Annotated in this window: 55 protein-coding genes (2 of these 55 cut by a window edge); 33 read left to right on the forward strand and 22 right to left on the reverse strand. The window is 64.3% G+C overall.

The annotated features are described in order from the left end of the window. A protein-coding gene (ruvX, locus tag A8G00_RS18960; RefSeq protein ID WP_171010046.1) for a Holliday junction resolvase RuvX crosses the window boundary here: on the forward strand, window positions 1–442 show its 3' portion. Its footprint begins 23 nt before the window's first position; only the last 442 of its 465 coding nucleotides appear in the window; the start codon falls outside the window, past its left edge; it ends in the stop codon at window positions 440–442. Window positions 443–449: 7 nt separating this feature from the next. Here the strand turns inward: ruvX and A8G00_RS18965 are convergent, their stop codons facing one another. After that, window positions 450–851: a MerR family DNA-binding protein gene (locus tag A8G00_RS18965; RefSeq protein ID WP_103001403.1), complete on the reverse strand. Its 402-nt coding sequence runs from the start codon at window positions 849–851 to the stop codon at window positions 450–452. Window positions 852–921: 70 nt separating this feature from the next. On the opposite strand from A8G00_RS18965, the gene A8G00_RS18970 reads away from it, so the two are divergent. Next, window positions 922–1,683 (forward strand): MauE/DoxX family redox-associated membrane protein, encoded by a 762-nt coding sequence (locus tag A8G00_RS18970; RefSeq protein WP_103001404.1) that lies wholly within the window; start codon window positions 922–924, stop codon window positions 1,681–1,683. A 134-nt stretch (window positions 1,684–1,817) separates the two neighbouring features. Here A8G00_RS18970 and A8G00_RS18975 read toward each other — a convergent pair whose 3' ends face one another. The 3 genes from A8G00_RS18975 to serB form a co-directional block, all read right to left on the reverse strand. Beyond that, complete coding sequence (locus A8G00_RS18975; protein ID WP_103001405.1) at window positions 1,818–3,314, reverse strand: murein L,D-transpeptidase; 1,497 nt, start codon at window positions 3,312–3,314, stop codon at window positions 1,818–1,820. Between the two features lie 56 nt (window positions 3,315–3,370). Next, window positions 3,371–3,631, reverse strand: a complete 261-nt coding sequence (locus tag A8G00_RS18980; RefSeq protein ID WP_025552117.1) for a hypothetical protein — start codon at window positions 3,629–3,631, stop codon at window positions 3,371–3,373. A 281-nt stretch (window positions 3,632–3,912) separates the two neighbouring features. Then, a complete protein-coding gene (gene serB, locus A8G00_RS18985; RefSeq protein ID WP_103001406.1) occupies window positions 3,913–4,791 on the reverse strand; it encodes a phosphoserine phosphatase SerB in 879 nt (292 codons plus the stop codon). Between serB and miaA the strand changes: the two genes are divergently transcribed. The 7 genes from miaA to leuA all read left to right on the forward strand — a co-directional run bounded on the left by miaA (window position 4,790) and on the right by leuA (window position 12,466). Further along, entirely contained in the window at window positions 4,790–5,734 is a 945-nt protein-coding gene (miaA, locus tag A8G00_RS18990; RefSeq protein ID WP_103001407.1) for a tRNA (adenosine(37)-N6)-dimethylallyltransferase MiaA, read from the forward strand. The two genes, serB and miaA, sit on opposite strands and share 2 nt — an antisense overlap. A gap of 100 nt (window positions 5,735–5,834) precedes the next feature. After that, window positions 5,835–7,583 (forward strand): acetolactate synthase 3 large subunit, encoded by a 1,749-nt coding sequence (locus A8G00_RS18995; protein ID WP_103001434.1) that lies wholly within the window; start codon window positions 5,835–5,837, stop codon window positions 7,581–7,583. A gap of 10 nt (window positions 7,584–7,593) precedes the next feature. Next, complete coding sequence (locus A8G00_RS19000) at window positions 7,594–7,938, forward strand: hypothetical protein (protein WP_103001408.1); 345 nt, start codon at window positions 7,594–7,596, stop codon at window positions 7,936–7,938. Continuing rightward, window positions 7,938–8,453: an acetolactate synthase small subunit gene (ilvN, locus tag A8G00_RS19005; RefSeq protein WP_044662034.1), complete on the forward strand. Its 516-nt coding sequence runs from the start codon at window positions 7,938–7,940 to the stop codon at window positions 8,451–8,453. The genes A8G00_RS19000 and ilvN overlap by 1 nt, the downstream gene beginning before the upstream one ends. 107 nt (window positions 8,454–8,560) lie before the next feature. Continuing rightward, entirely contained in the window at window positions 8,561–9,646 is a 1,086-nt protein-coding gene (ilvC, locus tag A8G00_RS19010) for a ketol-acid reductoisomerase (RefSeq protein WP_268236517.1), read from the forward strand. 140 nt (window positions 9,647–9,786) lie between these two features. Beyond that, a complete protein-coding gene (locus tag A8G00_RS19015) occupies window positions 9,787–10,410 on the forward strand; it encodes a YceI family protein (protein ID WP_103001409.1) in 624 nt (207 codons plus the stop codon). 382 nt (window positions 10,411–10,792) lie between these two features. Further along, window positions 10,793–12,466: a 2-isopropylmalate synthase gene (gene leuA, locus A8G00_RS19020; RefSeq protein WP_103001410.1), complete on the forward strand. Its 1,674-nt coding sequence runs from the start codon at window positions 10,793–10,795 to the stop codon at window positions 12,464–12,466. A 55-nt stretch (window positions 12,467–12,521) separates the two neighbouring features. Here the strand turns inward: leuA and A8G00_RS19025 are convergent, their stop codons facing one another. After that, a complete protein-coding gene (locus A8G00_RS19025; RefSeq protein ID WP_103001435.1) occupies window positions 12,522–13,847 on the reverse strand; it encodes a M20/M25/M40 family metallo-hydrolase in 1,326 nt (441 codons plus the stop codon). 237 nt (window positions 13,848–14,084) lie between these two features. Between A8G00_RS19025 and A8G00_RS19030 the strand changes: the two genes are divergently transcribed. Then, entirely contained in the window at window positions 14,085–15,404 is a 1,320-nt protein-coding gene (locus tag A8G00_RS19030) for a dicarboxylate/amino acid:cation symporter (RefSeq protein ID WP_103001411.1), read from the forward strand. On the opposite strand, the gene A8G00_RS19035 is transcribed toward A8G00_RS19030, so the two are convergent. Further along, the gene (locus tag A8G00_RS19035; RefSeq protein ID WP_044662029.1) at window positions 15,356–15,778 is read right to left on the reverse strand and encodes a VOC family protein; all 423 of its coding nucleotides are present in this window, start codon (window positions 15,776–15,778) and stop codon (window positions 15,356–15,358) included. The genes A8G00_RS19030 and A8G00_RS19035 overlap by 49 nt on opposite strands. Before the next feature lie 62 nt (window positions 15,779–15,840). Here A8G00_RS19035 and trmFO point away from each other — a divergent pair, with 62 nt between their 5' ends. After that, window positions 15,841–17,193: a methylenetetrahydrofolate--tRNA-(uracil(54)-C(5))-methyltransferase (FADH(2)-oxidizing) TrmFO gene (trmFO, locus tag A8G00_RS19040; RefSeq protein WP_170825589.1), complete on the forward strand. Its 1,353-nt coding sequence runs from the start codon at window positions 15,841–15,843 to the stop codon at window positions 17,191–17,193. A gap of 4 nt (window positions 17,194–17,197) precedes the next feature. On the opposite strand, the gene A8G00_RS19045 is transcribed toward trmFO, so the two are convergent. Further along, window positions 17,198–17,662 carry an EF-hand domain-containing protein gene (locus A8G00_RS19045; RefSeq protein ID WP_025549075.1) on the reverse strand — a complete coding sequence of 155 codons (465 nt, stop codon included), beginning with the start codon at window positions 17,660–17,662 and terminating at the stop codon, window positions 17,198–17,200. A gap of 10 nt (window positions 17,663–17,672) precedes the next feature. Further along, window positions 17,673–18,314, reverse strand: coding sequence for a hypothetical protein (locus A8G00_RS19050; RefSeq protein WP_103001412.1), 642 nt, complete (start codon window positions 18,312–18,314; stop codon window positions 17,673–17,675). A 147-nt stretch (window positions 18,315–18,461) separates the two neighbouring features. Between A8G00_RS19050 and A8G00_RS19055 the strand changes: the two genes are divergently transcribed. From A8G00_RS19055 to A8G00_RS19065, 3 genes are read left to right on the forward strand one after another with little or no spacing between them, the layout of a single operon-like run. After that, complete coding sequence (locus A8G00_RS19055) at window positions 18,462–20,513, forward strand: Tad domain-containing protein (RefSeq protein ID WP_103001413.1); 2,052 nt, start codon at window positions 18,462–18,464, stop codon at window positions 20,511–20,513. Beyond that, window positions 20,513–21,124 carry a TadE/TadG family type IV pilus assembly protein gene (locus tag A8G00_RS19060; protein WP_103001414.1) on the forward strand — a complete coding sequence of 204 codons (612 nt, stop codon included), beginning with the start codon at window positions 20,513–20,515 and terminating at the stop codon, window positions 21,122–21,124. The genes A8G00_RS19055 and A8G00_RS19060 overlap by 1 nt, the downstream gene beginning before the upstream one ends. Beyond that, window positions 21,121–21,804 (forward strand): TadE/TadG family type IV pilus assembly protein, encoded by a 684-nt coding sequence (locus tag A8G00_RS19065; RefSeq protein WP_025549070.1) that lies wholly within the window; start codon window positions 21,121–21,123, stop codon window positions 21,802–21,804. The genes A8G00_RS19060 and A8G00_RS19065 overlap by 4 nt, the downstream gene beginning before the upstream one ends. Window positions 21,805–21,838: 34 nt before the next feature. On the opposite strand, the gene A8G00_RS19070 is transcribed toward A8G00_RS19065, so the two are convergent. The 4 genes from A8G00_RS19070 to eno form a co-directional block, all read right to left on the reverse strand. Next, window positions 21,839–23,230 carry a pyruvate dehydrogenase complex E1 component subunit beta gene (locus tag A8G00_RS19070; protein WP_044662025.1) on the reverse strand — a complete coding sequence of 464 codons (1,392 nt, stop codon included), beginning with the start codon at window positions 23,228–23,230 and terminating at the stop codon, window positions 21,839–21,841. Further along, window positions 23,230–24,306: a pyruvate dehydrogenase (acetyl-transferring) E1 component subunit alpha gene (gene pdhA, locus A8G00_RS19075; protein ID WP_025549067.1), complete on the reverse strand. Its 1,077-nt coding sequence runs from the start codon at window positions 24,304–24,306 to the stop codon at window positions 23,230–23,232. Before pdhA ends, A8G00_RS19070 begins: the two co-directional genes overlap by 1 nt. A 126-nt stretch (window positions 24,307–24,432) precedes the next feature. Then, on the reverse strand, window positions 24,433–24,744 hold the full coding sequence (locus A8G00_RS19080; protein ID WP_025549066.1) for a septum formation initiator family protein: 312 nt from the start codon (window positions 24,742–24,744) through the stop codon (window positions 24,433–24,435). 77 nt (window positions 24,745–24,821) lie between these two features. Continuing rightward, a complete protein-coding gene (gene eno / locus A8G00_RS19085) occupies window positions 24,822–26,096 on the reverse strand; it encodes a phosphopyruvate hydratase (RefSeq protein WP_025549065.1) in 1,275 nt (424 codons plus the stop codon). Between the two features lie 223 nt (window positions 26,097–26,319). On the opposite strand from eno, the gene A8G00_RS19090 reads away from it, so the two are divergent. From A8G00_RS19090 to A8G00_RS19110, 5 genes are all read left to right on the forward strand, one after another. Then, window positions 26,320–26,940, forward strand: coding sequence for a hypothetical protein (locus tag A8G00_RS19090; RefSeq protein WP_044662022.1), 621 nt, complete (start codon window positions 26,320–26,322; stop codon window positions 26,938–26,940). Window positions 26,941–27,038: 98 nt separating this feature from the next. Then, window positions 27,039–27,353, forward strand: coding sequence for a phage holin family protein (locus A8G00_RS19095; RefSeq protein ID WP_099185812.1), 315 nt, complete (start codon window positions 27,039–27,041; stop codon window positions 27,351–27,353). Further along, complete coding sequence (locus tag A8G00_RS19100) at window positions 27,350–27,673, forward strand: hypothetical protein (protein ID WP_025549060.1); 324 nt, start codon at window positions 27,350–27,352, stop codon at window positions 27,671–27,673. The genes A8G00_RS19095 and A8G00_RS19100 overlap by 4 nt, the downstream gene beginning before the upstream one ends. Further along, window positions 27,666–28,253 carry a DUF883 family protein gene (locus A8G00_RS19105; protein ID WP_103001415.1) on the forward strand — a complete coding sequence of 196 codons (588 nt, stop codon included), beginning with the start codon at window positions 27,666–27,668 and terminating at the stop codon, window positions 28,251–28,253. Before A8G00_RS19100 ends, A8G00_RS19105 begins: the two co-directional genes overlap by 8 nt. Before the next feature lie 105 nt (window positions 28,254–28,358). After that, window positions 28,359–28,580 (forward strand): DUF4170 domain-containing protein, encoded by a 222-nt coding sequence (locus A8G00_RS19110; RefSeq protein WP_025549059.1) that lies wholly within the window; start codon window positions 28,359–28,361, stop codon window positions 28,578–28,580. A gap of 19 nt (window positions 28,581–28,599) precedes the next feature. Here the strand turns inward: A8G00_RS19110 and A8G00_RS19115 are convergent, their stop codons facing one another. From A8G00_RS19115 to carA, 6 genes are all read right to left on the reverse strand, one after another. Continuing rightward, the gene (locus tag A8G00_RS19115; protein WP_037482410.1) at window positions 28,600–29,238 is read right to left on the reverse strand and encodes a rhomboid family intramembrane serine protease; all 639 of its coding nucleotides are present in this window, start codon (window positions 29,236–29,238) and stop codon (window positions 28,600–28,602) included. Window positions 29,239–29,266: 28 nt separating this feature from the next. Next, the gene (greA, locus tag A8G00_RS19120; protein ID WP_025549056.1) at window positions 29,267–29,743 is read right to left on the reverse strand and encodes a transcription elongation factor GreA; all 477 of its coding nucleotides are present in this window, start codon (window positions 29,741–29,743) and stop codon (window positions 29,267–29,269) included. Between the two features lie 81 nt (window positions 29,744–29,824). Beyond that, the gene (gene carB, locus A8G00_RS19125) at window positions 29,825–33,160 is read right to left on the reverse strand and encodes a carbamoyl-phosphate synthase large subunit (protein WP_044662019.1); all 3,336 of its coding nucleotides are present in this window, start codon (window positions 33,158–33,160) and stop codon (window positions 29,825–29,827) included. Next, complete coding sequence (locus A8G00_RS24875; RefSeq protein WP_146032620.1) at window positions 33,160–33,939, reverse strand: hypothetical protein; 780 nt, start codon at window positions 33,937–33,939, stop codon at window positions 33,160–33,162. Before A8G00_RS24875 ends, carB begins: the two co-directional genes overlap by 1 nt. Continuing rightward, entirely contained in the window at window positions 33,936–34,304 is a 369-nt protein-coding gene (locus A8G00_RS19130) for a ribonuclease E inhibitor RraB (RefSeq protein ID WP_044662018.1), read from the reverse strand. The genes A8G00_RS24875 and A8G00_RS19130 overlap by 4 nt, the downstream gene beginning before the upstream one ends. Next, on the reverse strand, window positions 34,301–35,464 hold the full coding sequence (carA, locus tag A8G00_RS19135) for a glutamine-hydrolyzing carbamoyl-phosphate synthase small subunit (RefSeq protein ID WP_103001436.1): 1,164 nt from the start codon (window positions 35,462–35,464) through the stop codon (window positions 34,301–34,303). The genes A8G00_RS19130 and carA overlap by 4 nt, the downstream gene beginning before the upstream one ends. Window positions 35,465–35,617: 153 nt before the next feature. Between carA and A8G00_RS19140 the strand changes: the two genes are divergently transcribed. The 8 genes from A8G00_RS19140 to A8G00_RS19175 all read left to right on the forward strand — a co-directional run bounded on the left by A8G00_RS19140 (window position 35,618) and on the right by A8G00_RS19175 (window position 43,824). Then, a complete protein-coding gene (locus A8G00_RS19140) occupies window positions 35,618–36,070 on the forward strand; it encodes a GatB/YqeY domain-containing protein (RefSeq protein ID WP_025549052.1) in 453 nt (150 codons plus the stop codon). A 90-nt stretch (window positions 36,071–36,160) separates the two neighbouring features. After that, a complete protein-coding gene (locus A8G00_RS19145) occupies window positions 36,161–36,499 on the forward strand; it encodes a GIY-YIG nuclease family protein (RefSeq protein WP_226870255.1) in 339 nt (112 codons plus the stop codon). Continuing rightward, window positions 36,496–38,397, forward strand: a complete 1,902-nt coding sequence (gene dnaG, locus A8G00_RS19150) for a DNA primase (protein WP_103001416.1) — start codon at window positions 36,496–36,498, stop codon at window positions 38,395–38,397. Before A8G00_RS19145 ends, dnaG begins: the two co-directional genes overlap by 4 nt. Before the next feature lie 45 nt (window positions 38,398–38,442). Next, window positions 38,443–40,488, forward strand: coding sequence for an RNA polymerase sigma factor RpoD (gene rpoD / locus A8G00_RS19155; protein WP_025549049.1), 2,046 nt, complete (start codon window positions 38,443–38,445; stop codon window positions 40,486–40,488). A 156-nt stretch (window positions 40,489–40,644) separates the two neighbouring features. Next, window positions 40,645–41,343, forward strand: a complete 699-nt coding sequence (locus A8G00_RS19160) for a hypothetical protein (protein WP_103001417.1) — start codon at window positions 40,645–40,647, stop codon at window positions 41,341–41,343. 66 nt (window positions 41,344–41,409) lie between these two features. Next, window positions 41,410–42,255, forward strand: a complete 846-nt coding sequence (locus A8G00_RS19165; RefSeq protein ID WP_044662013.1) for a MoxR family ATPase — start codon at window positions 41,410–41,412, stop codon at window positions 42,253–42,255. A 38-nt stretch (window positions 42,256–42,293) separates the two neighbouring features. Beyond that, window positions 42,294–42,707 (forward strand): GFA family protein, encoded by a 414-nt coding sequence (locus A8G00_RS19170; RefSeq protein WP_025549045.1) that lies wholly within the window; start codon window positions 42,294–42,296, stop codon window positions 42,705–42,707. A gap of 94 nt (window positions 42,708–42,801) precedes the next feature. Continuing rightward, the gene (locus A8G00_RS19175; protein WP_103001418.1) at window positions 42,802–43,824 is read left to right on the forward strand and encodes a hypothetical protein; all 1,023 of its coding nucleotides are present in this window, start codon (window positions 42,802–42,804) and stop codon (window positions 43,822–43,824) included. Between the two features lie 9 nt (window positions 43,825–43,833). Here A8G00_RS19175 and A8G00_RS19180 read toward each other — a convergent pair whose 3' ends face one another. Next, window positions 43,834–45,198 carry a methyl-accepting chemotaxis protein gene (locus A8G00_RS19180; protein ID WP_172451913.1) on the reverse strand — a complete coding sequence of 455 codons (1,365 nt, stop codon included), beginning with the start codon at window positions 45,196–45,198 and terminating at the stop codon, window positions 43,834–43,836. Window positions 45,199–45,336: 138 nt separating this feature from the next. Here A8G00_RS19180 and A8G00_RS19185 point away from each other — a divergent pair, with 138 nt between their 5' ends. Then, window positions 45,337–46,512, forward strand: coding sequence for a VWA domain-containing protein (locus A8G00_RS19185; RefSeq protein WP_103001420.1), 1,176 nt, complete (start codon window positions 45,337–45,339; stop codon window positions 46,510–46,512). A 58-nt stretch (window positions 46,513–46,570) separates the two neighbouring features. Here A8G00_RS19185 and A8G00_RS19190 read toward each other — a convergent pair whose 3' ends face one another. Continuing rightward, the gene (locus A8G00_RS19190) at window positions 46,571–47,659 is read right to left on the reverse strand and encodes an anhydro-N-acetylmuramic acid kinase (protein WP_044662009.1); all 1,089 of its coding nucleotides are present in this window, start codon (window positions 47,657–47,659) and stop codon (window positions 46,571–46,573) included. Window positions 47,660–47,712: 53 nt separating this feature from the next. On the opposite strand from A8G00_RS19190, the gene tyrS reads away from it, so the two are divergent. Together tyrS and A8G00_RS19200 are read left to right on the forward strand one after the other, a co-directional pair. Next, window positions 47,713–48,930 carry a tyrosine--tRNA ligase gene (gene tyrS / locus A8G00_RS19195; protein WP_103001421.1) on the forward strand — a complete coding sequence of 406 codons (1,218 nt, stop codon included), beginning with the start codon at window positions 47,713–47,715 and terminating at the stop codon, window positions 48,928–48,930. A gap of 76 nt (window positions 48,931–49,006) precedes the next feature. Further along, on the forward strand, window positions 49,007–49,360 hold the full coding sequence (locus A8G00_RS19200) for a PilZ domain-containing protein (protein ID WP_025549037.1): 354 nt from the start codon (window positions 49,007–49,009) through the stop codon (window positions 49,358–49,360). On the opposite strand, the gene A8G00_RS19205 is transcribed toward A8G00_RS19200, so the two are convergent. Both A8G00_RS19205 and recG read right to left on the reverse strand, forming a co-directional pair. After that, the gene (locus A8G00_RS19205; RefSeq protein WP_103001422.1) at window positions 49,332–50,423 is read right to left on the reverse strand and encodes a mechanosensitive ion channel family protein; all 1,092 of its coding nucleotides are present in this window, start codon (window positions 50,421–50,423) and stop codon (window positions 49,332–49,334) included. The genes A8G00_RS19200 and A8G00_RS19205 overlap by 29 nt on opposite strands. A gap of 148 nt (window positions 50,424–50,571) precedes the next feature. After that, a complete protein-coding gene (gene recG, locus A8G00_RS19210) occupies window positions 50,572–52,635 on the reverse strand; it encodes an ATP-dependent DNA helicase RecG (RefSeq protein ID WP_103001423.1) in 2,064 nt (687 codons plus the stop codon). An 85-nt stretch (window positions 52,636–52,720) separates the two neighbouring features. Here recG and A8G00_RS19215 point away from each other — a divergent pair, with 85 nt between their 5' ends. From A8G00_RS19215 to A8G00_RS19225, 3 genes are all read left to right on the forward strand, one after another. Beyond that, on the forward strand, window positions 52,721–52,990 hold the full coding sequence (locus A8G00_RS19215) for a succinate dehydrogenase assembly factor 2 (RefSeq protein ID WP_044662006.1): 270 nt from the start codon (window positions 52,721–52,723) through the stop codon (window positions 52,988–52,990). A gap of 109 nt (window positions 52,991–53,099) precedes the next feature. Then, complete coding sequence (gene mfd / locus A8G00_RS19220) at window positions 53,100–56,564, forward strand: transcription-repair coupling factor (RefSeq protein ID WP_025549033.1); 3,465 nt, start codon at window positions 53,100–53,102, stop codon at window positions 56,562–56,564. A gap of 108 nt (window positions 56,565–56,672) precedes the next feature. After that, window positions 56,673–57,059, forward strand: the 5' portion of a protein-coding gene (locus A8G00_RS19225; RefSeq protein ID WP_025549031.1) for a hypothetical protein. The gene runs 24 nt beyond the window's last position; 387 of the gene's 411 nt are visible here — the first part of the coding sequence; it begins with the start codon at window positions 56,673–56,675; the stop codon falls past the right edge of the window.

The following is a 57,059-nucleotide window of genomic DNA, read 5'->3' on the forward strand; positions in this document are numbered from 1 at the left end:
TTTCCGCGAAGCCCTGCCCCATGGCGGCCGCCTGATCGGGCTGGACGTGGGCACCAAGACGATCGGCCTTGCGCTATGCGATGCGGGATGGTCGATCGCCAGCCCGGCCCATACCGTCAGCCGCGGCAAGTTCACCAAGGACAAGATCGCGCTGGCGGCGTTCATGGAACAGCAATTGGTGAAGGGCGTGGTGATCGGCCTGCCGCTCAACCTGGACGGCAGCGAATCCCCGCGCAGCCAGGCAAGCCGCGCCTTCGCCCGGAACATCGCCGACCTCGGCCTGCCGATCCTGCTGTGGGACGAGCGCTGGTCGACGCAGGCGGTGACGCGGACGCTGCTGGAGGCGGATGCCAGCCGCGCGCGGCGGGGTGAACTGGTGGACAAGCTTGCCGCGAGTTACATCCTGCAGGGCGCGATCGACGGGCTGATGGCCGGCTTCTGAGGTCCCTCTACTCCTCAAAGGCGGAGATGATCGGGCAAGGGCCTTCCTGCGAGGCATGGCATGCGCTGGCAAGTCGCCGCAGGCTGTCCCGTGCCGTCTCCAGTTCCGCGATCTTCAGGTCCAGCGCCGCTAGCCGCTCCGCCGCCAGTTCACGCGCCCGCGCACGGTCCTGCCCTGCATCCAGCCGCAGCAACTCCCCGATTTGGTCCAGCGTGAATCCGGCCGCCTGCGCCGAACGGATGAACCTCAGACGCCGTACATCCTCCTCGCCATAGCGCCGCACGCCGCCCGCAAGACCGGCACCTTCCGGCCGGTCGGGCGTATCCAGCAGGCCGCGCCGCTGATAGAAGCGTATGGTCTCGACGCCGACGCCGCCCGCGCGCGCCAGACCGGAAATCGTCATCGTCATGCTTGACTCCGGACCATGGTACGGACCCCATATGGGGTGCGAAGCGAACCTCTCAAGAGAAAGCGATGCGATGACAACAGTGGCCGCCTCCACCCAAATTCCGGGCAAAGCCGTCCTTTACCGCATGGTGATGCATGGCCACATCTGCCCCTTCGGACTCAAGGCCAGATGGCTGCTGAAGCGCAAGGGTTATGAGGTCGAGGATCATTGGCTTACCAGCCGCGCCGAAACCGACGCCTTCAAGGCCGCGCACAATGTCGGAACGACGCCGCAGATCTTCATCGACGGGCAAAGGATCGGCGGCCATGACGATCTTCGCCGCCTTTTCGGCCTGACGGTCGCCGATCCGCAGGCGAAAAGCTACAGGCCGGTCCTTGCCGTCTTCGCGGTCGCGGCCCTGCTTGCCCTGGCGACCAACTGGCTGACGGAGATGCCGCTCATCGGCATCATGACGGCGGAACGCTTCATCGCGATCTCCATGATGCTGCTCGCCATGCTGAAATTGCAGGATGTGGACCGCTTTGCGACCATGTTCCTGAATTACGACCTGCTCGCCCGCCGTCTTGTCCCTTATGGATATGTCTATCCCTTCCTTGAACTCGGTGCAGGCGTGCTGATGCTGGCGGGTGCGCTCGAATGGCTGTCGATCCCCGTGGCGCTCTTCATCGGCGGGATCGGTGCGGTTTCGGTTTTCAAGGCCGTCTATCTCGAAAAGCGCGAACTCAAATGCGCCTGCGTCGGCGGCAGCGGCAACGTGCCGCTCGGTTTCGTCTCCCTGACGGAGAATGTCATGATGGTCGCCATGGCGCTGTGGATGCTGGCCGCGCATTGACCGAAATCGGCTGGAGCGCGCTGCGTCAGGTCGGACGCCGGTCGCGCGCTCCAGATTTCTGATGCCGCAGCCTTTCAGGCAAAAACCGGTTCCCACCCTTCGATAGATGCAGGACAGGCTTTCCGCACGATGCTCTAGATGCCGTCGCGCCCATAGACATCGGGCATGAACTGCACCCCGCCCGCGGTGGGCACGGCGGTCAGATAGGTCAGATAGACCGGCACGGGCTGGGGCAGAGGCACATGCTGTTCCGGCTTGTCGCTGTCGGGCTTCAGCGGCTTGCCGAAGAACCAGCGGCCCATCCTTTGCGCATCCTCCAGCCGCACGCAGCCATTGCTGAACTGCCGCGCCGGTTTCGCCAGAAGGTCGCGCGATGGCGTGTCGTGCAGGTAGATGCCAAGATCGTTGGGGAACATGAACTTGACCTTCCCCATGGCATTGTCGCCGCCGGGAAGCTGACGCACGCGCAATTCGGTGCGCCCGTCGGCCACCGCGCGCCAGTCGATCGCGGCCGGCTCCAGCTTTTGCGCATTGGCGCTCCAGTCGGAAAGCGCTTCATAGCGCAGCTTCGTCAGCGAGGCGCCGTTCAGCATTCGCGGCGCGAGTTTCCGCTCGACCAGATCGGACGGCACGTTCCAATAGGGATTGAGCGTCGCATAGCGCACCATGCCCGCCATCATCGGCGTCTGGCTTTCCTTCGCGCCGACGACCACCTTCATCGTGCCGTCCTGCACGCCCTTGCTGAAATACCAGAGGCGGGCGGAGGCCGCATCGACCACCACATGCCGCACCTGCGGACCGGGCAGCAGCCGCGTGCGTTCCAGATTGAGCGCGATCAGCCGGTCATAATAATCATCGCCCCGGTTCAGCGCGGCGATGGTCGCAGCGCCCGCGACACCGTCCGGCTTCAGGCCATGATCGCCCTGAAACGTCTTCACCCTTGCGACAAGCGCCTTGTCATAGGCGGTTCCGCCCTCCAACCCCAGGCGGCGGCGCAGCGCCACGGCGCCAGCCTTCATGCCGGGGCGCAGCTTCCCATCGGTCGGCACCGGCACTTGCGGCAGTCCGCCCCAACGCCTTACGAAAGTCGCCCGGGCGTCGCGCAGCTTCACGTAAAAGGGGCTCATCCAGCCGGACGAACGCACATAGTCGACAAAGGACGGCGCGACTGCGGCGGCGCGCAGAATTTCCTTCGGTTCCTCATCCTTCGGCTCCACCTCCGGATCGAGATAGCGCACCTTCACCTTGCGCGAGGGTTTGCGCATGTCGCTCACCAGCGCGGCGAAGGCCTTGGACAAGGCGATGTCCGCCCGCGCCAGCAGCCGGGGATCGCCGTTCGCATCGGCCTCCTTCATCAGGGCCTTGAGTTCGCGCGGTTCATAATCCCTGGGTTTCAACCCATCCGCATCGGCCCCCTCGATCAATGCGATCAGGGCATCGGCTTGCGGCCCGACCCTGCCCTTTTCGATCCAGAGCGGCCAATAGCCGCGCGGGGCGTAGAAATCCCTCAGCTTGCCGCCCACGGACGAGCGGATTTCCGCCGCCACGCTGGTGCGCTGGGAGTCCACAACCGCGCCGGGCTGCGCAATGGCCTGTCCGGGCCAGGCCGTCAGCAGAAGCGCGGGAAGCAGGGCGGCACGGAGGAAAGGGGCGCGGCAAAGGCGCCGCGCCCGGACAACTGCGTTTATCAGCCGCGTTCTCCGCGACGGGAGGGCGGCGGAGGCGGCGGGGGCGGCGGACAGGGCGGTCCCTGAATCTCATGATACATGCCGTCGGGCGAATAATAGCCATCGACGATGCCGTCGCCATTGCGGTCTGCCGCGACAGTGCCGCTGATCGCGCCCGGGCCGACCGGCGGCGCGGGGGCGATGGGTTCGTCCCTCGTCGACGCGCATGCGCTCAATGCGAGCGCCGTGCCGCCGAGAAGTGCCAATAGCCTGATTTTCATACCCTCTCCCTTGGCGCTGCGAGGACCGTGCGCCGGTTAGAATGTGGACGCTGCGGGTTGCAGCGCGAGTGTAACGACCGGCGGTCGGATTCGATTCCATTACCGCTGCGCAATGACGACGAGTCGTGCCCGAGCAACGGTTAACCGAGCCGGGCTGCGATGCTTCCGCCGTCCCGAGCCCGCCATGCTCCTGCGCAGGCGGGAACCCGGTTCAGGCGGCAGGACGGGTTCGAACCACTCGCCTTACCGGGCCCCTTCAACAAGAGCAGGTCGCGCCGGGATCAAATCCCGACCCACTCCGCCGAAGCAATACCCTGTGCATAGAGCAGCACGGACAGATCGCCATGCACGATCTCCGCCGCCGCCGCTTCGCGCGTCTTGGGCTTGGCGTGATAGGCGACCCCCAGCCCGGCCCCCTGGATCATCGGAATGTCGTTCGCCCCATCGCCCACGGCCAGGGTCAGCGCGCGGTCGATCCCGCCCTCTATCGCCGCTTCCAGTTCCGCCCGCTTGCGCGCCGCATCGACGATCGGCACCGTCACCGTGCCCAGCAAGGCCCCGTCCGCGATCTCCAGCACATTGGCGACGGCGGCATCGAAGCCGATCTCCTCCGCCACCGGTCCGGTGAAGCGCGTGAAGCCGCCCGATACCAGCAGCGTCCTCGCTCCCCTCGCCTTCATCGTGCGCACCAGGGCACGGGCGCCGGGCATGATCTTCACCCGCTCGGCCCTGCACTGGTCGATGGCCGCGTCCGCCAGCCCCTTGAGCAAGGCCACCCGCTCATGGAGCGCGCCGGCGAAGTCGAGTTCGCCCCGCATCGCCCGCTCGGTGATTTCCGCGATCTGCGCCTTGATCCCGGCATAGTCGGCCAGTTCATCGATGCATTCGACCGTGATCATGGTGGAGTCCATGTCGGCGATCAGCAGCTTCTTCTCCCGCCCCCCGACCGGTTGGACGATCACATCCACGCGGTCGCCAATGCCGGTCAGCGCGGCGCGCGCGGCAATCGGATCAAGCCTAAAGAAAATATCCGCCGCCTTGCCCTCGTCCAGCCACTTGCTATCCACCGGCGTGCAACCCGCCGTGGCGAGCCGGCCGGCAGCCTCGGCAATATTGTCCTGACTCAAGGCGCCACTTGCCACTAAGGTCGCAACGAACATGGAAACTCCTGACACTTCACAGGGCGAATCCCGCCCGCGCGTGGCGCTTATTGCCGGGCCCACCGCCAGCGGCAAGAGCGCGCTTGCGGTTCGCCTGGCCCGCGCGGCGAACGGCATCGTCATCAACGCCGATGCGAGCCAGGTCTATGCCGACCTCCAGATCCTCTCGGCCCGCCCCAGCTTGGAGGAAATGGCCGGTATCCCGCACCGCCTGTTCGGCCATATCGACGGCGCGGAAGCCTGCACCGCCGCCCGCTGGGCCGCCGAAGCCCGCGATGAAATCGGCAAGGCGCATGAGGCCGGACGGCTCCCCATATTGGTCGGCGGCACCGGGCTCTACCTGCGCACCCTGCTGGACGGCATCGCCCCGGTCCCCGACATCGACCCCGCCGTCCGCGCAGCCGTCCGCGCCATGCCGGTGGCGGAGGCGCATGCCGCGCTGGCGAAGGAAGACGCCGCCGCCGCCGCCCGCCTCGCCCCCGCCGACACCAGCCGCGTCGCCCGCGCTCTGGAGGTGGTCCGCTCGACCGGCCAGCCCCTCTCCGAATGGCAGCGGCGCAAGAGCGGGGGCATAGGCCCGCACATCGCCCTTTCGCCCATGATCCTGCTGCCTCCGCGCGACTGGCTGATCGCGCGCTGCGACCTGCGCTTCGGGCAGATGGTGGACGGCGGCGCCGTAGCGGAAGTCGAGGCGCTGCTCGCCCGCGACCTCTCCCCCGACCTGCCGGTGATGCGCGCCATCGGCGTACCGGAAATCACCGCCTGGATGGCAGGGGAGATCGACCGGGAGACCATGATGGAACGCGGCCGGATCGCCACCCGCCAATATGCGAAACGGCAATATACCTGGTTTTCGCGCCAGCCTCCGCCGGAATGGCCCCGAGAGGCGCGACAGATTGATGTGGAAATTGTCGATGAATTGGCAATAAAATTACAACAATAACTATTGACTTGCCATTTTATGTCCAATAGACGCAGCCGCCTTGCCATCCTTCCGCTTCTGGAGCAGAGGGCGCAGCAATTATCGAATGGAAGGAGCCATCGTGGCCGAAAAGAGCGGCGCGGACATATTGGTTGAGTGCCTGATCGACCTGGGGGTCGAGGTCGTGTTCGGCTATCCGGGCGGTGCGGTGCTGCCCATTTATGACGCACTCTTCAATCATCCGAAGATCCGCCATGTGCTCGTTCGCCACGAACAGGGCGCGACCCATATGGCGGAAGGCTATGCCCGTTCCACCGGCAAGCCCGGCGTCGTGCTCGTCACGTCCGGCCCCGGCGCGACCAATGCCGTCACCGGCATCACCGACGCGCTGATGGATTCGATCCCGATGGTCGTCATCACCGGGCAGGTTCCGACGCAGCTCATCGGCACGGACGCTTTCCAGGAAGCGGACACGGTCGGCATCACGCGCCACTGCACCAAGCACAACTATCTGGTGAAGTCGCCCGGCAAGCTGGCGAGCGTCGTCCATGAGGCGTTCCACATCGCCACCACCGGTCGGCCCGGACCGGTCGTCATCGACATTCCCAAGAATGTCCAGATCGCGACCGCGCCCTACAAGAAGCCGGAAAGCTTCGAACATGCCAGCTACCGCCCGCAGACCAAGGCGGACCCGGCCGCCATCGCCAGCGCGGTCGAGATGCTAGCGGCTGCGGAGCGTCCGATCTTCTACACCGGCGGCGGGGTCATCAACTCCGGTCCTGAAGCCTCGACCCTGCTGCGCGAGATCGCGGCGCTGACCGGCGCGCCCGTCACCTCGACGCTGATGGGCCTGGGCGCCTTCCCCGCTTCGTCCGGCCAGTGGGTCGGCATGCTGGGCATGCACGGCACCTATGAAGCCAATTGGGCGATGAACAAGGCGGACCTGATCGTCTGCGTCGGCGCCCGCTTCGACGACCGCGTGACGGGCCGTCTGGACGCCTTCGCCCCGCATGCGAAGAAAATCCACATCGACATCGACCGCAGCTCGATCAACAAGACGGTCGAGGTCGACCTGCCGATCATCGCGGACGTCGGCAATGCCCTGGCGGACATGATCGCGCTCTGGAAGGATCGCGGACACAAGGCGGCGGACCTTGGCGAATGGTGGGCGCGGATAGACGGCTGGCGCGCGCGCAACAGCCTCGCCTATCCGGAAAGCCGCGAAGAGATCATGCCGCAGGAGGCGATCGCCCAGCTCTACAAGGCCTCGCGATCGGCCAGTGACGTCATCATCACCACCGAAGTCGGCCAGCACCAGATGTGGGCCGCCCAGCATTTCGGCTTCGACGCGCCCAATAAATGGCTGACCTCCGGCGGCCTCGGCACCATGGGCTACGGTTTCCCGGCCGCCATCGGCGCGCAGATCGGCAATCCGGACAGTCTGGTGGTCTGCGTCGCGGGCGACGCATCGATCCAGATGAACATCCAGGAAATGGGGACGGCCAGCCAGTATCGCCTGCCGGTCAAGATCTTCATCCTCAACAATGAATATATGGGCATGGTCCGCCAATGGCAGGAACTGACCTATGAAAGCCGCTATTCCAACAGCTATTCCGACAGCCTGCCCGATTTCGTGAAGCTGGCGGAGGCCTATGGCTGGACCGGCATCCGCATCGAGGGGCCGCAGGAACTGGAGGCGGGCATCCGCCAGATGATCGACACGCCCGGTCCGGTCATCGTGGACTGCCGCGTGGCGAAGCTTTCCAACTGCTTCCCGATGATCCCGTCGGGCGCGGCGCATACCGACATGCTGCTCGACCCCAGCCAGGTCGAAGGCGTCATGTCGGACGAGGCGAAAGCGCTGGTGTGAGGATGGCGGCGTGACGCAACATCTGAAGCTCCGCATCCATGTGAGCGAACCTTTCGATTTCGAACGGTTGGCCGGCAGGTCCGAACTGACCGGCTGGACGGTGGACCATGCCGATCCGGAGAATGAGGATTGGGAAGTCCATCTGGATGCGGGCTTCGACTTTCACGAACGCCACATCGGCCGCCTGCTGGTCAGCCCGCGCTATGTGGGCGAGCATCTGGCGCGGATGTTCGATGCGATCGCGGGCTTCCCGGTGCGGATCGCCCATCGCGACGACGGCGCATGGCACTACGCCTTCACAGGCATGATTTCAGAGCGCCATGAGCGCGAAGAACCGGACAACGGAAACATCTGATGCATATTCAGGAAGAGATTAGCGAGCGGCATGTCCTGTCGCTGACGGTTTCGAACGAGGCGGGCATATTGGCGCGCATCGCGGGCCTGTTCACCGCGCGCGGCTATAATATCGACAGCCTGACCGTGGCCGACATCACCCCCGACCATGCGATCAGCCGCATCACCATCGTCACCAGCGGCCCGCCCAAGGTGATCGACCAGATCATCGCCCAGCTCGAACGGCTGGTGCCGGTGCACAAGGTGACCGACCTTACCGACAACGGCCCCTTCGTCGAACGCGAACTGGCGCTGGTCAAGGTCGCGGGCGTGGGAGAGGACCGGATCGAGGCGCTTCGCCTGGCCGACGTCTTCCGCGCGAAGGTGGTCGACACGACGATCGAGAGCTTCATCTTCGAGATCACGGGCACCACCGACAAGATCGACAATTTCGTCGGCCTCATGCGGCAGATCGGCCTGGTGGAGGTCGGCCGCACCGGCGTCGTCGGCCTGATCCGCGGCAAGGAGCCGAACTGAAGAAATCACCCCTCTCCCGCCGGGAGAGGGAGGTCGAAAAGAGTCATCTGCCTCTTTTCGACGCCGCAAAGCGATGGGAGGGTGAGGGCGGTCCCCTCGCCGCGCAGGTGGTCCCCCTCACCGCAAATCTCGGCTCCGCAAGGCGCCACCCGAACGGAAAGAAGGAACGTCAAATGAAGGTTTATTACGATCGCGACGCCGACATCGGCCTGATCAAGGGCAAGAAGGTCGCCATTCTGGGCTATGGCAGCCAGGGCCACGCCCATGCGCAGAATCTGCGCGATTCCGGCGTTGCCGAAATCGCCATCGCGCTGCGCCCCGGTTCGCCCAGCGCCAAGAAGGCCGAAGGCGCGGGTTTCAAGGTGCTGCCCAACGCCGAAGCGGCCGCCTGGGCCGACGTGCTCATGATCCTGGCGCCCGACGAGCATCAGGCCGCCGTCTATGCCGCCGACATCCACGCCAATCTGCGCCCCGGCGCCGCACTGGCCTTCGCGCACGGCCTCAACGTGCATTTCGGGCTGATCGAGCCGCGCAAGGACGTCGACGTCATCATGATCGCGCCCAAGGGCCCGGGCCACACCGTCCGCGGCGAATATCTGCGCGGCGGCGGCGTGCCCTGCCTGATCGCCGTTCATCAGGACGCGACCGGCAATGCCCATGACATCGCCCTCTCCTATGCTTCGGGCGTCGGCGGCGGCCGCTCCGGCATCATCGAAACCAACTTCCGCGAGGAATGCGAAACCGATCTGTTCGGTGAGCAGGCCGTGCTTTGCGGCGGCACCACCGCGCTGGTCCAGGCCGGTTTCGAAACGCTGGTCGAGGCGGGCTATTCCCCGGAAATGGCCTATTTCGAATGCCTCCACGAACTGAAGCTGATCGTCGACCTGATGTATGAAGGCGGCATCGCCACCATGCGCTATTCGATCTCGAACACCGCCGAATATGGCGACATCAAGACCGGCCCGCGCATCATCACCGAAGAGACGAAGAAGGAAATGAAGCGCGTCCTGGCCGACATCCAGTCGGGCCGCTTCGTCAAGGATTTCGTGCTCGACAACCGCGCCGGCCAGCCGGAACTCAAGGCAAGCCGCATCGCTTCGCAGCGTCACCCGATCGAGGAAACCGGCGCGAAGCTGCGCGCCATGATGCCCTGGATCGGCGCCAACAAGCTGGTCGACAAGGACAAGAACTGAGAGCCTGCCCGCCATCCCCGGCAACGGGGTGGTAGGTAGCCGATCCGGTAACCCTTTGTTTCCGGTTACGGCTCTGGAACAATCAAGGGACGTCGCTTATCGTAGCGGCGTCCCTTGATCGCTTTCGGAGATTATCCTTCATGCGCAAATATCTGATCCCCGCCGCCGCCCTTGTCGCCCTTGCCGGCGGCAGCGCCGTCATCGCCCAGCAGATGCCGCCCGCCCCCGGCGCGAAGGACGCCGCGCGCGTGACCGGCGGCACCTATACGATCGATCCCGGCCACACCCAGATCCTCTTCGCCTATGACCATATGGGCTTCACCAACAATCTGGGCGTCATTTCCGAAGCGACCGGCACGCTGACGCTCGATCCGAAAAACCCCTCGGCCGCCAAGGTTTCGGTCGAGGTTCCGGTGACGAACCTCAAGACCGGCATCGCCAAGCTCGACGAACATCTGATGAAGCCGGAATTCTTCGACTCCGCCAAATTCCCCAAGGCGACCTTCGTGTCGACGGGCGTAAAAGCGCAGGGCAACGAGGCGGAAATCACCGGCAACCTGACCATCAAGGGCATTACCAAGCCGGTGACGCTGGACACCGAATTCTACGGCGCGGGCAAGGCGCCGGCGATGATGGGCGGCAAGGAAAATGCCGGCTTCGTCGCCACGACCACGATCAAGCGCAGCGATTTCGGCATGGGCTATGGCGTGCCGATGGTCGGTGACGCCGTGGAACTGAAGATCGTCGTCGCTTTCCAGAAATAAGCCACGGGCACGAATGACAATCCCCCTCCCGCCCGCGGGAGGGGGTTGGGCAGGGCGCGAGCGAAGCGAGCTTCTTCGCTAACCGGTCGACGCGCCGGTGACGCCGCGCCCCTCCCCACTCCTTCCGCAATCGGGAGGAGCGAGGGCCTGTGTCCTCCCCCTTGCGCTTGCCGGTCGATTCGGGCTATGGCGCTCCCATCATGCAGCGCGCGCTTCTTCCCCTGCTACGACTTACACGCCCTTAGGCGTGGTTTTTGTGCTGCTCTTCGCTTGAATGACGCGGCAATCCGCCTAAGGGCATAATCAAGCAGATAGTCGTACCACCGGGCAGGCCGCAATCCTTTGGACAGGCTCGCCCGTATGCAGAGAAGCCATTTTCGTCATGATGCTGACCGATCCCTCGCTGAAATACCGCCCCTTCCCTCAGGTCGACCTGCCGAACCGCCAATGGCCGTCGAACGTCATCACCGCCCCGCCGCGCTGGCTGTCGACCGACATGCGCGACGGCAACCAGTCGCTGATCGACCCGATGAATGCGGAAAAGAAGCGCCGCTTCTTCGACCTGCTGGTGAAGGTCGGCGTCAAGGAGATCGAGGTCGGGTTCCCAAGTGCTGGCGCGACCGAGTTCGACTTCATCTCCGGCCTGGTGCGCGACGGCGCGATCCCCGACGATGTGTTCCCTCAGGTGCTCACGCAAGCGCGCGAAGACCTGATCGCCACCACCTTCGAATCCTTGCGCGGCGCGAAGAAGGCCATCGTCCACGTCTATAACGCCGTATCCCCCGCCTGGCGCAACATCGTGTTCCAGATGGACCGGCCGCAGATCAGGGACATCGCGATCACCGCCGCGAAGCTGCTGCGCGACAATGCGGCGAAGCAGCCCGACACCGACTGGCATTTCGAATATTCGCCCGAAACCTTTTCCACCGCAGAGCTGGATTTCAGCCTGGAATGCTGCGAAGCGGTGATGGAAATCCTCCAGCCCACGCCGGAGCGTCCGCTGATCCTGAACCTGCCCGCCACGGTAGAGGCGGCGACGCCCAATATCTATGCCGACCAGATCGAATGGATCTGCCGCAACATCAGCAAGCGCGACAGCGTCGTCATCTCGCTGCACACCCATAATGATCGCGGCACCGGCGTGGCGGCGGCGGAACTGGGCCTGATGGCGGGCGCGGATCGGGTCGAAGGCTGCCTGTTCGGCAATGGCGAGCGCACCGGCAATTGCGACCTGGTGACCGTGGCGCTCAACATGTACACGCAGGGCATCAACCCCGGCCTGGATTTCAGCGACATCGATGAAGTCATCCAGACCGTCGAATATTGCAACCAGTTGCCCGTCCACCCGCGCCATCCCTATGCCGGCGAACTGGTGTTCACCGCCTTTTCCGGCAGCCATCAGGACGCCATCAAGAAGGGCTTCGCCGCGCAGGAAGCGCGCAACGACCAGATCTGGGACGTGCCCTATCTGCCCATCGACCCCAAGGATCTGGGCCGCGATTACGAAGCGGTGATCCGGGTGAACAGCCAGTCCGGCAAGGGCGGCGTCGCCTGGGTGCTGCAACAGGACAAGGGGCTGAAGCTGCCCAAGCGCATGCAGGCCGATTTTTCGAAGGTCGTGCAGGCGCTGGCCGACGAAAGCAGCCGCGAACTGAACGCCGCCGACATCTGGACCGCCTTCGAAACCCATTATCGCCTGACGGGCGAACAGCCCTACAGCCTGATCGACTATCATGAGAGCGGCGCGGCGGGCGACCGCATCTTCACCGGCAAGATCACGCACAAGGGCGGCGAACGGAGCATTTCCGGACGCGGCAACGGCCTGATCTCCTCGGTTCTCGCGGCGCTGCGCGATGAACTGGGGGTCGATCTGGAGGTCGCCGACTATAGCGAGCATGCGATCGGCGCGGGTACGGATGTCGCGGCGGCCGCCTATGTCGAATGCCGCACCCCCAATGGCCGGACCATCTTCGGGATCGGCACGGATACGGATGTCGCCACGGCCTCGGTTCAGGCGGTGCTGTCCGCGGCCAACAGCGTCGCCACGCAGCGCTGAAACGACCGACCTGCAATGGGCTCCTGCAAAGGCGGGAGCCCATGGGGAAGACGATCTACCCCGCCAGGGCCTTCACCATCCGCTCCCACTGGTCGAGCGCTTGCCGTATCCCCGCCACCGGCACGCGTTCGTTCAGCCCATGGGCAAAGCCGTCCTCGCCGCGCTGGAACAGGCTGGAAACGCCATAGCTCGGCACACCCAGCGCCCGGAAATAGAGGCTGTCCGTCGCCCCCGCCGACATGGAAGGTATGACGGGAATATCCGGATAGCGAGCCGAAACCGCTGCCTTGACCGCTTTCACCACATCCTCGCGGAGCGGTGAGGCATCGCTCGCCTGCGGGTCGTCCAGGGTGGTGATCCTGGCGTCCGGATCGTCAATGGCCTGCGCCAGTTCCGCCTTCACGGCATCCACCGCGATGCCGGGAAAGATGCGGCAGTTGACGTCGACCTTCGCGCTTTGCGGCAGCGCGTTGAGCGCGTGGCCTGCCTGCGCCATGGTGGCGACGCAGGTCGTCCGCACCTGCCCCACAAATTCGGGATAGTCCGACAGCAGGTCGGCCGCCTTCCGGTCCCCCGTCTCGGCATAGCGCCGCATCGCCTCACCCACGGCCCCGCCGATCCGCTCCGCCGAAAGGGCCAGCGACGCCCTGGTCAGTTCATTGCGCATCGGCGCGAAGCGATAGGCGGCGATGCGGTCGATCGCCCGCGCCAGCCGATAGATCGGGTTGCCAGGCGTCGGCGCGCTGCTGTGGCCGCCCGCATCGGTGAAGGCGATCTCGAAATCCGCATAGCTTTTCTCGCCAGCCTGCAATTGATAGAGCACCGCCCGTCCGCCCTCGTCCAGCAGCCCGCCGCCGCCATCTCCGTTCAGCAGCAGTTCGGCGTCCTTATATTTCTCCGCCAGCGCCCTGCTCGTCCGCATATGGGTTTCCTCGTCGCCCGACAGCAGCAGGGTGACGGTCCGCCGCGGTCGCCAGCCTTCCTTCTTCAGGCCCATCAACGTCGCCACCATCATGGCGACATCATATTTATTGTCCTCCGCGCCCCGCCCGAAAATATAGCCATCCTCCTCGACCGGCAGGAATGGATCGCGCGCCCAGTCCGCCGGATTGGCGGCCACCACATCCATATGGCCGATCAGGAGCAGCGGCCTGAGCCGCGGATCGCTGCCGCGAATGGTCGCGGCCAGGCTCGCCGTCTCACCCATCGGCGTGATCTCCACATCCCCTGCCGCAAATCCCGCCTGCTGGAGCAGCGAGGCATAATAGGCGGCGAGGCGGGGCACCTGCCCCTCTCCCTCCACCGTGCGGAACGCAATGGATCTGACGAGAATGTCCTTGGCCAATGCCGGGTCGCCGGCGGCCTGCGCGGGGTGCGGCAGGAACAGCACCGGAGCGGTCAGGACCGCAAGAACCGTCCGCCATTTCCTCAAATCGCATCTCCTGCTGGACCAAGGACCATTCTGTGGCATAGTGGATTGCGACAGCCAATCCGTTTGCTGTCCCAGTCGCGGAAAGAGGGCGTCCTTATCCGCGTTCACCCCCATAAAGAATTGCTTGCGCGCATTTGACGGCATCGCTCACCATATCGCGCGCCGGTCGCCCGAAGGAATGCACCCATGGCCATCAACTATCGCAGTTTCGGATTTCAGGTTCTGGTCGGCATGGCGGTCGGCCTGTTGCTCGGTCTGGCGGCGCGAGCCATGGGAACCGCGCCGGACGGCGACCTCAACTGGCTGGCGACCGCGCTCAAGACGACGGGGTCGATCTTCGTTTCCCTGCTGAAGGCCGTGGTGCCGCCGCTGGTGTTCGCGGCCATCGTCGCCTCCATCGCCAATCTGCGCGCGCTCGACAATGCGGCGCGGCTGGCGGGGCAGACCCTGCTCTGGTTCGCGATCACGGCGCTGATCGCGGTCGTCATCGGCCTTGCCATCGGCCTGGTCGTCCAGCCGGGCTCTGGCCTGCACGGGCAGGCGCTGGCGATCGGCAAGACGGACTCCGTCGGTGGCTGGCTCGATTTCCTGAAGGGGCTGGTTCCCGGCAACAGCTTCGCCCTGTCCGCCAGCACCAAGCTGAACGATGGCGGCGCGACCACCACGCTTTCCTTCAACATCCTGCAGTTGCTGGTGATCTCCATCGCCGTCGGCCTCGCCACCTTGAAGGTCGGAGAGAAGGCAGAGCCTTTCCTGGCCTTCGTCCGCTCCCTGCTGGCGGTGGTCCGCGCCATCCTGGGCTGGATCATCCGCCTGACGCCCATCGGTTCCGCCGCCCTGATCGGCAGCGCCATCGCCACCTATGGCTGGAGCGCGCTCGCCCAGCTCGGCGGTTTTGCCGGAGCCGTCTATCTGGGCCTCGCGCTGGTGCTGCTGGTCGTCTATCCGCTGCTGCTGGCGGCAAACGGGCTCAGGCCGCTGCCCTTCTTCGCCAAGGCGTGGCCGGCGATCCAGCTCGGTTTCGTTTCGCGATCCTCGGTCGGCACGCTGCCCGTCACCGAAGCCGTGACGGAGCGCATGGGCGTGGAAAGGGGCTATGCCGCCTTCGCCATTCCGCTGGGGTCGACCACCAAGATGGACGGCTGCGCCTCCATCTATCCTGCGCTGGCGGCGATCTTCGTGGCGGGCTTCTACGGCATTCCCCTTCATGCGGCGGATTATGCGCTGATCGTCTTCGTTTCCGTCGTCGGATCGGCGGCGACGGCGGGCCTGACCGGCGCGATCGTGATGCTGACGCTGACGCTTTCCACGCTCGGACTGCCGCTGGAGGGCGCCGGGCTGCTGCTGGCCATCGATCCGATCCTCGACATGGGCCGCACCGCCGTCAACGTCGCGGGGCAGGTGCTGGTCGCCACCATCGTCGCCAAGCGGGAGGGGATTTTGGACGAGAGCGCCTATTATGGCGCGTCCCCGTCCACCGAAGCGCTCGGCTCCTCCATCGCATAGCATACCGCCTCCACATTGATGCCGTCGGGGTCGAGGATGAAGGCGGCGTAATAGCTCGCGCCATAGCGGGGCCGCAGGCCGGGCGCGCCATTATCCTTGCCCCCGGCGCGCAGCCCCGCCGCGTGAAAGGCGTGGACCATCGCCCGGTTCTCGACCCGGAAGGCGACATGCGTCCCCTCACCCACCGCTTCATTGTCACCGAACCAGAAGAAGGCGTCCTCATCCCGGCCATAGCCATGGGCATCCCCGCCGCTGCCATTTTCCGCCGCAGCGACCGTCCGCAACCGCCTGAGGCCGATCGCGCCCAGCAGTTCATCGTAGAAATCGCGCGATCGTCCGGCATCACTGACCGCAAAGCCGATATGGTCGATCATTTTGCGCTCTCCTTTTTCTCGCTTTTGACCTAAACGCCCCACCACAACGCATGAATTGAAGAATGGGCAAAGTGGCGAAGCATCAGGTTCACATCATCGGCGGCGGCATGGCGGGCACGGAAGCGGCATGGCAGTTGGCGCAGGCCGGCGTGAAGGTCCGCCTGTCGGAAATGCGCGGGAGCGGCGACATGACGCCCGCGCATCAGACCGATGGCCTTGCCGAACTGGTCTGCTCCAACAGCTTCCGCTCCGACGATGCGGACAAGAATGCCGTGGGGCTGCTGCATCAGGAGATGCGGCGGCTGGGCTCCCTCATCATGGCGCAGGCGGAACCGGCCAAGGTTCCCGCCGGGTCGGCGCTGGCGGTCGACCGCCACATCTTTTCCGAAGGCGTCACCCGCGCACTGGCCGGGCATCCCAATGTGGAGATCGTGCGCGAACGCATCGACGCCCTGCCGACAGAGGGCATGACCATCGTCGCCACCGGCCCGCTGACCGCCCCCGCTCTGGCCGCCAGCATCGGGCAAGCGGCGGGCATCGACCATCTCGCCTTTTTCGACGCCATCGCGCCGGTCGTGCATTTCGACAGCATCGACATGGACAAATGCTGGATGGCCAATCGCTGGGACAAGATCGGCCCCGGCGGCGGCGAGGGGAAGGACTATATCAACTGCCCCATGAACAGGGAGCAGTATCAGGCCTTCGTCCAGGGCCTGCTTGACGGCGAGAAGAGCGACTTCAAGGAATGGGAAAAGGACACCCCCTATTTCGAGGGCTGCATGCCCATCGAAGTCATGGCGTCGCGTGGCCCGGAAACATTGCGCCACGGACCGATGAAGCCGATGGGCCTGGACGATCCGCGCACCGGCCGCTGGCCCTATGCGGTGGTGCAGCTGCGGCAGGACAATGCGTCGGGCACGCTGTGGAACATGGTCGGTTTCCAGACCAAGCTGAAGCATGGCGCGCAGGTCGAACTGTTCCGCACCATCCCCGGTCTGGAAAAGGCGGAATTCGCCCGGCTGGGCGGGCTTCACCGCAACACCTTCATCCAGAGCCCCAAGCTGCTGGACGGCACCTTGCGCCTGAAAAGCGCGCCGCATATCCGCTTTGCCGGACAGGTCACGGGCTGCGAGGGCTATGTCGAGAGCGCGGCCATAGGCCTGCTCGCCGGGCGCTTTGCCGCGGCGGAGATATTGGGCCGGCCGCTCGCGCCGCTGCCGCCGGAAACCGCGCTCGGCGCGCTGCTGGGCCATGTGACCGGCAATGTCGAGACGGCGGATTACCAGCCGATGAACGTCAATTTCGGCCTCTTCCCCCCGCTCGACGACGTGAAGAAGAAGCAGCGCAAGGAAGCCATGACATCCCGCGCCCGCGCCGCGCTGGGCGCCTGGCTGGGTGAACTTCAGCCGGCCTGACGTTTCAGCATCTGCATTTGGCGGCGGCCGCGCGTTTCGGCGCGGTCGTCGCGAATTCCGCTGGGGTCAGCCTGCCGTCGCCATTGCCGTCCGCCTTGGCAAAGCGATCCGACGTCGTCACCGCCCACTCCTCGAAGGAGAGGAGATTGTCATTGTCGCGGTCGAGCGCCTTGAACGCCTTGACGCGGCTGCCCATCATCTCGACCCGCGTGATGAAGCCGTCGCGATTGCGGTCGTAGCGGCCAAAGCGCTTCTGCTCGCGGCTTTGCGGCGACGCTTCGCCGGGCATGGGCGGCGCATCGCCCGAAGCGTCCGGATCGCCTTCCGGCAGGGCGTCGACAGCGGGCGGCGGGGGCGATCCAATCAGGGGCTGGGGCACGGGTTCATTGTTCGCCCGCCCCTGCCACCAGAACAGCCCGCCCGCCGCCAGCAGCAATGCGGCCATCGCGCCCCCCAGAACTCGTTCCACACTATCCCCCTTATCGCCCCAACAATGCGATGCGCACCAATCGCCAATATAGCGCTGGGGTCAATCCCGCCGGCGCACAGCGGCCTTCCTCTATGTCGCGACGCGCAAGCTGATAGGCGATCCGCAACGGGCGCCATTGCTTTGGCCAAGCCGGCCAGTCGCCGGTTATATATCCTCGCGCCAGTTCGATTGCCCTGCCCGCGCCTTCCCGGTCCGCACCATGTCCGGACAAATCCCACAACGCCCAGGCCGCCCCCGCGCGGTCGAGCCAGGATGGAATATCCTCCCGCCCCGCCAGCGCCCGAAACAGGCCACCGCCTCGTCCCTCCGCATAGCCGGAAAGATCGACCTCCCCGATCAGCGCCTCCCAGCCGTCAAGCCATTGCGACAGGCCGCACGGCGGCAGGGCGTCCAGCTTCCGCATCGCATCGATCAACGGCTCGCCGCGCCCCTTTACGCCGCTTTCATCGGTCAGGGCATCGTTCCACCAGGCCATTCGCATCTGCCCGATGATCGGCTCGCTCGTCGTCGCCACGAGCCGCGAAAATCGGGCATCGAGCGCCCAGATCAACCGATGAAGCGGCGCATCAGGGCCGGCATAGGCGCTGAGCAACGACGGCAATGGGGCGAGATCGTCGCTCACAATATCCATCCGCCTATATCGATGGAAATGGATTTGACCGAAATTATCAGCTTTTTAACCCCAACCGGCATAGTGATCCTGGCAACTGCCCCTGGATGGGCATGGGGCTGCCCTGCCTGAATTGGGGGTGCGGGGCAAGTAAAGGCAGAGCGGATTATGAGCGACCGGATCAAGCGCGCGCTGTTCATTCTGATGCGGCTTTATCACAATCAGGCGGGGAATACCCTGGCCATGGTAGCGGCTGCTGTCCTTCCGCTTATGGGATTGATCGGCGGCGGTGTCGACATGAGCCGCATCTATCTGACGAAGTCGAGGCTGCAGCAAGCCTGCGACGCCGGCGCACTTGCCGGCCGCAAAACCATGGGCGGCGGCGCATGGGCCGCCAACAACAACCAGGCGCTGAATGCCGCAAACGGGATGTTCGACGCCAATTTCCGGCCAGGCTCCTATGGCAGCGGAACGGTGATGCGATCGTTCAGCGAGTCCGCGGGAAAGGTTACCGGCACGGCGTCTGTGCCGCTGCCGATGGCGATCATGCGGATTTTCGGCATTAATTCCAAAACAATCGAGGTCGCTTGCGACGCCGAAATGCGCCTGCCGAATACCGATGTGATGTTCGTGTTGGACGTGACCGGATCGATGGGACAGGCGATCTCTGGCGACACCGAAACCAAAATAGTTGGCCTCCGTCGTGCGGTGCGCTGCTTTTACGAGATAGTGGCTCGCCTGGACACTGTTGCCCAATGCGACGGTGACGCGCCCTCTGGCGGTACAAGCGCGGAGACGCAAATACGGTTCGGGTTTGTCCCTTATGATACGAACGTCAACGTCGGCAAACTGCTGCCTTCGAACTGGTTCAAGGACTTCGCAACCTATCAGTCGCGCGAGCGAACAGTTGTGTACGGCAAGGTCGTGTCTACTGAAGACGTTGGCAAGACTGACTGGGCAAACATAGGCTGGACTGACAAGTCTGCCAGGACAGCTACGGAGGCGCTGTGTAAATCGACCTATGTGGAGCCCGGAGAACTGACCGCTTCCACCGCAGCTCTCACCAATGGCATGAATGAGACAAATGGAGGCGTTCAGGGTAACGGCAATTGGCAGGCATCGCAGAAATGGAAGGATGATCAGCGCGAATTCACAAGTTGGGTTTCCGGCAACAACGGATGCAAGTATAGAATTCGTTCTCGATCTTACACGCGCTGGTACACCTATGTCAGCACATTCCAGTTCGATCCCAATGCCGTCGCCTTCAATGCGTGGCGATATCATCCGGTGCAAGTCGATCTGCGCGCCCTCAAAAATGGCACGGGCTGGAATTCACCCGCTTCGCTCGTGCTGCCTGTCGGAACAACGGGTCTAGATACGACAGACAAGGTGTCCAGCACCAACTATTCGGACCAGACAATCTCTTGGGATGGGTGCATAGAGGAACGCAGAACCGTAGCGGCGACAAGCTACATGCCTCGTCCTGACGATGCGCTCGACCTGGATCTCGATACTCCGCCGACCAACGACCCTGACACCCAGTGGGCGCCTGCGTTGGGCCAGATCATCTATAAAAGGGGGGCCTCCTTCAGTGATCCAACGACAAGAAACCGGTCTGAAGTAGTTACCTTCTACAACAAGTTCGGCAAAGGATCCTACACCTGCACAACGGCAGCGGCGCATTTGCTCGAGCCGTGGCCCAACGCATCGGCCTTCGACAGCTATGTGGACACCTTGACACCGGGAGGTGCCACCTATCACGATATAGGCCTCATTTGGGGCGGGAGATTGCTATCGCCGACCGGCCTGTTTGCAGCGAATAACGCGACGACTCCACGCGGCGGTGAAATACAACGTCATTTAATCTTCATGACTGATGGCGAAGCCAATGCCGAAGTCGACACCTACCAAGCCTATGGCATTCCCTATTGGGACCGCCGGCAAACCACAGATACCCAGACTGAGAATCTACCAAACCTAGACGCTACCCTGACCCAGCAGATCAATCTGCGTACCCAAGCAGCGTGCGCGGCAATCAAGAACATGCCCAATACCACTGTGTGGGTTGTCTGGTTCGGTACCAAGAACACTACCATCGAAAACATGCTTAAGTCATGCGCCAGTAAGGATCGCTTCTTCTCGGCCCAAAGTTCGGCCGCCCTGCAACAGACTTTCCGCAATATCGCCAATCAGATTTCCCAACTCAGGCTCACAAGCTGATGTCAGTGACAGCGCTTTTCCGTCGATCCAGCGATCAGCGAGGCACCGCCATCACGGAATTCGGGCTGATCGCGCCCGTGTTCCTGCTGCTGATGCTTGGCGCGCTGGACCTGGCGCATACGCTGTACATGCAGGGCGTGCTTCAGGGCGTGGTGCAGAAGGCGGCGCGGGATTCAACGCTGGAAAGCGGTCAGGAAGAGGCGACGCAGTTGGCCATCAACCAGAAGATCGAAGATCAGGTGAAGCGACTGGCGGCCAATGCCGAAGTGAGAATCAGCCGTCGCAACTTCTATTCCTACACGAAAGCAGCCCAGGCAGTCGCAGAACCTTATAATGACAATAACGGCAACGGCAAATGCGATGATGGCGAACCGTTTCAGGACAATAATGCCAATGGCGTTCGGGATGCGGACGGCGGCAGCGAAGGTCAAGGCGGCACCCAAGCAGCCGTGGTCATGATCGTGGACGTCCAATATCCCCGCTTCTTCCCTCTGGACAAGATGATCGGCCTACCCGGCAAGGTCCATCTCTCGGCAAAGACCGTGCTGACCAACCAGCCCTATGGCCAGAAACCCGGCGAACCTGTTTCCGTCGTGAGGAATTGCCCATGAGGAGGAACAGCAATATTTTTGCGCGCTGTTCGAACTGGATTTGTGGTCTAAGCCGCGCGCAGAACGGCATCGCGGTGGTCGAATTCGCCCTATGTCTGCCATTCGTCCTGGTGGCTACTCTTACGGCTGCCGAGCTGGCCAACTATACAGTCACCAAAATGCGCGTCAGCCAGTTGGCATTGCGGCTTGCCGATGACGGGTCGCGTATTGGGACAGGCGACCTGTTATCAACCAAACAGATAACGGAAGCACAAATAAATGATCTGATGACGGGTGCCGACCTTCAGGGTTCCGCCCTGGGCCTGTTTTCCAACGGCAAGGTCGTCCTCACCAGCCTTGAACCAGTGGCCAATCCCAACACAACCGATCGCTACCGCATCCGTTGGCAGCGATGCCGGGGCGGCCTGACCTACTCTTCCGGCTTCGGCAAGCAGGGTGACACCAACCTGACAGGCATTTCGGTCAATGGCCAAACCCTCAAGGCTCCAGAGGGGGGCGCTGTCATCCTTGCCGAGGTGGCGTATAGATATCAGCCGCTGATCGGATCGCGCTGGCTCAACTTGTCGAGCATGGTTGAGACCGCAGGGATGTATGTCCGGGACAATCGCGAATATGCAGGACCAACAGGCGGCGTAGGCATCTACAACCCGGAAAATGTGACGGCATCGACCTGTAGTTGATGGGGAGCTGCACGTGCCGCTCCCCATCCGCAGTTCACCGATAACAAACCTTCTTCGCCGCAGCGACAACCCGCGCCGCATCGATAAGCGCCGCCTTTTCCAGATTCGCCGCATAGGGCAGCGGCACATCCTCATTGGTCACGCGCAGCACAGGCGCGTCGAGGTCGTCGAAACCCTGTTCCATCACCACCGCCGCGATCTCAGACGCGATCGAGCAGACCGGCCAGCCCTCTTCCACCACCACCAGGCGATTGGTCTTCTTCAGGCTCTCCAGCACAGTCGCGGTATCGAGCGGGCGTAGCGTGCGCAGGTCGATGACCTCCGCATCGATGCCTTCGCCGGCCAAAGCCTCCGCCGCTTCCAGCGCAACGCCAACGCCGATGGAGTAGCTGACCAGCGTCACATCCTTGCCTTCGCGGACGATGCGCGCCTTGCCGATGGGGAGGACATAATCGTCCACCTTGGGCACGTCGAAGCTGCGGCCATAGACCAGTTCGTTCTCAAGGAACACGACCGGATCGTCCGAACGGATCGCCGCCTTGAGCAGGCCCTTGGCGTCGGCCGAGTCATAGGGCGCGATGACGATGAGCCCGGGAACCGACGCATACCAGGGACCGTAATTCTGGCTATGCTGCGCGGCGACGCGGCTGGCCGCGCCATTGGGACCGCGGAACACGATCGGACAGCGCATCTGGCCGCCGGACATGTAATTGGTCTTGGCGGCCGAATTGATGATATGGTCGATCGCCTGCATCGCGAAGTTGAAGGTCATGAACTCGACGATCGGCTTCAATCCGCCCATCGCCGCGCCCGCGCCTATGCCGGCAAAGCCATATTCGGTGATCGGCGTATCGATGACGCGCCTGTCGCCGAATTCCTCCAGCAGGCCCTGGGTGACCTTATAGGCGCCCTGATATTCGGCCACCTCTTCACCCATGACGAAGACGCGCTCGTCCCGCCGCATTTCCTCGGCCATGGCGTCGCGCAGCGCTTCGCGAACGGTGGTCTTGATATATTCGGTACCCTCGGGCAGCGCCGGGTCCTTGACGGTCGCCTTCGCCTCGGTCGCAAGCTTCGACGTGCCGCTTTCGGCCTTCCTGGGTGCCGGAGCGGCTTCGGGCGCGGCGGGAGGCGCACTTTCGGCGGCCTTCGGGGCCTGTGCGGTCTCGCCACCCTCGCCTGCCCCATCTGCCGCCATCGTTGCGATGACGGTGCCGACCTTCACGCCTTCAGTCCCCTCGGCCACCATGATCTGGCCGATCTTGCCTTCATCGACGGCTTCGAATTCCATCGTCGCCTTGTCGGTCTCGATCTCAGCCAATATGTCGCCCGAGCGGACCTCGTCCCCTTCCTTCACCAGCCACTTCGCCAACGTGCCTTCCTCCATCGTCGGGGAAAGCGCCGGCATCTTGATTTCGATACCCATTAATATTGCTCCACCAGCACGTCGGTATAAAGGTCGTGCAGTTCCGGTTCGGGAGAGGTTTCAGCGAAATCCGCCGCGTCGCTGACGATCTTGCGGATGTCCTGGTCGATCTTCTTGAGTTCGTCCTCGACGACGCCCATGTCGGCCAGATATTTCTTGACGCCTTCGATCGGGTCGGACTTTTCGCGCATCGACTGCACTTCCTCGCGCGACCGGTATTTGGCCGGGTCGGACATGGAATGGCCGCGATAGCGATAGGTCTTCATTTCCAGCAGGATCGGACCGTTGCCCGCCTGCACCCATTTCAGCGCCTCTTCCGTCGCGCCGCGCACCGCCAGCACGTCCATGCCGTTCACCTGGATGCCGGGAATGCGGAAGCTTTCGCCGCGCCGGTAAAGCTGGTCTTCCGCCGAGGAGCGGTTGACGCTGGTGCCCATGGCATATTGGTTGTTCTCGATCACGAAGATGATCGGCAGCTTCCACAGCTCGGCCATGTTGAAGCTTTCGTAGACCTGGCCCTGATTGGCCGCGCCGTCTCCGAAATAGGCGACGCAGACGCCGCCGTCATTATTATACTTGTGCGCGAAGCCGAGACCGGCGCCAAGCGACACCTGGGCGCCGACGATGCCGTGGCCGCCGTAGAATTTATGCTCGACGCTGAACATGTGCATCGAACCGCCCTTGCCGCGCGAAATGCCGGCTTCGCGGCCGGTCAGTTCAGCCATGATGACGTTGGGATCGATGCCATAGGCCAGCATGTGGCCGTGGTCGCGATAGCCGGTGATGACGCTGTCCTTGCCGGGCTGGAGCGCCGACTGGATGCCGACGGCGACCGCTTCCTGCCCGATATAGAGGTGGCAGAAGCCGCCGATCAGGCCCAGGCCGTAAAGCTGGCCGGCCTTTTCCTCGAAACGGCGGATCAGGACCATCTGCCGGTAGAATTCCAGCAGCTCTTCCTTGCTGGCCTTATAATCTTTGGGAGTGTCGGGGCGAGGCCGGTTATGGTCCGCGCCGGCGGCGGGTGCAGCCGCCTTTGCCTTTGCGCGTGAAGGACGCGGCGTCGTTGGTTTCGCCAAGGCTCTTATCCTTTTGCGTGGGTGAGGATGGAAGGAAGGCCGGTATAGCGGCAGTCCGCCCCCAAATGCAACGCGGCATGGGGCACAGGAACGCGGCAAAAGCGATTGACCAGCCGTCGGGAAAGGTCAGTTCAGCGGGACGATCACTTCATCATGATGGACGACGCCCAGCTCCCGCCGGATCAGTTCATCGGAAAGATCGGGATCGACGCGCCGGGGATCGAGCAGGTCCACCCGGTTCTTCAACTCTTGCCGGCTGGCCTGAACCTGCTTCAGTTCAGACTGGGCATGATGGAGCTGCCGCTTGTAATCGCCCCATGCCAGAACCCCGTTGGAACCCAGCACCACATAGCCTGCGAAGAAGAGAAGAAGAAGCACCGCAATCGCCGGACCGAAGGCCGAAAAAAGCAACATGCGGAGTTTCGCGATATGCGCCATGGACCAGTTGAATCACAGGGACGGGCCGGCCGCAAGCAAAATTTACTGCGCTTGCGACCGGATGTCGAAAATTTGATTTAGCGGAAAATCGAACGCCCGGCGTAAAGCGCGACGTCGCCCAGTTCTTCTTCGATCCGGATGAGCTGGTTATACTTGGCGAGCCGGTCCGAACGGGCGAGCGAACCGGTCTTGATCTGGCCGCAATTGGTGGCGACGGCCAGATCGGCGATCGTCGCGTCCTCGGTCTCGCCGGAACGGTGCGACATGACGGCGGTGTAGCGCGCCCGATGGGCCATGTCGACGGCCGCCAGCGTTTCGGTGAGCGAACCGATCTGGTTCACCTTGACCAACAGCGAATTGGCGAGGCCCTTGCCGATGCCCATTTCCAGACGCCTGGGATTGGTCACGAAAAGGTCGTCGCCCACCAGCTGGACCTTGCCCCCGATCTTGTCGGTCAGCGCCTTCCAGCCCTCGAAATCATCCTCGCTCATACCGTCCTCGATCGACTTGATCGGATAGTCGGCGCAAAGGGCCGCGAGATAATCGGCCATTTCGACCGGGCTGAGCGACAGGCCTTCGCCCGAAATCTCGTACTTGCCGTTCCTGAAGAATTCGGTCGCCGCACAGTCCAGCGCCAGCACGACGTCATCGCCCGGCTTGTAGCCCGCCTTCTCCACCGACAGCATGATGAAGTCGAGCGCATCGCGGGTAGAGGCGATGTTGGGCGCGAAACCGCCTTCATCGCCAACGGAGGTGGCCAGTCCCTTGTCGTGCAGGCCCTTCTTCAGCGTATGGAAGATTTCCGAACCGATCCGCACGGCGTCGGCAATGCTCTCCGCGCCGACCGGCATGATCATGAATTCCTGGAAGTCGATCGGATTGTCGGCATGTTCGCCGCCGTTGATGATGTTCATCATCGGCACCGGCAGCACATGCGCATTGACGCCGCCGACATAGCGGTAGAGCGGCAGGCCGCGCGCATCGGCGGCCGCCTTCGCCACCGCCAGGCTGACGCCCAGGATCGCGTTGGCGCCCAGGTTCGACTTGTTCTCCGTCCCGTCGAGCGCGATCATCGCAGCATCGACCTCTGCCTGATCCTCGGCATCCAGGCCGATGATCTGCTCGGCAATCTGGTCATTGACGGCGGCGACGGCGGCGAGCACGCCCTTGCCCAGATATTTGGCGGCGTCCCCATCCCGCTTTTCCACCGCTTCATAGGCGCCGGTCGAAGCGCCCGAAGGCACGGCGGCGCGGCCGAAGCTGCCATCCTCCAGCATCACGTCGACTTCGACGGTCGGATTGCCGCGGCTGTCCAGAATCTGGCGGGCATGAATATCGAGAATGGCTGTCATGGTCGCTCCTTGGAGTGGCTCTGGGGACTGGCTCTGGTCGCTTTTCGCGCCCCGCTTAGCCACCGCCTCCCCGCTTGGCAATGCAGGGGCTTGCAAGGACTCGAAAAATGCCGATGCTCAAAATAGTAACGGCAACGGAACTGTGGGCGGTGGCGAAGCATTAGAGGCAGAGCCGCCCGCCCGCACAGCGATTCCACCGTATTTCAAAGGGAGACTTAGGACGATGGCCGACACCCCGGAAACCCCGCCCGCCAAGCGCGCCAGAAAGGCCAGCCCCGCCAAGGCGCCCAAGGCCAAGCCGGCCAAGGCCGCCCTGTCCGGCACGCTGGTGAAGGCCGCGCCCGTCAAGACCGCCACCACGCGCAAGGCCGCCGCGCCCAAGACGCCGGGCAACGGGGCCGCCGCCCATGGCTGGACCGCGCAGATCGCGCCGATCAAGGCGCAAGCGGAAAAGGCTGCGAAGGCCGCCGCCGACAAGCTGAACGCCGTCGATTGGAAAGCGCATATCGACCCGCTCAAGGACCAGGCGTCCAAGACCGCAAAATCCGCCGCGGGCGTCGCCAAGGACAAGACCGGATCGGCCATGCAGAGCCTGGCGAAGCTGATTTCCGACACGGCGGGCACCGTCGATGCGAAGCTTGGCCCGCAATATGGCGACTATGCGCGCCAGGCGGCCGAATCGGTGGCCGGCGCCGCGAAGACGCTGGACAGCAAGGATGTCGACCAGTTGATGACCGAAGCGCGGGATTTCGTGCGCAAGAGCCCGGCCGTGGCCATCGGCGCTGCAGCGGTGGTCGGCTTCGTGCTGATGCGTCTTGCCAAGGGGTCGGACGAAGACGCCTGATCGCGTCCTTGCCCATTGACGGACGACAGGGCCCCGGCGCCGGGGCGGAGGATATTTTGACTCAAGAGCCCCTGCAGACCGAGGCACAGGAAGAGTCCGTGCGGGACGTCTTCACACGCCTGTACAGCGACGGGCGGGCCTATGCGGAAGCGGAAGTCGAACGGCAGAAGCTGCGCGCCGGCATCGTCGGCGCGGGGGTCCGCGATGCGCTGATCTTCGCGACGGCGGGCATCATGCTTGCCTTCGCGGCGATCGTCGCCGGGCTGGTGGGCATCATCTTGGCGTTGTCGCCGCTTGTCGGGCCCGGCTGGGCGACGGGCGCGGTATTCGGCGGCGCGCTGGTCATCGCGCTGCTGCTGCTGCTGGTCGCGAAGGGCCGCATCGACCGGATGAAGAAGGCGGTGAAGCCATGAAGCGCGAAGAAGCCTATCGCGATGCGGTGGCGCGGGCGGATGCGCGCAAGGCCGCGCTCATCTCCAGCGCCCTTGCCGCCAGGGCGCGCCTCACCCCCGCCCGGCTCAAGCAGGACGCGAAGGACAAGGCAACGGAAACGCTGATGGACGGCGCCGCCTATGCGGCTGCCAAGGTCCAGCAACGGCCGGCCGCCACGGCCGCGGCGACGGGCGCGCTCGCGCTCTATTTGCTGCGCCGTCCGCTCGGGGCACTTTTCCGGCAGATATACGTTCGGATAAGCAACCGCACAGAAGAGATTTCGGAGACTGACGATGGCTGACATCCGCACGCAACTCACCCGCGCCCGCGAAGCGGCGAACGACATTGCCGGGACCGCGTCCGGCAAGTTCCGCGATACGGCGGATCGCGCGAGGGAAAGTGCCGGCGACCTGATCCAGACGAGCCGTGAAAAGGCGGGCGATGCCTATGCGGACGCGCGCGACCGGTCGCAACGGATCGCGGCCCGCGCCAATGAAATCGTTCAGGAACACCCCATCGCCGCCGTCGCGGGCGCCGTGGCGGCCGGAGCCGTCATCGCATGGATGTTCCCCAAGAGCCGCGCGGCCATGAAGGCCCTGCCCGGCCTTGCCAGCAGTGCGGGCGCCAAGGTGCTGGAAGCGGCGCTCGCCGCCAGGGCCGTGGCGGCGGAAAATGCCGAAAGCCTGCGGTCGAACGCCGGCGAGGCGCTGCACAATGCGGCCGAGGGGACGAGGGAAGCGGCGGCATCGGCACGCGACAGCGTGGCGTCCGCCGACCTCGGTGCAAAGGCGTCCCGCCTTGCCGACGATGTGGCTTCGCTGGTCGCCGCGAAGGTCGACGCGCTGAGCGAAGCGGTGAAGGCCCGATTGCCAAAAACGTAATCGCGCCGCCGCCAAAAGCATGCTGATCCGGCCGCCTGCCCCCTTGGACGGGTGCGGGCGGCCTGCTACGCTATGGGTTCACCGAGCAGGAGAACATAAGATACCATGAGCAAGCTGCACCTTGTAATGGGCGGTCGCGTCAAAAATCCTCAAACGCTGGAATTCGAAGATCTGAGTTCGATCGAGCTGGTCGGCGTCTATCCCGATTACAGCAGTGCAGAAAATGCCTGGCGCGGCGCTGCTCAGCGGACGGTCGACGATGCGGAGATGCGCTATGTGATCGTGCACCTGCACCGGCTGCTGGAACCCGATCTGCCCAGCGGCTGAAGAGCAGGAAAGCCGGGCGTCAGGAAAGGGGCTGGGGACGCTTGCGGAAACGCCAGCGCAGCAAAGGGCGCGTCAGCACCAGCCCCACCAGAAAGCCGCCGATATGTGCGGCAACAGCAATCTGCCCCAGGTCGCCCAGTCCCTGCGCCGTGGCGAAACCGATCATGAGCTGAAGCACGATCCAGCTTGCCGCCAGCCAGAGCAGACGAACCAGATTGGCCGACACCGGTCCAACCCGCCGGACCTTCTGCTGGCTGTAGAGCAGCGCATAGGTCGCGATGACCGCCGATATGGCCCCGCTGGCGCCGACCATGGGATTGGTGGAATGCGGATCGATCGCCCATTGCAGCGCCGTCGCGCCATAGGCTCCGGCAATGTAGAGCAGCAGCGTCGCGCCCTTGTCCAGCACATGCTCCACCTGTCGCCCGCAGAAGACGAACATGAACAGGTTGAAGCCGACATGCAGCCAGTTGGCATGGACCAGCGTGCAACTGATCGGCGTCAGCCACACCGGAACGGCCGCCATGCCGGCCAGCAGGGCGCCATCCTCCACCCGTGCGGGGATGAAGCCGGCCATGATCGCGGCATTATCGACCTGCCCCGTCAGGTAAAGCAGCAGGAAGGCGACGAAGGTGATCGCCGCAATCCCGTTCGTCATGCGACCGGCAGGCAGTTTCACGGATGGATCAGATGAAATCGATCTTGTCGACCAGGTAGAATTTGTCGCCCGATGGCACCGACACCTCGACCTCCTCGCCGATCTGGCGCCCGATCAGCGCACGGCCCAGGGGGCTGTTATAGCTGATCATGCCAAGCTTGGCGTCAGCTTCGGCCTGGCCCACGATCTGGTACTTGACCGGCTTGTCGTCCTCATCGAGCAGGGTGACGGTCGCGCCGAACACGACCTTGTCGCCCGAAAGCGTCCTGGGATCGATGATCTGGGCACGCGACAGCTTGTCTTCCAGATCGGCAATGGTGGCTTCAACCTGGCCCTGACGCTCCTTGGCGGCGTGATATTCGGCATTTTCCGACAGATCGCCGTGCGCGCGGGCTTCTTCGATGGCGTCCACGATCAATGGCCGCTCGGCCTTCAACTCGCGGAGCTGCTCGTTGAGCTTGTCATAGCCCATCTGCAGCATCGGCATCTTCTCGACGGTCGCCATTCTTGCAAATCCTTCGTCAAAACTTCCCTTTGGCGGCCCCGACCTTGGGGCCACCCGCAGCGTGCTTCCTTGTGCAGGGGATCAGGCTTGCGACACAGGATAATAGGACTGGAGCGAACGCACTTCAAGGGCATGCCCCCGAAGAGCCTCGATCGCATTCGCCGCCGCGACGCTGGCCGCCGCCGTGGTGAAGCTGGCGACCTTGGCGCGCAGCGCGCTGGTGCGGATCGCCTTGCTGTCCTTGAGCGACTGCCAGCCCTCCGTCGTGTTGAAGATCAGGTCGACGTCCCCGTCGGTGATCCTGTCGACGATATGCGGACGCCCTTCGGCCACCTTGTTGACCGGCTGGACGGCGATGCCCTGCTCCTCCAGATAGCGGGCCGTGCCGCCCGTGGCGATGATGGCGAAGCCCAGCGCCGCCATCTTCTGCACGGCGGGCAGGATCACCGGCTTGTCGCTGTCCTTGACCGACACAAACACCGTGCCGCCCTTGGGCAGGATGGTCCCCGCGCCCAGCTGCGCCTTGGCGAAGGCCGTGGCGAAATCGCTGTCGATGCCCATGACTTCGCCAGTGCTCTTCATTTCCGGCGAGAGCACCGGATCGACGCCGGGGAAGCGGGCGAAGGGGAAGACGGCTTCCTTGACCGCGATATGGTCGATGGCGTTCCGGTCGATCTTCGGCAGGTCCTTGAGCTTCTCGCCCGCCATGACGCGGCTGGCGATCTTGGCGATCGGCGTGCCGATGGCCTTGGCGACGAAGGGCACCGTCCGGCTGGCGCGGGGATTGACCTCGATCAGATAGACGACGCCGTCCTTGACCGCGAACTGGATGTTCATCAGGCCGCGGACCGACAGCGCGCGGGCGAGGACATCGGCCTGACGCTCGATCTCCGCGATGATGTCGTCCGACAGGCTGTAGGGCGGCAGCGAGCAGGCGGAGTCGCCGGAATGGACGCCCGCCTCCTCGATATGCTGGAGCACGCCGGCGACCACCACATCGTCGCCGTCGCAGAGCGCGTCCACATCCACCTCGACCGCGTCGCGCAGATACTGGTCGATCAGCACCGGGGAGTCGCCCGATACCTGAACGGCGGTGGCGATATATTCCTCCAGCTGCGCCTGACCATCGACGATCTCCATGGCGCGGCCGCCAAGGACATAGGAGGGGCGCATCAGCACCGGATAGCCGATGCGGTTGGCGACGGCGATCGCCTCCTCGCGGCTGCGCGCGATGCCGTTGGCGGGCTGCTTCAGTTTCAGCCTGTCGATCAGCGCGGCGAACCGCTCGCGGTCCTCCGCCAGGTCGATGGCGTCGGGCGACGTGCCCAGGATCGGCACGCCCGCATTTTCCAGCGCCTGCGCCAGCTTGAGCGGCGTCTGCCCGCCGAACTGGACGATCACGCCGGCCAGCGTTCCGTTCGACATCTCGACGCTCAGGATTTCCAGCACGTCCTCCGCCGTCAGCGGCTCGAAATAGAGACGGTCCGACGTGTCATAGTCGGTCGACACCGTTTCCGGGTTGCAGTTGACCATGATCGTCTCATAACCCGCCTCCGCCAGCGCGAAGCAGGCATGGACGCAGCAATAGTCGAACTCGATGCCCTGCCCGATGCGGTTGGGACCGCCGCCCAGGATCACGACCTTCTTCCTGTCGCTGGGCTGCGCCTCATTCTCCGCATCGCCGAAGATCGGCGCTTCGTAGGTCGAGTACATATAGGGCGTCTTCGCCTCGAACTCGGCGGCGCAGGTGTCGATGCGCTTGAACACGGGGCGCACGCCCAGCCTGTGGCGCAGCGCGCGGACCTCATCCTCGGTGACGCCGCCGGTCATGGCCTTGACCGCTTCGTGGATCAGGCCGGAACCCCGCGCGATGCCCCGTTCCATGCCGCGCAGATTGGCCGATTTGAGCGCAAGATAGGCAAGGCGCTTGTCGGAAAAGCCCATCGACTTCAGCCGGCGCATGCCGTCCGCATCCTGCGGCAGGCCGTTGTTCAGAATTTCCGCTTCGGCGTCGATGATCTCCTTGATCCGCTCCAGGAACCAGGGGTCGAACTTCGCGATATTGTGGATTTCAGCGACGGTGAGGCCCTCGCGCAGGGCCTGCGCGGCGACCAGCAGGCGGTCGGGCGTCGGCTGGGCGAGCGCGGCGATGATGTCGTCCTTGGGCGCGCCGACGAGATGGTCGACCTCATTGAAGCCGCAAAGCCCGGTTTCCAGGCCCCGCAGCGCCTTCTGCATCGATTCATGGATGTTGCGGCCGATCGCCATCACCTCGCCCACCGACTTCATCGCGGTGCCGAGCAGCGGTTCGGACCCCTTGAACTTCTCGAAGGCGAAGCGCGGGATCTTGGTCACGACATAGTCGATGGTCGGCTCGAACGACGCCGGGGTGGCGCCGGTGATGTCGTTCTCGATCTCATCCAGCGTGTAGCCGACGGCGAGCTTCGCCGCGACCTTCGCGATGGGGAAGCCCGTCGCCTTCGAAGCCAGCGCGGACGAGCGGGAAACCCGCGGGTTCATTTCGATGACGATCAGACGGCCATCCTTCGGATTGACTGCGAACTGTACGTTCGAACCGCCTGTTTCCACGCCGATTTCACGCAGCACCGCGATGCTCGCGTTGCGCATGATCTGATATTCCTTGTCGGTCAGCGTCAGCGCGGGAGCCACGGTGATGGAGTCGCCGGTATGGACGCCCATCGGATCGACATTCTCGATCGAGCAGATGATGATGGCATTGTCGTTCCGGTCCCGGACGACCTCCATCTCATATTCCTTCCAGCCGAGCAGCGATTCCTCGATCAGCACCTCGGTGGTGGGCGACGCGTCGAGGCCGGCGGCCACGATCTGCTTGAACTCGTCCTTGTTATAGGCAACGCCGCCGCCAGTGCCGCCGAGCGTGAAGCTTGGGCGGATGATCGAAGGAAGCCCCGTGAATTCAAGAGCTTCCAGCGCCTCTTCCATAGTATGTGCGATGCGCGAGCGGGCGGATTCCAGCCCGATCTTGTCCATCGCGTCGCGGAATTTCAGGCGGTCCTCCGCCTTGTCGATGGCGGCCGCATCCGCGCCGATCATCTTGACGCCGAACTTCTCCAGCGTGCCGTCGTTGAAGAGAGCGAGCGCCGTGTTGAGCGCCGTCTGCCCGCCCATGGTCGGCAACACCGCGTCGGGGCGTTCCTTCTCGATGATCTTCGCCACGATTTCGGGCGTGATCGGCTCGACATAGGTCGCGTCGGCGAATTCCGGATCGGTCATGATGGTGGCCGGGTTGGAATTCACCAGGATGATGCGATAGCCCTCTTCCTTGAGCGCCTTCACCGCCTGCGTGCCCGAATAGTCAAACTCGCAAGCCTGGCCGATGATGATCGGGCCAGCGCCGATGATGAGGATGGAGGAGATGTCGGTGCGTTTGGGCATTATGATTGGATTCCCAAGAAACTTAGAATTAGTTTAAGAAGTAATTTCGCGGCTTCGCCAACAAATGTACCCGCAGCTTTTTCAGACACCCATTCAAGCGTCTTCTTACTTCTAGAGGCTAGTTCGGAAGATCGGACGTAGTCGCCTGACAGCGCATGTTCCAACTGCTCAATTTCGACTGAGAGAGCAGACGCCTGTTCAGCCGTAATATCACCAAGATCGTTACCTGTCCGGATACGCCGCTTTAGTTCCGACGCGTACTCACGAATTTCCGCTATTTCTTTGCTGTCTGACGGAATTTTAATTACGAGGCCGCTCGGATCACTTTCATTCGGAATCGTTGGCAAATTTAATATCGCCTGACGTAGCCATTCCGATCCAAAAGCATGATACTTTCTCAAAACTGCATATTTATTATATAGTTCTAGATAGCGATATGTTTCCGCTTCCGCACGATTAATCCCCATATTTTCATCTGGGGCGGAAGTCACGATATCATCATATCGACGCCGATCATCCTCAACGCGATCAATAAATCTATCAAATCGCCTCTTACTTATAGTAATGAATGATCCAGCAAATTCATCATCTTCGATGTACGATATGCCACACATGTTTAGAAGACGTATCGCGTTGGAAATTTCTTCAGCTTCAGCTTGAATTTTCCAATTCTCAAGCAAGAAAGCGTGAACGTCATCCCTTGGACAGGACAAGCCATTCGACAAACCGCTCGCGCTATCCAGAATAGCTGCTGCAATATACTCGAAGCGGCTGCTCAATGCACGCCCCCCGTCCGGGCCTCGCAACCCCAGCCGTCATATTCGACGCCGCAGAGGATTTCGATCTGAAGGCATTTCTTCGTCAGGGCGCGGATCGACTGTTCATCGACAGGCTGCTCGCATTCGAGGAAGAGGAAGAGGTCGCCATCCTCATCCTCTTCGCGGTCCAGTTCCACAAAGCCGAATTGGCTCGCAATGGTCAGGACGCGTTCGAAATCCTTCTCGCCGCCCTTGAAGCTGACGTCCACAGGCCGCGCGATGCGCGCCACGTCGCCATTCCGCGCGAGATTGGCGAGGACGGCTTTGTCCGCCTCCCACTCTGCTGCGAGGCGGGCTTCGTCAACCGGGGGCAGGTTGAGGCTCACTTAAGCTCCTCAACGAACCGCTGGAACAGATAGAAGCTATCCTGCGGGCCGGGCGAGGCTTCGGGGTGATACTGGACCGAGAAAGCCTTCCTATCCGTCAGTTCGATGCCGCAATTGCTGCCGTCGAAGAGCGACACATGGGTCGGCTTCACATTGGCGGGCAGCGTGTCGGCGTCGACCGCGAAGCCGTGGTTCATCGAGGTGATCTCGACCAGACCGTCGGACAGACGCTTGACCGGATGGTTGGCGCCGCGATGGCCCTGATGCATCTTGACGGTCTTCGCGCCCGCCGCCAGCGCCAGCATCTGGTGGCCAAGGCAGATGCCGAAGACGGGCTTGTCCGCGTCCAGCAGCTTCCGGATCACCGGCACGGCATATTCGCCGGTCGCGGCGGGGTCGCCGGGGCCGTTGGAAAGGAACACGCCGTCGGGATTATGCTCCATCACCTGCTCATAGCTGGCGGTGGCGGGCAGCACGGTGACGCGGGCGCCGGCTTTCACCAGATTGCGGAAGATATTGTTCTTCGCGCCATAATCGATCGCGACGACATGGGGCCGCTCCTCACCGGCTTCATCCAGGCCGTAGCCGAAGCCCAGCTTCCACACGCCATCCTTCCAGAGGCGGCTTTCCTTGGCGGAGACTTCGATGGCAAGGTCCATGCCCTCCAGGCCCGGCCAGGCCGCAGCCCTGGCGGCGAGCGCCTCGATGTCGAACCGCCCCTCCGGATCGTGCGCGATCACGACATTGGGCGCGCCCTTGACCCGGATCAGCCTGGTCAGCGCGCGGGTGTCGACGCCGGCAAGGCCAATGCGGCCATTTTCCTTCATCCACTGGTCGAAGGGCTCGACATTGCGGAAGTTGCTGGGTTCCGTCACGTCCTGCCGCACGACGCAGCCCAGCGCGTGGGGCAGCTCCGCCTCCACATCGTCCAGATTCGTGCCGACATTGCCGATATGCGGGAAGGTGAAGGTGACGATCTGCCCCGCATAGCTGGGGTCGGTCATCACTTCCTGATAGCCGGTCATGGCCGTGTTGAAGCACAGTTCGCCCACCGCATCGCCGACAGCGCCGAAGCCGCGCCCGAAGACGGCGGAGCCATCGGCGAAAACCAACACCCCTGTCGCTCCTTTGGGCACAATGAGGGTTTTGGCGTCAGCCATGGTCATATCGTCCTTTATGCTTTTGCGGGAACCCGTCTGAAGCGGGTTAAACGGCCGGTCACCTATGCGCGAGAGGCCGCGGGGTCAACTCCTGTTAAAAATCTCTTTTGGCGTTATATCTGGACCTTTCCGGAAGAGACAGGATTCATTCGCATGATTCGCGACGAGATCAAAAGCGCCCAAATCGCCGCCATGAAGGCGGGAGAGAAGGATCGGCTGGCCGCCGTGCGCCTGATCCTGGCGAAGCTGAAGGATCGCGACATAGAACTGCGCACCGCATCCAGCGTGCCGGATGACGACACGGTCGTGGTCGAGGTGCTCCAGAAGATGGCGAAGCAGCGCCGCGAATCCATCGACATGTTCAGGAGCGGCGGCCGCGACGAACTGGCCGCGAAGGAACAGGCCGAACTGGACGTGATCGACAGCTTCCTGCCGCAACAGCTCAGCGAGGACGAGACGAAGGCCGCCATAGAGGCGATCAAGGCGGAAGTGGGCGCGGCGAGCGTCAAGGACATGGGCAAGGTCATGGCCGTGCTGAAGGAACGGCACGGATCGGTGATCGACATGAGCAAGGCCAGCGGGCTGGTGAAGGCGGCGCTTTCCTGAGGCAACATCTTCGCAATCTTCCTGCATCCGGCGCGCCCTCGACATTGATGGACGTTCCGGCATAATCGCATGATGGCGTTCTGGACCTATATGCTGCGATGCTCGGATGGGCGCTATCATACGGGTCGCACCGATGACCTCCACCATAGGATTGGACGGCATCGGGCGGGACAGGGCAGCCAATTCTCACGCGGGCGCTTGCCGCTCATGCTGGTCTGGAGCGAAGCCTTTTCTTCCCGAATTGAAGCCTTGGAAGCGGAACGGATCGTCGGCGGCTGGTCGCATGCCAAAAAGGAGGCAATGATCGCGGGCAATTGGTCCTTGGTTTCCCTGCTCGCCCGGCCGCCGCGTGAGCGTTTCTCGACTTCGCTCGAAACGAACGGAGTTCTGGCCGATGCGTTCAGGCGTGCGGATTTGAGCTGGGCATGAGCCTATCCCCGGCCTTCCTCGACGAATTGCGCGCGCGCACCTCTCTTTCCACCCTGATCGGGCGGACGGTGAAGGTGCAGAAGGCAGGCCGCGAATATAAGGCCTGCTGCCCCTTCCATAATGAGAAGACGCCCAGCTTCACGATAAACGACGAAAAGGGCTTCTATCACTGCTTCGGCTGCGGCGCGCATGGCGACGCAATCCGGTGGATGACCGATCATCGCGGCCTTCCCTTCATGGAAGCGGTGAAGGAACTGGCGCAGGCGGCGGGCATGGACGTTCCCGCCCCCGATCCACGCGCGGCGAAACGGGCGGAACAGGCCAGGGGCCTGCATGACGTCATGGCCGCCGCGCAGGGCTTTTTCGAGGAGCAGCTTGGCGGAATTGAGGGCGCGGAGGCGAGAGCCTATCTCCAGCAGCGCGGCATCGCCGCGGGAACGGCCAGGACCTTCGGCTTCGGCTTCTCGCCTGACGGGCGGGGGCGGCTCAAGACAGCGCTCAAGGAATTTGGCGAACCGCTGCTGATCGAGGCGGGATTGCTCATCGACCCGGATGGCGCCGAACCGGATGGCGGAAATGCCAGAAAGCGCGACAGCTATGATCGCTTCCGGGGCCGGCTGATGTTGCCGATCCGGGACATCAGAGGCCGGGTGATCGCTTTTGGCGGGCGCATATTGGGCGCGGGCGAACCCAAATATCTGAACTCCCCCGACACGCCGCTCTTCGACAAGGGGCGGACGCTCTACAATATCGACCGGGCCTCCCCCGCCAGCCGGCAGACGGGCCGGATCATCGTCGTGGAGGGCTATATGGACGTGATCGCCCTCGCCCAGGCCGGCTTTGAAGAATCGGTGGCGCCCCTGGGCACGGCGCTTACGGAACATCAGATCGAGCGCCTGTGGAAGATGGCCGATGTGCCGATCCTCTGTTTCGACGGCGATCCGGCGGGGCAGAAGGCCGCGATCCGGGCAGCGACCCGGGCCCTGCCCCTGCTCCGACCAGGCATGAGCCTGGCCTTTGCGACTCTGCCGGCCGGGCAGGACCCGGACGACCTCATCCGCGCGGAGGGGCCTGCGGCGATAGAAGCGGTGCTGGGCGCCGCCGAACCGCTGGTCGAGCGCCTTTGGAAATATGAACAGGCTGCCGCGCCGCTGGATACGCCGGAGCAGCGCGCCGCGCTCAAGCAGCGCCTGTCCGCGATCACCGACGCCATCGCCCATCCCGACGTGCGGGCGCATTATGTCCACGCCTTTCGGGAACGCTATGACGCGCTGTTCTTCGCGCGGGCGGCCTTCCAGCCCCGTCATCAGCGCGGCGGGGGCAGCGCCCGCTCCGGCTGGCAGCGCGACCGGCGCGGCAATTGGAAGCCCCCCCTGCCCCCCGCAGGAAGCGAGGCAAGGGCGATCGGCGCAAGCGGCATGGAGCAGCGGCTTTTGCGCGCCGTCCTCGCCAGCCTGCTTCGGCATCCCGATCAGATTGCGCTGCATCGCGAGATGCTTATCGGGCTTCGCATCGCCGACACCGTGCTGGCGGAACTGCTGAACGCGATGATCGCGGCCTCGTTCAGCAAAGAAACAGTTGAAACCGGTGGCCTCCTTACCATATTGGGGCAAGGTGAAGTGTATAATATGGCGAAGGGAATGCTTCGGGCCGACACGTTCACATTCACCCCCCATGGAAGCAAGGCCGACTCGGATCGCGTGCGGCGCGATCTGGACGAGGCCATTCGGGTGATGGCGCAGGGACCGGAGCTTGAGGCGGCGTTGGCTGAAGCCACCCGGCGGGCGAGAGACGACCTCAATGAGGACAGCTTTGCCGAACAGCAAAGGGTCCGCAAGTTGAAGCTGGATCATGATCGCCGCCTGGCGGAACTGGCGCAGTCCGAAGATATTATATGATATGGATCGTCCCTTTCACGGGGGCGGCGGAATTAAGGCGAATAAATGGCGAGCAAGGCGAACAGCAAGGGTGCGGGCGAGGATACGGATACCGGCGATGCACCGCTGCTGGATCTGAACGAGGCGTCGGTCAAGAAGCTGATCGCCCGCGCGAAGAAGCGCGGCTACATCACCTATGACGAGCTGAACGACGCGCTGCCGCAGGACCAGATGTCCTCCGAGCAGATCGAGGACATCATGTCCGCGCTCAACGAAATGGGCGTGAACATCGTCGAGAATGAGGAAGCCAGCGAGGACGGCGAGGATCAGCGCGACGACGGCGACGACGACAGCGCGGACGACAGCGCCGACGACGACGGCTCGCCGCGTCCCGTTACCGAGAAGAAGAAGGAAACGGTCGACCGCACCGACGACCCCGTGCGCATGTACCTGCGCGAGATGGGGGCCGTGGAACTGCTCAGCCGCGAGGGCGAGATCGCCATCGCCAAGCGGATCGAGGCGGGCCGCGACACGATGATCCTGGGGCTGTGCGAAAGCCCGACCACCTTCAACGCGATCATCGAATGGTCGACCGCGCTCAACAATGGCGAGATGCAGCTGCGCGAGATCCTGGATCTCGACGCGATGCTGTCCAAGGATCCCGCTCCGGAAAATCTGGAGGAAGGCGCCGAGGACGACGATGGCGAAATCAGCGAGAAGACCGCCGGACCCAGCTTCAAGGAAGAGGAGGAACCGGAAGAGGAATCAGCCGATTCCGACGAGGATGAGGACGGCCTGACGGAGCGGCGCGCCCGCCGGATGGAGGAGGAGGAAGAGGAGGACAACACCCTCTCCCTCGCCCAGATGGAAGAGACGCTGAAGCCGATGGCGCTGGAGAAATTCGCGACCATCACGGAGATTTTCCGCACCTTCTCCAAGGCGCAGGAATCGCGCATGGCCGCCATGGCCAATGGAGAGACGCTGAGCCAGAAGGCGGAGGACGACTATCAGGAACTGCGCGAGCAGCTCACCGCCGAGGTCGAAAGCGTCCAGTTCCACCAGCAGAAGATCGAATATCTGGTCGACCAGCTTTACGCCTATAACCGGCGCCTGACCGCGCTGGGCGGGCAGATGCTGCGCCTGGCCGAACGGCACAAGGTGAGCCGCAAGGATTTCCTCGACCGCTATGTCAATCATGAGCTGGACGATGGCTGGCTCGACAAGGTGTCCGGTCTGGACAAGAAATGGGCCGCCTTCGCCGCAGCCGAGGGGCGCGCGGTCGAGCGCATCCGCCTTGAGGTGAGCGAGATCGCGCAGGCGACCGGCATGTCGCTGTCCGAATTCCGCCGCATCGTCAACATGGTGCAGAAGGGCGAGCGCGAGGCGCGCATCGCGAAGAAGGAAATGGTCGAGGCGAACCTGCGCCTCGTCATCTCCATCGCTAAAAAATATACGAACCGCGGCCTGCAATTCCTTGATCTTATTCAGGAAGGCAATATCGGCCTGATGAAGGCGGTCGACAAGTTCGAATATCGGCGCGGCTACAAGTTCAGCACCTACGCGACCTGGTGGATCAGGCAGGCGATCACTCGCTCCATCGCGGATCAGGCGCGGACCATCCGCATCCCGGTCCACATGATCGAGACGATCAACAAGCTGGTCCGCACCAGCCGCCAGTTCCTGCACGAACAGGGCCGCGAACCGACTCCGGAGGAGATGGCCGAGCGGCTGTCCATGCCGCTGGAGAAGGTGCGCAAGGTGATGAAGATCGCCAAGGAGCCGATCTCCCTCGAAACGCCGATCGGCGACGAGGAGGATTCGCATCTGGGCGATTTCATCGAGGACAAGAATGCGATCATCCCGGTGGACGCCGCGATCCAGGCGAACCTCAAGGAAACCGTCACCCGCGTGCTTGCCTCGCTGACCCCGCGCGAGGAGCGCGTGCTGCGCATGCGCTTCGGCATCGGCATGAACACCGACCATACGCTGGAGGAGGTCGGCCAGCAGTTCAGCGTGACCCGCGAACGAATCCGCCAGATCGAGGCGAAGGCGCTGCGCAAGCTCAAGCACCCCAGCCGCAGCCGCAAGATGCGCAGCTTCCTCGACCAATAGCGGCGCCTCGGCAGACCGAGGCGGCAACGCGGCGGAATGATCCGAAAGGGCGGCTTCGGGCCGCCCTTTTTTACTGGCGTAAACTCCTCTTTTACCTCGACTCTCTAGGGTCGCCTGCACGAGGCCGCGCCAGCAGCGGGGCTTTAGGGGAAGACGATGAGCGAAGCAGCACCGCGCTATCAATTTGGCGATGTATCGCAGATCCTGGACGCCGTGGTCGCCGCCGACGGCACGGCCGGGCATGGCTATGCCAGTGGCGCGCGGGCCAGCTTCGGCCCCAATGCCACGCTGTCGCTGCCCGATCTGGCCGATGCCGCCTATTATCTTTGCCTTCTGCATGGCCGCCACCCCGGCGTGATCGACCATGCCGCCACGCGGTCGGCGGACAATGCGGCGCGCGCCTGGCTGATCCAGGCGGCCGACGCCTTCGCGCGGGAACGGGCCTATCTGACCCAGGTGACGGTCGCGGTCGGCCCCGCCCCCAGCACGGCGGGGCAGAGCGATTGCGAAACCGTCGTCAGCCAGCAGCGCCACGCCCTCGACATGCTGGCCCAGTCGGACCGGCGCGGCTGCGCCATGGGGGCGGCCATCGCGCTGGTGCTCGACTGGCGTGCCGTGCGGCATGTGCTGGACATCGCCGCGATTCGCGTCGGGCTGGAACCCCATGTCTGCGTCCTTCCGGACCGCGCGGCGACGCTGGAGGTCGCCAGGGAAATCGGCGGCGACGATGCCATCGACCGCGCCATCCTGTTCGGAACGCGCCAGTTGCTGAACCAGCATCGCGGGCTGTGGGACGTCCTTCAGGCCCGCGCGAAGATCCGCGCCGGCAAGGACCAGGCCGCAAACCGCGCATAAAGGCTTTGCGCTCCTCCCCTGCTTTGCCATAGTTGGCCCCACACAGGCAGGATGAGAAGCAGGAACATGCGGTTTGAAGGCACGCGGGATTATGTCGCCACCGATGATCTGAAGGTCGCCGTCAACGCCGCGGTGCTGCTTCGCCGTCCGCTGCTGGTGAAGGGGGAGCCGGGCACCGGCAAGACCGTGCTGGCGCAGGAAATCGCCAAGGCGCTGGACGCTCCGCTGATCGAATGGAACGTCAAGTCGACGACCAAGGCGCATCAGGGACTTTATGAATATGACGCCGTCGCCCGGCTGCGCGACGGCCAGCTGGGCGATCCGCGCGTTCACGACATCGGCAATTACATCCGCAAGGGCAAGCTGTGGGAGGCATTCACCTCCCCCACCCTGCCGGTCCTGCTGATCGATGAGATCGACAAGGCCGACATAGAATTCCCCAACGACCTGTTGCAGGAACTCGATCGCATGGCCTTCCATGTCTATGAGACGGGGGAGACCGTGGCGGCGAAGGAACGGCCCGTGGTCGTCATCACCTCCAATAACGAGAAGGAACTGCCCGACGCCTTCCTGCGCCGCTGCTTTTTCCACTATATCAAATTTCCCGACCGGGAGACGATGCAGGCCATCATCGACGTGCATTTCCCCGGCATCCAGAAGATATTGGTCAACCGCGCTCTCGAAATATTCTACGAAATCCGGGAGGTGCCCGGCCTCAAGAAGAAGCCGTCCACCAGCGAACTGCTCGACTGGCTGAAGCTGATCCTGGCGGAGGACATGCCGCTCGACATATTGCAGGACCGCGATCCCACCAAGGCGATCCCGCCGTTGCACGGCGCGCTGCTCAAGAATGAGCAGGACATCATGATGTTCGAACGGCTCGCCTTCATGGCCCGGCGCCAGGGGCGATAGGGACCACTCCACCCCCGCTCAACGAAAGGCCGCGAACCATGACTCATCAAGCCGGATGCCTGTGCGGACAGGTGCGGATCAGCATCGATGCGGAACCCTTGGCGGCGCGCATGTGCTGGTGCCGGCTCTGCCAATATCTGGGCGGCGGATCGGGCACGGTGAATGTCTGCTTCCCTTCCGACAAGCTGACCGTCACCGGCGACCTGCGCTGGCACCACAGCGTCGCGGACAGCGGCAATGCGATGCGGCGCGGCTTCTGCCCCGAATGCGGCACGCCGCTGTTCAGCCTGGCCGAATCGCGTCCGCACCTGACATTCGTCCGCGCCGGAGCGCTTGACGATCCCGATCTTCTGGCCCCTCAGGCCGTCATCTGGACCGACGCGGCGCCCGCCTGGGCGCATCTGGACCCTGATCTGCCCCATTATCCGGCACAAATGCCCCCCGTAAGCTAAAAGGCCGCTTGCGCAGCCGGTGCATTTCGGCTCAACTTTCCTCCTGACATTCAAAGCCGCGAAAAGACGGCCATGAATTTAGGGAAGGATGCCAATGCCCAAGCGTGCGTTGTCCCTAATATCGGCGGTGCTGGCCTTGTCAGCGCCTGCGTTCGCGCGCGCGGCCGAGGAACGGGAAGCCTGGACACCCACCGCCACCGCCCTGCGCGCCGACGCCGCGGGGATCGGCATGCCGCAAAGCGTGGCCGGCCTGTCGCTCGCCAAGAGCGGGGAGGTTTCCAACGGCGGCAAGGGCATCGACAATTACGCGCAATATCTGTCCGACGACGGCGCGGTCCAGGCGACGCTCTATGTCTATCTGCCCAGCTATGCCGACGCCTCGCTCGCCGCCTATATGACGGACAAGGCCGTGACGGAGCGTTTCGGAGCGAGGACGCGCCGCACCGCTTATTCCAGCGTCGCGGTGGCCGGACATGCCAATGGCGCCATCCGCGCCGTCTATGACGATGCCGCCGACGGCGCGCTCACCACGGCTGCGGCTTTCCTGCACGCCGGGCGATGGCTGGTGAAGCTCCGCGTCACCGGGCCGACGGAACGACGGAAGGAAGTGCTGGCGGGGCTGGACGGCATGCTGGCGGGTCTTCAGTTCGATGATGCATCCTCGATCCATGCGACCAGGCCCGCTCGACTGGCCGCCTGCCCCGCCAATGAAGGCGGCGACGCCCGCCTCACCGCGCAAACCACGTCCGCGCCCGCCGATATTTCCCTGCCGCGCGAAGGGCAGGAACCGCTCTGCATAAGGGGCAAGGTCGACACCGCCGAGGGCAGCTACGACATTCTCCAGCAGGCCGGCGCCGCAGATGGCGCGATCGTCGTGCCGGTGGACGACGCAGGCACCATGGTCGCGTTCGATCCCGCGAAGGACGGCTATCGGCTCTCCATCCATTCCGTGGGTCAGACCGACCTCTACGGCGTCTATGACAAGGTGCCGAGCGCCCGCCAGATCGCCCAGATCCTGGACGGAAAGGACCCTCAGACGGCCCAGGCCGGCGCGACCGCCGACTATGCCGCCAATGGCGAGGTGACGGTGCGGACGGCTGGCGTGAAGCTGCGCTGAGAGGGGCGATCAGATCAGATAGCCGACCTCATAAAGCCCCCAGCGCCGTCCGCTGAACATCAGCGGCACGAACACGCTGCGCAACGCCCGATAACGCCCCTCGCCCAGATCCTGGCGGTAAGTGAACAGGAAGAAGTCCCCATCGCCGTCCAGCGCGCGGCGAGTCTGGCTGTCCATGAATATCTGCCGGTTGCGGGCATGTTCCATGTTCCAGCGCGTCTGGCCGGGCCGCTGCGGCTGGCTGCGCGCGCTGATATGCGTGGGCAGATAGCCGTTCATGTCGATCAGGCAGCAGCCGACGATGGCGCTGTCCTGCGCGGTCCGCCGGTCGAGCAAGGGCTGCACGCAGCGGTCGGCAAAGGCGGTGAAGCCATTTTCATATTGCGTCGGGTCGGAAGCGGGCAGCGGCCGGTAGGCGGTATCGAACAGGCTGCCCATGTCCATTTCCCCCTCCGCCAGCGCCCGCTCGATCAGCGCCTGAATCTCCTCCGCGCCTTCTTCGGCCAGGGCGATATAGCGGCTGTTGCGCGTGACATGGCCGCTATGCGCCGCCCGGTTGAGCATCGCGTTCGCCATCCCCTCCAGCCCTTCCAGGTGGCCGCGCGCGGTTTCGACGCGGGTCGCGCTTTCCGTCGCCGACTGGCTGAAGCGGGCAAGTCCCTGCCGCAGGGCCTCAACGTCGCCATCGGCCTCGTCCGTGCAGGTGACGATCGTTTCAGACCGGTCCCCGAACTGCGTCACCAGCGAAGCGATCTCGGCCATGCTGACCCGCAGCGTATCGATATGCGAACCGACTTCGCGGCCGCGCAGGATATTGGCCTCCACCCCGCCGATCAGTTGCCGGGCATCGCGGTCGAGCTGGCCCAGCTTGTCGCCCACGGACGCGGCGGACTCGCCGGCCTGCCCGGCCAGCCGCCGGATCTCGTCCGCCACCACGGCAAAGCCCTGCGTCGCCTCGCCGCCGCGCGCCGCCTCGATCGCTGCGTTCACGCCCAGAAGGCGGGTCTGGCGGGCGATCGCGCCCAGTTGCCCTGAAATATCGCCGACCGTCTCGATGACGTCCAGGAACTGACGCAGATGCCCTTCCAGTCCGGTCACATTCTCGATCAGTTCCGTGATCTGGCCCAGGGAACGTCCGATCGCCTCATGCCCCTGCGCGATGATCTGCCCCGCCCGACGCGCCGTAAGGCTGAGTTCCTGCGCCGCGAGCACGCTTTCATTCTGGCTGACCGCCAGCGCCTCCATCGTCGACTGCAATTCCCCCAGATGCGCCGAATCCGCCTGGATGCGGCGGGTCAGTTCCCCCAGGAAACCCGCCGTTTCGCTGCATTGCAATGCGATGTCGCCCGATCTTTCCCCCAGGTCGGTCAACAAATCCCCGTTTTCCAATGATCGCCGCCCTATTCCGCCCGATATGGATACTGCCTTGTTAACGATGCATTGCAACACTTAACATTCCGACAACGCCCCGCGCTTGCATGATCGGGCAAGCTGGCGGACAAGGGGGCCGTCATGATGCTCAACTTTCTCGACGCGCTGCGCGCTGCCGGCATTCCCGCCGGCATAAAGGAACATCTGCTGCTGCTGGAGGCGCTGGACCGGGACGTCATCGGGCAGCGGCCGGAGGATTTCTATTATCTCGCTCGCGCCACCTATGTGAAGGATGAAGGGCTGATCGACCGTTTCGACCAGGTGTTCGCCCGCGTCTTCAAGGGCGTGCTGGGCAGCGAAGGGGTCGAAGCGGACATTCCCGAGGAATGGCTGCGGCTGGTGGCGGAGAAATTCCTCAGTCCGCAGGAGATGGAGAAGATCAGGTCGCTGGGAAGCTGGGACGAGATCATGGAGACGCTGAAGAAGCGGCTGGACGAGCAGAAGGGGCGTCATCAGGGCGGCAATAAATGGATCGGCACCGGCGGCACCTCGCCCTTCGGCCATGGCGGCTATAATCCGGAGGGGGTGCGGATCGGCGGCGAGAGCCGGCACAAGCGCGCCATCAAGGTGTGGGAAAAGCGCGAATTCGCCAATCTGGACAATCAGAAGGAACTGGGCACCCGCAACATCAAGGTCGCGCTGCGGCGGCTGCGGCGCTTCGCGCGGGACGGGGCGGCGGACGAGCTGGACCTGGACGAAACGATCCGGGGAACCGCGCGGCAGGGCTGGCTCGACATCCGCATGCGGCCGGAGCGGCACAATGCGGTGAAGCTGCTCCTGTTCCTGGACGTGGGCGGATCGATGGACCCATTCATCACGCTTTGCGAGGAGCTGTTCTCGGCAGCGACGAGCGAATTCAAGAATATGGAATTCTTCTACTTCCACAACTGCCTCTACGAAGGGGTGTGGAAGGACAACCGCCGCCGCTTTTCGGAGCGGACGCCGACCTGGGACATCCTCCACAAATATGGGCATGACTATAAGGTGATCTTCGTCGGGGACGCGGCGATGAGCCCCTATGAGATCAGCCATCCCGGCGGCTCGGTCGAACATATGAACGAGGAACCGGGCGCAACCTGGCTGAGCCGCGTGCTGCACACCTATCCGGCCGCCGTGTGGCTGAACCCCGCGCAGGAAGCGCATTGGGGCTATAGCCAGTCCACCAGGATGATCCGCGAAATCATGAATGACCGCATGTATCCCCTGACGATCGAGGGGATTGACGACGCCATGCGGGAACTGACGCGCAAGCGGTGAACCCGGGCCGATTCAGCGATATTCCTCCCTCCGCAGGCGGGAGGGGGTCAGGGAAATATCATGCCGGTTCGAAGAGCACGCCCCCCGTCATCGGCCGCGGCGCGCCGGTCGTGCCGGGGAAACTGATCGGCAGGCCCTTCATATGGCGGACAGCCATATAGGCGAAACCCTGCGCCTCCAGGGCGTCCCCGTCCCATCCGAGGTCGTCCACCGGTCGGACCTCCGCGCCGGTATAATCGCCCAGCATGCGCATCAGCGTCGCATTGTGGCGCCCGCCACCCGCGACATAGATGCGCTTGGGCCGCTCCGCGAGATGCCCTAGCCCCCGCGAGACCGCCGCGGCGGAAAAGGCCGTCAGCGTCGCGGCGCCATCCGCCAGCGGCAGCCCGCGCACGGCATCGATGGTGAAGGCCTCGCGGTCTATGCTCTTGGGCGGAGGGACGGCGAACCAGGGATCGGCCAGCATGTGCGCCAGCCGATCTTCATCCACCCGGCCGCCGGCCGCCGTCGCGCCGTTCTCATCGAAGCTCCGGTCGCCATGGCTCTGCATCCAATTATCGATGAGGCCGCTCGCCATGCCGGTATCGAAGGCGACGATTTCCCCGTCGGCGGCGATGGCGGTGATGTTGGCGACCCCGCCCAGGTTCAGCACCGCAACGGGTTTCGCCAGATCATGGGCCAGGGCGCGGTGATAGACGGGGAGCAGCGGAGCGCCCTGTCCGCCCGCCGCGACATCGGCGCTGCGCAGGTCCGCGACGACGGGAATGCCGAAGGCCCCCGCCAGGGCGGCGCCGTCCCCGATCTGCCAGGTCCAGCGCCATTCGGGGCGATGCGCCACGGTATGGCCGTGGAAGCCGATGACGGCGACGTCCTGCGTGACATGGCCGCTGCGGGCCAGCAGGTCCGACACCGCCTCGACATGAAGCTCGGTCAGTTCTTCCTCGACCGCGTGGATGAGCGGTTCGAACCCCGGCCTGTCCATCGCCATGGCGCGCCCGCAGGCTTCGGCCAGGCGAAGGCGGAAGCCCTCGCCATAGGGCATGGCATGGAAAGCGATGCCCTTGCTGGCGCCCTCGCCATCGGTCTCGATCAGCGCGGCGTCTATGCCGTCGCGGGATGTGCCCGACATCAGGCCTATTGCGAGCATCGAATGATCCTGCCTCTTTTACGTTATTCCTCTCAATGCTACAGGGCCGCGCCATGAGCAACTACCAGTCCGATCTGCTCCGCCTGCTCGAAGCGCGCGGCTATATCCACCAGTTGACCGATGCGGAGGGTCTGGACGCCCTGGCCGCCAGGCAGGTCGTGCCGGGCTATATCGGCTTTGATCCCACGGCGCCCTCGCTGCATGTGGGCCATCTGGTGTCGATCATGATGCTGCGGCAGTTGCAGAAGGCTGGGCACAAGCCCATCGTCCTGATGGGCGGCGGCACCGGCAAGATCGGCGATCCCAGCTTCAAGGACGAAGCACGCAAGCTGCTGACCACCGACGCCATCGCGCAGAATGTCGGCAGCATCAAATGCGTGTTCGAACGGTTCCTGACATTCGGCGACGGACCGACCGACGCGATCATGGTCGACAATGCGGATTGGCTGGACCGGCTGGAATATATCCCTTTCCTGCGCGACATCGGCCAGCATTTCTCGGTCAACCGGATGCTGAGCTTCGATTCGGTGAAGCTGCGGCTGGACCGGGAACAGTCGCTGAGCTTCCTGGAATTCAACTATATGATCCTCCAGGCCTATGACTTTCTGGAACTGTCGCGCCGTTCGGCCTGCCGGTTGCAGATGGGCGGATCGGACCAGTGGGGCAATATCGTCAACGGCGTTGAGCTGGCGCGACGGGTGGACGGCACGCAGGTGTTCGGACTGACGACACCGCTGCTCACCAATGCCGACGGCACCAAGATGGGCAAGACCGTGGGCGGCGCGGTGTGGCTCAACGAGGACCAGCTTTCCAGCTATGATTACTGGCAGTTCTGGCGCAACACGGCCGATGCCGACGTCGCCAGCCGGCTGCGGCTGTTCACCGACCTGCCGATGGACGAGGTGGAACGGCTGGCCGCCCTGCAGGGCGCTGAGATCAACGAGGCGAAGAAGATCCTGGCGAACGAGGCGACGGCGCTCTGCCGCGGCGCCGATGCCGCCGCCGCCGCCGCGGAAACGGCCCGCCGGACTTTCGAGGAGGGCGCCTCCGATGCCAATCTGCCGACCGTCAGCCTTGGCGCGGACGGGCTGAACATCGTGCAGGGCACCGCCGCGCTGGGCTTTGCCGCCTCCAACAAGGAAGTGCGGCGGAAGCTGGCGGAAGGCGCCATCCGCGTCAATGGAGAGGTGGTGAACGACCCCGCCCTGCCCCTGAAGGCGGGGGACAAGGTCAGCTTCGGCGCGAAGAAGCACGGGCTGGTAACCGCCTGAAATCGAAAGAGCGTGCAGCGCGCCTTAACCATGGAAGGTAAGGAATAGGCCACCTTCCTTATCTTATCCTGCGGGCATGCCTTCGGTGTTCGCAAGCCTGTCCCATCTGAACCAGTCGCGGGACCCCGCCGCCAACCAGCGACGCGTGCAGCGGGATTTGGTCGATATGGTCAGCCATATCACCGCGCAGGGGCGAACCCATGGCGCGCGGATCATCAACATCTCCGCCCTGGGATTGATGTGCCGGACGGATGCGCCGTTGGCCATGGGCGAACGGGTGACAATATGGCTGCCCGTGGTGAAGGACCATGCCGGGCACGTGCGCTGGTCGGAAGATGGGCGGATCGGCGTCGAGTTCCTGAGGCGGATCGAACCGCATGTCTATGACGCGATGCTGTCCCTCATTCCGCCACGGCAGACGGCCTGGTAAACGCCTTCGCAAGATCATCCCCCGCCTCCAGCCGCTGGCGCGAACGGACCAGCGCCTGCGGCATTTGCGTGCGCAGGAAATTCATCATCGCCTCCCGCACCTCGCAGCGCAGGTCGAAGGCTATGCCGGCATTGCGGGCGCTCAGCAGGCCGCGCAGTTCCAGCGCATCGGCGCGCTGGTCGGTGACCTGCAATATCGCGACCCGCCCATCCCAGCGGCTGTTGGCCTTGACCGCCTCGATGAATTTCGCCCGGATCGCCTCTATGTCGGCGGCGGGATCGACGTAAAGGAATACGGTGCCGAGCAGGTCGGAGGTTTTCGTCGTCCAGTTCTGGAACGGCTTTTCCAGGAAATAGGAAACCGGCACGATCATCCGCCGGTCGTCCCAGATGCGGATGACGACATAGGTCAGCTTGATGTCCTCGATCCGGCCCCACTCGCCCTCGACGATCACGACATCGTCCAGCCGGATCGGTTCTGAAAAGGCCATCTGGATGCCGGCGATCAGGTTCTTGAGCGCGGGCTGCGCCGCCGCGCCGACGGCCAGCCCGGCCAGCCCCGCCGACGCCATCAGCGTAACCCCGACGCTCCGCACGCCGGGAATGGCGATCAGCATCAGCGAGACGATCAGGAAGCCGACGATGAACTGCGTCACGCGGTAGAGGATGCGGATGCGGGTATGCTGCCGCCGCGCCTTCAGATTATCCTCCACGCTGATGTCGCTGCGGCGCTCCAGGATGATGCGCCCCGCCCGCATCAGGGAAAAGATCAGCCAGCCCATCAGCAGGATGAACAGCATTTTCGATCCGATGGACCAGATCGCCTCCACATGCGGGCTGAAGGTCAGCGGCTGGATGCCCGCGGCCAGCGTCATGAGGACGATCAGCCAGCGGCTGGGGTGATAGAGGGCGGGAAGGATCACCGGCTCTATCCGCATCCGCCGCACGATGCGGGTCGCCAGCCAATAGACCAGCCAATGGAGCAGGAAGGCAACGGCGACCGACAGGCCGATCGAGATCGCCGCCATCGACGTGACATGGTGCAGGCTGATGTCGGATTGCATGGTCCTGCAACGACAGGGCCGCGGGATGGTTTCGCAGGTGCGGCAGGCCGTTGCTTCCACGATGCGTGCCGACCCTGCGAGGGAAACGCCGCCCGGTCGCATAGCCGCCGGCACCGCATTCCTGCCTTCGCCAGAACAGGCAGCGATCCTACCCGCTGCGCAGCAGACCCACCGCCGCGTCGCGTTCGAAAAGATAGAGGCAGGTTCTGGCCGCCTGCCCCCGCGCCTCGCTCAGTCCTCCATCGCGGTCGATCAGCAGATGCGCGTCGTCGCGCGCCGGATCGAGCAGGGCGGAGAGATGCTCCGGCGTGGCCAGCTTCAACTGCTGCTCGCCCGACTGGCGCGTGCCCAATATCTCCCCCGCGCCCCGCAGGCGCAGGTCCTCCTCGGCTATGCGGAAACCGTCATTGGTGTCCCGCATCAGGGCCAGCCGCGCCCGGGCGGTCTCGCTCAGCGCATTGCCGCGCAGCAGGATGCAGACCGACTGGTTCTGCCCCCGCCCCACGCGCCCGCGCAACTGGTGAAGCTGCGCCAGGCCGAAGCGGTCGGCCCCTTCGATGATGATGAGGTTGCTGTTGGGAACGTCGACGCCGACCTCGATCACGGTGGTCGCCACCAATATCTTCGCCCGGGCGGAGGCGAAGGCTTCCATCGCGGCGTCCTTCTCCGGCCCCTTCATCCGGCCGTGCACGATGGCGACGCGCTCGCCGAAACGCATCCGCAGCGTTTCCGCCCGCGCCTCGGCGGCGGCAAGGTCGCTATTCTCGCTTTCCTCGACCAGCGGGCATACCCAATAGGCCTGCCCCCCGCCCTCCACATGGCGGGCCAGCGCCTCCACCACTTCGTCCAGACGCCCGGAGGACATGACGACGGTCTGGATCGGCTGCCGGCCCGGCGGCATCTCGTCCAGGCGGGACACGTCCATCTCGCCATAATAAGTGAGCGTCAGCGTGCGCGGGATCGGCGTGGCGGTCATCACCAGCAGGTGCGGCGCGCGCTCCGCCTTGGCCGCCAGCATCATGCGCTGCGCGACGCCGAAGCGATGCTGCTCGTCGATCACCGCCAGGGCGAGGTTCTTGTATCGCACCGCATCCTGGAAGATGGCGTGGGTGCCGACCAATATGTCGATGCTCCCGTCCGCCAGTCCCATGAGGGTGGACTCGCGCGCCTTGCCCTTTTCGCGCCCGGTCAGGATGGCGATATTCACCGGCAGGCCCGACGCCATCCGGCGCAGCGTTTCATAATGCTGGCGGGCAAGGATTTCGGTCGGCGCCAGCAGCGCGCCCTGCGCCCCCGCCTCGACCGTGTTGAGCAGCGCCATCAGCGCGACCAGCGTCTTGCCCGACCCCACATCGCCCTGCAACAGGCGCAGCATGGGCACGGGCTGGGCCATGTCGCCCTCTATTTCCATGAAGGCGCGGCTCTGCGCGCCGGTCGGCGCAAAGGGCAGCTTGAGCATGGCGCGCAACCGGCCGTCTCCGGCAACGGGCACGCCCCGGCGCCTGCGGGACGACTGGCGCACCAGCATCAGCGCAAGCTGCCCGGCGAATATCTCGTCATAGGCGAGCCGCTCGCGGGCCAGCGCGTCCGTGGGATCGGCATGGATGCGATACAGGGCCTCCCGCCATCCGGGCCAGCCCTTGCGGGCGAGCAGGCTGGGCTCGATCCATTCGGGCAGTTCGGGGGCGCGGGCCAGCGCCTGCGCCACCAAGTCGCGCAGGCGATTGTTGGTCAACCCTTCAGACAGGCCATAGACCGGCTCCCGCGCGGGAAGGGTGGCGGCTTCCTCCGGCGGAAGGACATGGTCGGGATGCACGATCTGCAGATTGTCGCCATAGGCCTCCAGCTTGCCGGAGACGAACTTCGCTTCGCCCAGCGGCAGCAGCTTGCGCGGCCAGGCGCTGTTGCGGCCGAAATAGACCAGCGCGACGCTGTTCCCGTGCCGGTCCTGCGCGATCACGCGGAACGGCGCGCGGGCGCTGCCGGACGCGCGATAATCGGTGGGCGTCAGCGTGATGCCGATGACCCGGCCTGAATCGCCCAGGATCAGCTCGTCCACCATGCGGCGGTCGATGAAGCTGACCGGAAGATGGAAGGCGACGTCGACGGCGCGCGCCAGGCCCAGCCGCTCCAGCGGTTTTGCCAATGTCGGGCCGACGCCTTTCAGCGCTTCGATTTCGGTGAAGAGTGGGTTGAGGATATCGGGTCGCATGGCTATCTGCATGCGTCTAGCCCAGCCGGGACGATGCGCAAACATCCGATCGGCAATTTCGCCATGCTCGCGCAAGGAACAAATTGTGAACGAAGACCCCCGCATCCGCCGCCTGCAATTCCGGGCCTGGCATCGCGGCATCAAGGAAGCGGACCTGGCGGTGGGGGGATTTTTCGATCGCTACCATGCCGAATGGGGCGAAGAGGAACTGGATTGGTTCGAACGCTTTATCGAGGAACAGGATGCCGACATCATGGCCTGGGCCCTTGGCACGCTGCCGCTGCCGGAACAATGGCGCGGGCCGATGTGGGACAGGTTCGTGAAGATGGATTTCGTGGAGATCGGGAAGAAATAGACGCCCTACGCCCTCATCCCCGCAAAGGCGGGGATTCATCTCCTGACGGAGCATCCACACGCCCGGCCGGGAAACGCATCCCGCCTTCGCGGGAATGACGAAGCAAGAAATGACCGATCTCCAGAAAATCCTCAAAGCCTCCGCCCCGATGACCCTTTCCGGCGTGCCGGCCGGTTTCCAGCCCTGGCTGCTGGCGGACATCGCGCGCGCCGCCCCGTCCCGCACCCTGTTCGTCGCCCCCGACGAGCAGCTGATGCGCGCCGTGGCGGATACGGCGCATTATTTCGCGCCGGAGATCGAGATCGTCGAAATCCCGGCCTGGGACTGCCTGCCCTATGACCGGGCCAGCCCTTCGCTGCGCACCGCCGCAGCCCGGCTGGCTGGCCTCTACGCCCTGCAAGGCAAGCCGCAGGGGCCGCAACTCGTCCTCACCACGCTCAACGCCCTCACCCAGCGCACGCTGACGCCGTTCCGCGTGCGGCAACTGGTGGCGAAACTCGCGCCCAAGGAACGGATCGCCATCTCGCGGCTGGCCGACATGCTGCAGGCCAATGGCTATGTGCGCACCGACACCGTGCATGACCGGGGCGAGTTCGCCATACGCGGCGGCATTGTCGACCTGTTCCCCGGCGGCGAGGAACAGCCGCTCAGGCTCGATTTCTTCGGGGACGAGATCGAAACGGTGCGTCGCTTCGATCCCGCCGACCAGCGGACGAGCGGGAGCGTCGAGGGCTTCACCCTGCTCCCCGCGTCGGAGGCCTTGCTGGACGAGGAGACGATCAAGCGTTTCCGCGGTCGCTATCGCGAAATTTTCGGCGCCACGGCCACCGGCGACCCGCTCTATCAGGCGGTGAGCGACGGGCGCCGCCTGCAGGGCATGGAACATTGGCTGCCGCTGTTCGAGGAACGGCTGGTGCCCCTGACCGACCATCTGGGCGACGACAGCCTGATCCTGCTGGACCATGGCGTGGCGGGCGCGGCGGAGGCGCGGTTCGAGGCGATCAGGGACTATCATGCGAACCGCGCGGCGGCGAAATCTTCCGATCCCGGCGCCTATCGGCCGCTGGAGCCCAGGGCCCTCTATCTGGAGGCGGAGGAATGGGCCGCTTTGGCGCGGGACTGGCCGATGCACGCCACCACCCCTTTCCATGAACCGGAAAGCGCCTCCGTCCTCGACTTCGCCGTGGATGGCCCACGCGACTTCGCGCCGGAGCGGGCGCAGAACGCCAATGTCTATGAGGCGGTGAGCAAACATATCGCCGCGCTCCAGCGGGCGAAGAAGAAGGTGGTCATCGCCAGCTATTCGGGCGGCGCGCGGGAACGGCTGTCCGGATTGCTGGCCGACCATGGGCTGAAGCGGATCGCGGCGGCGGACAGCTGGCAGGAGGCGCTGGGCATCGCGGCCGGGGGCAGCACGGTGCTGACCGTCCTGCCGCTCGACCATGGCTTCACCGCGCCCGACGTGGCGGTGCTGACCGAACAGGACATGCTGGGCGACCGGCTCGTGCGGCGGGCCAAGCGCAAGAAGAGCGCCGACGCTTTCCTGGCCGAACTGGCGACGCTCTCGCCGGGCGATCTGGTCGTGCACATGGACCATGGCATCGGCCGCTATGAAGGGCTGACCCAGATTCCCGTCGCCAAGGCGGCGCATGATTGCGTCGCGCTGGAATATGCGGGCGGCGACAAGCTCTATGTGCCGGTCGAGAATCTGGAGGTTCTCTCCCGCTACGGCTCCGAAAGCGAGGGCGTCAGCCTGGACAGGCTGGGCGGGGAGGCCTGGCAGCGGCGCAAGGCGCGGATGAAGGAACGCATCCGGGAGATTGCGGGCGAACTGCTCAAGACCGCGGCGGAACGCGCCCTGCGGCCCGCGACCGTGGCGGAACCCGACAGCGCGGGCTATCCCGCCTTCGTCGACCGCTTCCCCTATCAGGAAACCGACGATCAGGACCGGGCGATCGGCGACGTGATAGAGGATCTGGGCGCTGGCAGGCCGATGGACCGGCTGGTCTGCGGCGATGTCGGCTTCGGCAAGACGGAGGTCGCGCTGCGCGCCGCCTTCGTCGCGGCGATGGCGGGGATGCAGGTGGTGGTGATCTGCCCGACCACCCTGCTCGCCCGGCAGCATCACATGAATTTCGAGGAGCGTTTCCGGGGTTTCCCGGTGAAGATCGGCCGCCTGTCCCGGCTGGTGCCGGACAAGGAGGCGAAGGCGGTGAAGGCCGGCCTTGCCGACGGAACCGTCGACATCGTGGTGGGCACCCATGCGCTGCTGGCCAAGGGGCTGGAGTTCAAGCGGCTGGGTCTCGTCATCGTGGACGAGGAACAGCGGTTCGGCGTGACCCACAAGGAACGGCTGAAGTCGCTCAAGACAGACGTCCACGTGCTGACGCTGACGGCGACGCCCATCCCGCGCACCTTGCAGATGGCGATGTCGGGCCTGCGCGAACTGTCGGTCATCCAGACGCCGCCGGTGGATCGCCTGGCGGTGCGGACCTACATCATGCCGTGGGACGGGGTCGTGATCCGCGAGGCGCTGCTGCGCGAACATTATCGGGGCGGCCAGAGCTTCTTCGTCGTGCCGCGCATTTCCGACCTGACGGAGATCGAGGAATTTCTCCGCACCGAAGTGCCCGAAGTGCGGCCGGTGGTCGCCCATGGCCAGATGAGCGCGACGGAGGTGGAGGAACGCATGTCGGCCTTCTACGACAAGCGCTACGACGTGCTGCTCTCGACCACCATCGTCGAAAGCGGGCTCGACATTCCGTCCGCCAACACGCTCATCATCCATCGGGCGGACCGCTTCGGCCTGGCGCAGCTCTACCAGCTTCGCGGGCGGGTCGGGCGGGCGAAGACGCGCGCCTATGCCTATTTCACCACGCCCGCCAACCGGGTGATCACCGAAACGGCGGAAAAGCGGCTGAAGGTGCTGTCCGACCTGGATACGCTGGGCGCGGGGTTCCAGCTTGCCAGCCACGACCTCGACATACGCGGCGCGGGCAATCTGGTGGGCGACGAGCAGTCCGGCCATATCAAGGAGGTCGGGTTCGAACTCTACCAGTCGATGCTGGAGGACGCGATACTGGAGGCAAAGGCCGGCGGCGCGGGGCTGGAGAAGGCGCGCGAGAGCTTCTCGCCGCAGATCACCGTGGACGCGCCGATCCTCATTCCGGAGGATTATGTGCCCGACCTCGACCTGCGCATGGGGCTCTATCGACGCCTCAACGAAGTCGAGGACCGGCAGGGGCTGGAGGCGTTCGCCGCCGAACTCATCGACCGGTTCGGCAAGCTGCCCGCGCCGACGCAGAACCTGTTCAAGATCATCGAGATCAAGCAGAATTGCGTCGCCGCCAATATCGCGAAAATCGATGTCGGACCGAAGGGCGCGCTGGTCAGCTTCTTCGAGGACCGCTTCCCCCGGCCCGAGGGGCTGGTCGCCTATATCCAGCGGCTGAACGGCGTGGCGCGGCTGCGGCCCGACAGCAAGGTGGTGGTGAACCGGGCCTGGGCCGACCCGGCGGCGCGACTCAACGGCGCGCTGCAGCTTTCCAAGGGGCTGGCGAAGGCTGCTGCCTGAACGCCAGCACCCCTTTGTCATCCCTCGGACAACAGCCAGCAACAGTCGCAACCTAAATCCCGCTCTGGCGACCGGACAGCAAAGTCCGGCGCCAAGCAGGAGAATGACATGAGTTTGACCCTTATTGCCCTGGCCGCGGCAGCGGCCACGCACAGCGTGCAGATCGACCATGGCGGAAAGCCTGTCGAGGCGACCTACAGCGCCCGCGCCGAGTTCCGCACCAGAACCATCGGCGCCCGGACCCCGAACCGAACCGACATGCAACGGTGCCAGTGGACCGCCACCATATTGGTCGACCGGGCGCTCAGCCATGGACCGGCGCTCAGCCGCACGGTTTCCAGCGACAGGCAGTTTTCCGGCAGCGAGCATGGCGCCTGCACGCCTGGCCGCCAGTCGGGCGAACGCAATCTGGCCCGTTATGAAGGCGCAATCCGCGAACATCTGATCGCGGTTGCACAGGCGGACCACGCGCCGCTACTGGCCGAGCTTGATGCC

The sequence above is a fragment of the Sphingobium sp. SA916 genome (assembly GCF_002894065.1).
Taxonomy (GTDB): domain Bacteria; phylum Pseudomonadota; class Alphaproteobacteria; order Sphingomonadales; family Sphingomonadaceae; genus Sphingobium; species Sphingobium fuliginis.

Coding starts and splice junctions, on each gene's coding strand:
- A8G00_RS18965 (WP_103001403.1), bottom strand. CDS start 851: ATGACGATGACGATTTCCGGTCTGGCGCGCGCGGGCGGCGTCGGCGTC.
- A8G00_RS18970 (WP_103001404.1), top strand. CDS start 922: ATGACAACAGTGGCCGCCTCCACCCAAATTCCGGGCAAAGCCGTCCTT.
- A8G00_RS18980 (WP_025552117.1), bottom strand. CDS start 3,631: ATGAAAATCAGGCTATTGGCACTTCTCGGCGGCACGGCGCTCGCATTG.
- miaA (WP_103001407.1), top strand. CDS start 4,790: ATGGAAACTCCTGACACTTCACAGGGCGAATCCCGCCCGCGCGTGGCG.
- serB (WP_103001406.1), bottom strand. CDS start 4,791: ATGTTCGTTGCGACCTTAGTGGCAAGTGGCGCCTTGAGTCAGGACAAT.
- ilvN (WP_044662034.1), top strand. CDS start 7,938: ATGCATATTCAGGAAGAGATTAGCGAGCGGCATGTCCTGTCGCTGACG.
- A8G00_RS19015 (WP_103001409.1), top strand. CDS start 9,787: ATGCGCAAATATCTGATCCCCGCCGCCGCCCTTGTCGCCCTTGCCGGC.
- leuA (WP_103001410.1), top strand. CDS start 10,793: ATGATGCTGACCGATCCCTCGCTGAAATACCGCCCCTTCCCTCAGGTC.
- A8G00_RS19030 (WP_103001411.1), top strand. CDS start 14,085: ATGGCCATCAACTATCGCAGTTTCGGATTTCAGGTTCTGGTCGGCATG.
- A8G00_RS19035 (WP_044662029.1), bottom strand. CDS start 15,778: ATGATCGACCATATCGGCTTTGCGGTCAGTGATGCCGGACGATCGCGC.
- trmFO (WP_170825589.1), top strand. CDS start 15,841: ATGGGCAAAGTGGCGAAGCATCAGGTTCACATCATCGGCGGCGGCATG.
- A8G00_RS19050 (WP_103001412.1), bottom strand. CDS start 18,314: ATGGATATTGTGAGCGACGATCTCGCCCCATTGCCGTCGTTGCTCAGC.
- A8G00_RS19055 (WP_103001413.1), top strand. CDS start 18,462: ATGAGCGACCGGATCAAGCGCGCGCTGTTCATTCTGATGCGGCTTTAT.
- A8G00_RS19060 (WP_103001414.1), top strand. CDS start 20,513: ATGTCAGTGACAGCGCTTTTCCGTCGATCCAGCGATCAGCGAGGCACC.
- A8G00_RS19065 (WP_025549070.1), top strand. CDS start 21,121: ATGAGGAGGAACAGCAATATTTTTGCGCGCTGTTCGAACTGGATTTGT.
- A8G00_RS19070 (WP_044662025.1), bottom strand. CDS start 23,230: ATGGGTATCGAAATCAAGATGCCGGCGCTTTCCCCGACGATGGAGGAA.
- A8G00_RS19080 (WP_025549066.1), bottom strand. CDS start 24,744: ATGGCGCATATCGCGAAACTCCGCATGTTGCTTTTTTCGGCCTTCGGT.
- eno (WP_025549065.1), bottom strand. CDS start 26,096: ATGACAGCCATTCTCGATATTCATGCCCGCCAGATTCTGGACAGCCGC.
- A8G00_RS19090 (WP_044662022.1), top strand. CDS start 26,320: ATGGCCGACACCCCGGAAACCCCGCCCGCCAAGCGCGCCAGAAAGGCC.
- A8G00_RS19100 (WP_025549060.1), top strand. CDS start 27,350: ATGAAGCGCGAAGAAGCCTATCGCGATGCGGTGGCGCGGGCGGATGCG.
- A8G00_RS19105 (WP_103001415.1), top strand. CDS start 27,666: ATGGCTGACATCCGCACGCAACTCACCCGCGCCCGCGAAGCGGCGAAC.
- A8G00_RS19110 (WP_025549059.1), top strand. CDS start 28,359: ATGAGCAAGCTGCACCTTGTAATGGGCGGTCGCGTCAAAAATCCTCAA.
- A8G00_RS19115 (WP_037482410.1), bottom strand. CDS start 29,238: ATGACGAACGGGATTGCGGCGATCACCTTCGTCGCCTTCCTGCTGCTT.
- greA (WP_025549056.1), bottom strand. CDS start 29,743: ATGGCGACCGTCGAGAAGATGCCGATGCTGCAGATGGGCTATGACAAG.
- carB (WP_044662019.1), bottom strand. CDS start 33,160: ATGCCCAAACGCACCGACATCTCCTCCATCCTCATCATCGGCGCTGGC.
- carA (WP_103001436.1), bottom strand. CDS start 35,464: ATGGCTGACGCCAAAACCCTCATTGTGCCCAAAGGAGCGACAGGGGTG.
- A8G00_RS19140 (WP_025549052.1), top strand. CDS start 35,618: ATGATTCGCGACGAGATCAAAAGCGCCCAAATCGCCGCCATGAAGGCG.
- A8G00_RS19145 (WP_226870255.1), top strand. CDS start 36,161: ATGCTGCGATGCTCGGATGGGCGCTATCATACGGGTCGCACCGATGAC.
- dnaG (WP_103001416.1), top strand. CDS start 36,496: ATGAGCCTATCCCCGGCCTTCCTCGACGAATTGCGCGCGCGCACCTCT.
- rpoD (WP_025549049.1), top strand. CDS start 38,443: ATGGCGAGCAAGGCGAACAGCAAGGGTGCGGGCGAGGATACGGATACC.
- A8G00_RS19160 (WP_103001417.1), top strand. CDS start 40,645: ATGAGCGAAGCAGCACCGCGCTATCAATTTGGCGATGTATCGCAGATC.
- A8G00_RS19165 (WP_044662013.1), top strand. CDS start 41,410: ATGCGGTTTGAAGGCACGCGGGATTATGTCGCCACCGATGATCTGAAG.
- A8G00_RS19170 (WP_025549045.1), top strand. CDS start 42,294: ATGACTCATCAAGCCGGATGCCTGTGCGGACAGGTGCGGATCAGCATC.
- A8G00_RS19175 (WP_103001418.1), top strand. CDS start 42,802: ATGCCCAAGCGTGCGTTGTCCCTAATATCGGCGGTGCTGGCCTTGTCA.
- A8G00_RS19185 (WP_103001420.1), top strand. CDS start 45,337: ATGATGCTCAACTTTCTCGACGCGCTGCGCGCTGCCGGCATTCCCGCC.
- A8G00_RS19190 (WP_044662009.1), bottom strand. CDS start 47,659: ATGCTCGCAATAGGCCTGATGTCGGGCACATCCCGCGACGGCATAGAC.
- tyrS (WP_103001421.1), top strand. CDS start 47,713: ATGAGCAACTACCAGTCCGATCTGCTCCGCCTGCTCGAAGCGCGCGGC.
- A8G00_RS19200 (WP_025549037.1), top strand. CDS start 49,007: ATGCCTTCGGTGTTCGCAAGCCTGTCCCATCTGAACCAGTCGCGGGAC.
- A8G00_RS19205 (WP_103001422.1), bottom strand. CDS start 50,423: ATGCAATCCGACATCAGCCTGCACCATGTCACGTCGATGGCGGCGATC.
- recG (WP_103001423.1), bottom strand. CDS start 52,635: ATGCGACCCGATATCCTCAACCCACTCTTCACCGAAATCGAAGCGCTG.
- mfd (WP_025549033.1), top strand. CDS start 53,100: ATGACCGATCTCCAGAAAATCCTCAAAGCCTCCGCCCCGATGACCCTT.